The following is a 57,671-nucleotide window of genomic DNA, read 5'->3' on the forward strand; positions in this document are numbered from 1 at the left end:
GCACGAAACTCTGATCAAAGCACCGCTAGCCGAAGTGTTGCGCCAAGTGCAGCAAGACGACAACATGCGTAAAGGCGAATTCGTGGTCATCGTCGCCGGCAACCCGATAGACGCGGACCGGGATGATTCGAGCGCCGAAGCCTTGCGCATCCTGAAGCTGTTGCTCAAGGAATGCTCGATCAAAACCGCAGTGGCACTGGCGACGGAAATTACCGGACAGCGCAAAAAAATGCTGTATCAGACCGCTCTGGCGCTGCAGGCCGGGCAAGACCTTCCTTGAGATAAGCGCTTAAATTACCTATGCTTAGCGCCTAGCTTATCGCAGGAGAAAGACATGCGCGTCGCGGACGTAATGACCAGTAAAGTGTTTACCGTAGACCCTAACGATTTGATAGACAGGGTATTCTTTTTGATCCATTACGAAAAAATTCGTCATTTGCCGGTTCTGGAAAAAGGCAAATTGATCGGCATCGTTTCGGATAGAGACCTCTACAAAGCCCTGGGTCCCAAAAGCAATTCCAACGTGGTGCAGACTAATAAGGACAACAGCCAACTGCACGTGGTGTCGCAAAAAGTCGCGCACATCATGCACCGAGGCGTTTATACGGTAACGCCCGCCACCCGGCTGTCCGAAGCCGCGCACCTAATGGCGGAAAACCGCATCGGTTCGTTGCCGGTAGTGGAAGGCGAAAAACTGATAGGCATCGTTACCACCACCGATATTTTGCGCATTTTCGCTAAAACCGAACGGGAGCGGGAAGCGAGAGAACAACAAACCTAAACTTTGCGTCATCCGGAATCACTAAAGCCGTCAGCCCAATCAGGCTACGGCCAAGTAGAAAACAAACCTTTTTCCTCGAATGGCTTGAGGCCTTGCCGTTTTTGGCTTTGTCGCTTTTATGGGCATTCCTGCAGGCAATGTCGGATAGGGCGGAGTTACCCCCAGTTACCCCTGGATTTCAATGTATCCCGTTGAACGCTATTGAACAATAAAAAACCCGCTAAGCCTTACAGCTTGCGGGTTTCAGGTACTTCGTTGAACTGTGTTGAATCCACTAATGGAGGCTGCGACCGGAATCGAACCGGTGTAGACGGCTTTGCAGGCCGGTGCATAACCACTTTGCTACGCAGCCGTTATCCAAACAAAAAAGCCGCGAGTTCACGCGGCTTTACAAATCTGGAGCGGGAAACGAGACTCGAACTCGCGACCCCAACCTTGGCAAGGTTGTGCTCTACCAACTGAGCTATTCCCGCTTGGAATTTTTGTCATTATACGTGATATTTTTTGCCTGTCAACTCCCATTTGTGACCGCTCTCCGGAGGCAATCGCGCACAAATGCGGTGAAAACAAATTCAAGTTAAGGTATCGACTTTATCTTTTTGATATTCAAAGAGTATCTTATCACGGACCTCTATTCTCCAGCATTTTACCACCCTCGCCGGCCCTCGCGTCGACCTCCTGCCCTCTGTAAAAACATCTGCCGCAAAGTAAAGTCGGCATCAAGGCAAAACACAGGCGAACCTAAAGAAACACTGACCTTCGGCCAAGCTCCCCTTCCGCATTCAAATGGGATTGAACCGGTCAGGAAAAGATTACCGGCGCGGATAAAAAATGAACAAACGTCAGATTCGCATGCTGGCAAAACGTCGAACACCTATAATGAATGACTGATAAATATTACAAACGATAGAGGGAAGCAATGTTCAAACGTCAATTCGGCTTCGTTATACCCTTGCTGCTATGCAGTTCCGCTTGGGCACAATCGACAGGACATATCGGCCATGGCGGCGGTAGCGGCGACCAAGCTTGCATTAAAGCCAAAGTCAGCCGGCAAACGCCGGAAAACATGACTCAAGTCTCTCCCGGTTCGGAGTTTTCGTTTTTCGCCTCCGGCAGCAATGGTCCTAACCACATTCATGTGCAGATCAAGAATCAAACCATCCCGCTCAGCGTTGAAGACAAGGAAACGTTTTATTTGGTGAAAGGCAAACTGCCGGAAGACATCAAAAACACCGTTGTGCGAATTTCTGTTTCACTCAAAGCCAAATTCAGCAAATGCGACGCGGAAAGCGGCTGGTTGTTAAAAGTGGGCGAATAACTTTGACGCGCTGCCGATTGCGGCGGCGCTTCCATCGTTGCGGCATCGACAGCGGCAAGGTCGTTACGCTCCCTCCCCTAGCCGTTTTTCAAGCTTAGATCGGCGATGCCACCGCACAAAAAAAGCAGCAACCTCGACCGAACTCGCGAGAATAGGCTTGTCATATTTCTGTCATCGCGCTCCCCTAGAATTTCAGACGAAGGTCGGGCCGGCCGCTTGGCCTTATACCCTTTCGCCTGGAAATTATGAATAAATTACAGTACCGCACTATTTGGATTTCCGATCTGCATATCGGCTCCACTCAATGTCAAGCCGATACTCTGCTGGACTTTCTGAAGCACAACGACAGCCACAAGTTGTATTTGGTCGGCGACATTATCGACTTTTGGGCCTTGTCCAAAAAAATGTACTGGCCTGGAAGCCACAACACCGTCATCCAGAAAATCCTGCGCAAAGCCCGGCATGGCACCCAAGTGATCTACATACCGGGCAATCACGACGAAAACGTGCGCGATTACACCGATTACGTGTTCGGCGACATTTTGATTAAACAATCGGATATTCACACTACCGCCCAAGGCCGGCGCTTTTTGGTGGTGCACGGCGACGAATACGACACTATCGCCCAACACCATCGCTGGATGGCGAAATTGGGCAGCATAGGTTACGACTGGCTGATTCAAATCAACCGATTCGTGCGCTCGTTCAGGCGGATTTTCGGCGTGCAATCGCACTTTTCGCTGGCGGCCTATATCAAATTCAAGGTCAAAAATGTCGTGCAATTCATGTCGGACTACGAAGAGAGCATCGTCAAGACCTTGAAAAAAGAAGGCGTAGACGGCGTAATCTGCGGGCATATTCACCACGCGGAAATCAAACAAATCGAAGGCTTTATGTACGTTAATACCGGCGATTTCGTGGAAAGCTGCACCGCGATCGTCGAACACCACGACGGCCGGCTGGAGCTGATCAAATGGCATCCTTTGTCGCTAGCGGAGCATAACGACCGGGAAGATACCCTGATAGAAGTTGGCTGAAACCCGCCATTCCAAAAAGCCGCAATATCTCAGGTTGGCGTAGCGAAAATCGCTCTTTCCCATTGCCTGGAAATCCGTTTTAATCCCCGCTCATTTGCCTGCGCCGATTCGCCTTTGCGCCCTTGCCTTCATGTCCACTGTTTTCAGTTTTCCGCCTATCGCCGCCCCTGACGCCCGAGTGCTGATTTTGGGCAGCATGCCGGGCCTGGCCTCCTTACAAGCCGGCCAATATTACGCCCATCCACGCAACCAGTTTTGGGCCATACTCGCCGCCTTATTAGACCGCGAGTCGTGGCAGGATTATGCCGAAAAGCGACTGGCACTGTTAGACGCGCACATCGCCTTGTGGGACGTGCTGCAATCCTGCCGGCGTCCCGGCAGTTTGGATGCCGACATCGCCAAACCCAGCATGGTCGTGAACGATTTTGCCGGCTTTTTAACCGAACACCCGCAAATACGGCACGTCTTTTTTAACGGTGCCACGGCGGAGCAAACCTTTCGCCGCGCCGTGTTACCGGCTTTATCATTGACAGAGTTGTGCTTGCAGCGCCTGCCCTCCACCAGTCCGGCCCACGCGGCATTGAATTTTCAGCAGAAACTCCAACAATGGCAAACGGTAACCGCCGCCTTGCAAATACCGGGCGATACGAGTGCGGCTCGAAATCGGCCTTAATCAAAATGCCGTTCGTTGCCGGCTTCAGCTACGGTAAACTATCGGCCAACCAAGACCGAACTGCGTTTATCCGATACGAACCAAAGTCTCCCGTGTTTAACGCTTGTCAATTTCTCGCTTAATGTCCAGATATCGCCGTTCCCGATACCGCAGTCTTGCGACAGCTCCTCGCAACACCTGGGTTAAGGCGCTACGGCGCGGTCTGGCTTACGGTCTGCTCGGTTTTACGCTCAGTTCGGCCGCCGCTGTCGGCATACTCGCTGCCGTACCGCCGCCGACCACGGCTTTTATGCTGCAACGCCATGTAGACGATTGGCTGCAAAACAGCCGTTTTCGCCCTATCGAGCAGCAGTGGTGCGCCAGCCGGCAGATTTCCCGGCACGCGTTCGCCGCAGTCATCGCATCGGAGGATCAAAAGTTTTACCGGCATTCCGGTTTCGATACCGACGCAATCCGCCAGGCTTATCAGGTGTATCAACGTGGCGGCAAGCTACGCGGCGCCAGCACCATCAGCCAACAAGTGGCGAAAAACTTGTTTTTGACCCCGGCCCGCAATGCCGCACGCAAAGCGTTGGAAGTGTGGTTTACCATGCTGATAGAAACGATTTGGAGCAAGGCCAGAATTTTGGAAGTGTATTTGAATGTCGCCGAATTCGGCGACCACTTATTCGGCATAGAAGCGGCCAGTCGCGCCTATTTCGGCATTCCCGCCCGCCAGTTGTCCCGCAGCCAGGCGGCCCTGCTAGCCGCCACCCTACCTAATCCGCTAAAACTGCGTGCGGACAATCCCAGCCGCTATCTACTGCATAGGCGCGATTGGATACTCAGACAGATGACGCTGGCTAACTCCTAGTCGGAAAAATATACGCGGCAGGCTATCGGGACAAGCGTCGCCCCCACCCCACGCTAATGTTAACGACGGGGATGGCGAGATACCTTCAAGACCGTCAGGATGCCTTTGCTGTCATAGTTGGGAATTAACATAAGCTTAGGGAACGGGGCATTCGGCAGCGACAGCACCTATTCAACCCCGGAGCCTAGCGTTTTTAAAGGTAATGCAGCTAATTCGGCTACTGATGCGTTGCGTTTTATTTTAGAATTTCCGGGATTTAGAAGACATTACTAGGGGCGTATGCGTGCAAACAGAATCATGGTCGATTGAAGAATCCAAACAACTTTACGCCGTCGATCAATGGGGTGGTGGGTATTTCTCTATCAACCGGCAAGGCCACGTTTGCGTTAAGCCGCGTTTGGCAACGGAACAAACCATCGATTTATTCGAAGTCGCCCAAGCGTTGCGCGGGCGCGGCTTGAATTTTCCGGTGCTGGTACGCTTTACCGACATCTTGCGCGACCGGATAGTGCAGTTGCAGCAAGCTTTCGACCTGGCGCGCGACAAATACCGCTACAACGGCAATTACACCCCGGTCTACCCGATTAAAGTCAACCAACAAGGCAACGTGGTGCAAAGCATCGTGTCGGCCGATAACATAGGCCTGGAAGCCGGCAGCAAACCGGAATTGTTGGCAATACTGGGCCTGATCAAACCGGGCGGCACCATCGTCTGCAACGGCTATAAAGACCGGCTTTATATCCGGATGGCCTTGATGGGGCAATTGATGGGTTTGTCGGTCTTCATCGTCATCGAGAAACCCTCGGAGCTGGGGCTGATCGTCGAAGAAGCCGCCAAGTTGCAGGTTCGGCCTTTGATCGGGATGCGGGTTAGGCTTTCCACCATTAGCGCCGGCAAATGGCAAAACAGCGGCGGCGAGAAATCCAAATTCGGCTTGCATGCCAGCGAAGTCTTGCAGCTGATAGAACAACTGGGGCAAATGAACCTGCTAGATTGCCTGCAATTGATGCACTTTCACATGGGGTCGCAAATCGCCAACATTCACGACATCAAATTGGCGTTGAAAGAAGCCGGTCAATTTTACGTGCAGTTACGCAGCCTGGGCGCAAACATCAATACGGTCGACGCCGGCGGCGGTCTGGGCGTGGATTACGACGGCAGCGGTTCGCGGCGCGAGTGCTCGATGAACTACAGCATGGCCGAATACGCCGACAACATCGTGCATGCGTTTGCCGAAATCAGCCGCCAACACCATCTACCCGAACCGCACATCATTACCGAGTCCGGCCGGGCGATTACCGCCCACCATGCAGTGCTGATCACCAATGTTACCGAAGTGGAAAGTTTGCAAAGCGATACGGAACAGCACAGCTTTAACGCAACCAACCTCGCCGAGGCCTACCACAACGCCCAATTCGATATTGCCCAAGCCCGCGCGCAATTCGTACAAGGCGATTTATCGTTATCGCAACTGGCCGAAGCCGAAAAACACTACGTAAGCTTATGCCGGCAGATACAAGGCCGCCTAAATACGGAAAACCATCAACACCGCGAGATTCTGCAAGAATTGGACGAAAAACTGGCGGATAAGGTATTCTGCAATTTCTCGTTGTTTCAATCCATGCCGGACATTTGGGGCATAGAGCAAATTTTCCCCATCCTGCCGATTCAGCGCTTGCAGCAACGTCCGTCGCGCCGCACCGTACTGCAGGATTTGACGTGCGACTCGGACGGCCGCATCGATCAATACGTAGATCGGCACAACGTCAGCCACACCCTGCCCTTGCACGCAATCGACGACGAACAGGACTATTTGATCGGTTTTTTCATGTTGGGCGCTTATCAGGAAATATTGGGCGACATGCACAATTTGTTCGGCGACACCCATTCGATCAATATCGAACTGGCAGACAACGGCTATCGCTTCGGCGACTTTATGGCCGGGGAAGACGTTAGCGAGCTGCTCGATTACGTGCACATCGACACCGAAGCACTCAAATCGGCTTACCGACAGCGTTTAGCGAGTTCGAAACTCCCTCAAGCGCAGCAACAACTATTCGAACAAGAGCTTTTAGCCGGATTGAACGCCTATACTTATTTGGAAAAATAAGCAGGCGCACACGGGTTTCAGTGCAAACCGACCTTTTAGCAACGGAGAATACATGAAAGTAGGCTTCATCGGCCTAGGCGCCATGGGCCAAGGCATGGCAAAAAACTTGGCCAAAGGCGGCTATTTACAAGCGGTATATAACCGCACCTGTTCCAAAGCGCACGAACTGGCTACCGAATTGACGGTTACGGTTTACGACTCGGTGCAAAGTCTGGCCGAACAAAGCGACGTGATTTTCATCTGCGTATCGGCCGATAACGATGTGATGGATGTAATCGACGCCATCGCCGCCACCATCAAGCCGGGTAGCGTGGTAATCGATACCTCCACTGTCGGCAGTAATACCGCGGTTCGAGCAGCTGCCGCTCTGGCCGGCAAACAAGCGCATTTTTTAGACGCCCCGGTATCGGGCGGCGTCGAAGGCGCCAACAAAGGCAGCTTGGCGATGATGATAGGCGGCGACCCCGCTGTGCTGGCGCGGGTACGTCCTATACTCGAATGCATGACCGCTAGAATCGAACACTTAGGGCCGACCGGCTCCGGGCAAGCGTGCAAGGCCGTCAACCAAGTCATGTGCGCCGGCATCAATCAAGCGGTTACCGAAGCCTTGAGCTTCGCCCAAGCGCAAGGCCTGGACCTGGATAAAGTGATAGACGTGGTCTGCGGCGGTGCGGCCGGCAATTGGTTTTTGCAACATCGCGGCAAAACCATGACCCAAGGCCTGTTCAAGCCCGGCTTCAAGCTGGCTTTGCATCACAAGGATTTGTTGATCTGCCGGGAGATAGCCGCACAAACCGGAACAGCCATTCCTCTGACCGAACGGACCGTATCGGAATACGCACAGCTGATGCAACAAGGCTACGGCGACGAAGACATTTCCGCCTTATATCGAATAAAACGCAAACCCTGAACATAAACGAGGATAAAACATGAGAATCACAGTTTTCGGTAGCGGTTACGTAGGTCTGGTGACCGGCGCCTGCCTGGCCGATGTCGGCAATCAAGTCATGTGCATGGATGTCGATCAAAACAAGATAGACAAACTGAAACAAGGCATCATTCCAATCTACGAACCCGGCTTGGAAGAGATGATCAAGGACAATATGGCCGCCGACCGCTTGCATTTTACGACCGACGTAAAAGAAGCCGTCGATTTCGGCTTGTTCCAATTCATCGCAGTAGGAACCCCTCCGGACGAAGACGGTTCCGCTGACTTGCGCTATGTATTGGCCGTTGCCCGTAGCGTCGCCGAAAACATGCAGGACTACAAAATCGTGGTCGACAAATCCACCGTGCCGGTCGGTACCGCCGACAAGGTCAGGCAAACCATGCTGGACGTCTTGGCGGAACGTGGCGAAAGCGTGGAATTCGACGTGGTATCCAACCCGGAATTTTTAAAGGAAGGCTCGGCACTGGACGATTTTATGAAGCCTGACCGCATCGTCATCGGCACAGACAACCCGCGCACCGCAGAGCTGTTAAAAGCCTTGTACGCGCCGTTCAACCGCAGCAGGGAACGAGTCATCAACATGGACATCCGTTCCGCCGAATTGACCAAATATGCAGCCAACGCAATGCTGGCGACCAAAATCAGCTTTATGAACGAGCTCGCCAACCTGGCAGAACGTTTAGGCGCCGACATCGAGAGCGTGCGCCACGGCATAGGCTCCGACAGCCGCATCGGCTATAGCTTCATCTATCCTGGCTGCGGCTACGGCGGCTCGTGTTTTCCTAAAGACGTCAAAGCCTTGGAACGCACCGCTAAAGAAATGGGTTATCACGCCGAATTGCTGAACGCGGTCGAAAACGTCAACGACCGGCAAAAACACCGTTTGTTCGAAAAAATCAGCGCCCGCTATCCCGAAGGGATTAAAGGTAAAACATTTGCACTTTGGGGCTTGGCCTTCAAACCTAATACCGACGACATGCGCGAAGCACCTAGCCGGGTTTTGCTGGAAGCTTTAATCGCCGCCGGTGCCTCGGTCAAGGCCTACGATCCGGAAGCGCTGCACGAGGCTAAGCGTATTTACGGCGACAACCCCGGATTGATTTATTGCGAAGCACAAATAGATACACTGAACGACGCCGACGCCTTAGTCATCGTGACCGAATGGAAACAATTCCGCAGCCCGGATTTCGACAAACTTGGCGGCCTGTTACGCGATAAAGTCATCTTCGACGGCCGTAACATGTACGAGCCCAAGATCCTGAAACATCACGGCTTGGAATACTTCTCGATAGGCCGTTAATCCTCAGTTCGGTTTTCGTGCCCGATCGAACTGATCTTGGCACGAAAACCCGCCATCACCCAAGCATCATCCTTCAGCGGCTTGCTTGTCGCCAAAGCCGATCCCGTTAAATTAACGAAAGCGCGCATCCGACGCCGGCCGCCCGGATAAAGGCAAGAACTGATGCGAAATTTAATTTTGCAGGCACAATCGGGTCGATTGCGGAAAATACGGCCGGCTGGACAAGCTGAAATCAATTACTCAACCGGCACAAAGTAGAAATTTAGATCGAAACAATAAACCAGCGCAGCTTTTTATTATGCTGAAATCCGAGCGGAATTGCGCGTTACCGCACCATACGTCAGTAAAGCCAATATCAACAAGGGTAAGATGCCCGGCTCGGGAACGTTACCGGTTCCGGTGACCGGAGCCAGATTGGCGAGAAACTCAATACCCAAAGGCAGTATCGAGCCGTCATCGAAAGGCACCAGAATTTCCAGTAAATAAGCAGTCGGGTCGCTAATCAGCGGAAAGAACCCGAATGCATCGATGCCGTTGGGATTCAACGCCGCTTGACTGAATAGGGTTACGCCACCCGCGACAGCCGGCAATTCGTAATAGAAACCGATGACGTTGCTTGCCGCCGAAAAGGTAGATGTCACATTCAAGCCGGTATCCAGCACGACGCCGTAATCCAACAGCACGATGGCCGCTTGCGGGTTTGAGAACGTATTGTGGGTATCCGGCCCCCAGAGCGCAATTCTGTTAGCTGCGATGGTAGGATCCGTATCGACGAAATAAAACCCGAACACAGACTGCGAGAAGAGCAAAGAGCCGATGTCTAAAGCCTCCATGCCTAAAAAGACATTCAACGATACCGGCTTAAACATCTCCGCCCCGCTGTCGTCATAAAATACGTTCGGATCGGGGTTGAAAAACGCTGCCTGCACGCTGCGCAAAGGCAGCATCAGCGCGACAACGAAGAAAAATAGTGATAAGAAAAAGCGTTGTTGCATGATGTTTCGCCTCTGCGCTGGCAGTATAAAATGGGTTTACCCGTTAAAAAGCACCGACTAAATCGTAGCTGAAATCTTGCCGGATCCTATTGCCCGCTGGTACAGATAAACTCGCACTATCGGCCTCATCAGGCCTTTGTTGATAGGATTTTCGAAGGAAACTATTCGATCGTGACGGGAATTTTGCCTATTTTCGTTTGCCATTCCCTTGGCGCTCTAGCGTGTATGGATACGCCGCGGCAATCGACGGCAACGGTGACCGGCATGTCTTCCACGACAAACTCGTGTATGGCTTCCATGCCCAAGTCGGCAAAAGCGACTACCCGCGCTTGCTTGATAGCCTTGGATACCAAATACGCCGCGCCGCCAACGGCGATCAAATAAACCGCCTTGTGCTTTTTAATCGCCGCCACGGCTTTGGATCCACGCTCGGCCTTACCTATCATCCCTAACAATCCGGTCTTCTCCAATACCTTTTCGGTGAATGCGTCCATCCTCGTCGCTGTCGTCGGTCCGGCCGGACCGACGACTTCGCCCGGAACCGGATCGACCGGGCCGACGTAATAAATGAATTTGTTGGCCAATTCCACGCCGGCCGGCAGACTCTGCCCGTTGTTCAACAATTCCACGATGCGTTTGTGCGCGGCATCGCGACCGGTCAACAAGGTTCCGCTCAATAACAAGGTCTCTCCGGGCTGCCAAGATTCCAGATCTTCTTTACGTAATCCATCCAAATTCACTCGCCGTGCGTTGGACACGGTTTGCACGATTTGCGGCCAATCGGCCAAATTTGGCGTCGTCAATTGCGCAGGCCCCGAACCGTCCAACACGAAGTGCGCGTGACGGGTCGCGGCACAATTCGGTATCACGGCAACCGGCTTGTTCGCGGCATGAGTAGGATAATCCAGAATTTTAACGTCCAGCACGGTGGTCAAGCCTCCCAAGCCTTGTGCACCTATGCCTAATGCGTTCACCTTGTCGAATAGTTCCAAGCGGAGCTGTTCCAGCGCATTTTGCGGCCCGCGCGCCAACAACTCTTGAATATCAATAGCCTGCATACAGGCCTGTTTGGCCAACAGCATAGCTTTTTCCGCCGTGCCGCCTATGCCGATTCCCAAAATCCCCGGCGGGCACCAACCGGCCCCCATGGTTGGTACCACACTCAACACCCAATCGACAATGCTGTCGGCCGGATTCAACATGGCAAACTTGGCTTTCGCCTCCGAGCCCCCGCCCTTGGCCGCTAATTCCACTTCCACCGTATTGCCCTTAACGACCTCCATATGCACTACGGCCGGCGTATTGTCTTTGGTATTGATGCGTTTTCCGGCGGGGTCGGCCAAGATTGACGCTCTTAACACGTTATCCGGCTGTAGATAAGCCCGGCGCACGCCTTCGTTGACCATGTCCGTTACGCTCAGCGTAGCCTCCCAGCGCACGTCCATGCCTATCTTTAAAAATACCGTCACGATACCGGTATCCTGGCAGATTGGCCGTTTGCCTTCCGCGCACATTCTGGAGTTAATCAAAATCTGTTCCATGGCGTCCTTGGCTGCAGGACTTTGTTCTTTTACATAAGCCTCGTTTAGCGCCTTGATAAAATCCGCCGGATGGTAATAGGAAATGAATTGCAAGGCATCGGCTATGCTGCTGATGAAGTCTTCTTGGCGAATCGGATTCATGGCAAATAGAGATTAAAGTTCGCGAGCGAAAACTCGCTCAAACCAGATCGAAAGAATCGGCGGTCAACGAGGCGGGAGTAAAACTACTACCGTCCAACACGCCCACTTTAGCGATTAGTACCGCTTTGGAATTACTAATGGCGTCGTAATACAGTTTACCGGTTTTGGTATCGTAAACCAGAAACGAATCGCTATCGACGTCGGCGCGGGTGCGGCCATAGCCGCTGATAAAGTTAATGGTAACGCCGTCATCTACATTGGAATCCAATCCTTCGAAGGTGGACGAATCCAGCATAATGCTGTCCGAACTGGAAAAGTCGGTAATCAAATCCCAATTACTTTTGCTAGGTTCTTTATCGAAAAAGAATATATCCGAACCGTCGCCCCCGGTCAGCCTGTCCCGACCCAATCCGCCGATAATGATGTCGTCGCCGGCACCGCCGTCGATTTTGTTTGCTCCGTCGTTGCCTTCCAAACGGTTGTCGGCGCTGCTGCCGATCAACTTGAAACCTTGCCTACCGGTCAGTGTGACGTTTTCGATACTCTCCAGGCCTAAAATCGGGTTTTTCGCCGGATTGCTCAAATCGATGCTAGACGCCACCTGCAAGGTATCGATACCCGCCGTATCGTAAATGGTCAGTTTTTTGCCTATGGCGATATAGGTATCGTTGCCGGCGCCACCGGCCAAAATATCGCGGCCACCTTTGATATTGCCTCCTGTCAACGTATCGTTGTTTTCTGTCCCCTCTAAAGTTTTAACCTCTGTTGTTTCCGTATCTACCTCATTTACACCGGTAATCCCGCTTCCCCCGCCACCAATACTGCCTACCAACGTTTTCACGCGATCGGTGAACTCCAATTTCTCCACGCCGATGACAGTATATTCGCCGTCCACGCTGGTCACGGTATAAACGCCGTCGGCGCCGGTAACGGTATAGTCTTTTAACGCTCGACTGAGCTTGATCACGTCGCTACCCTCTCCGCCGACAAATACATCGTTACCCAAACCGGCGATGAAAATATCGTTACCGTCTCCACCGATCAAGGTATCGTCACCGTTACCGCCGTCCAGCATGTCGTTCCCGGCTCCTCCGCGTAGCGTGTCGCCGCCGTCGCCACCTGTCAGAGTATCGTTACCGGCCGCACCATCGATTTCCACACCGTCGCTGCCGCTAATCGCAATCACGTCGTCGGCCACCGTACCGGCGAAAGATTGACCGACCGCGTTGCCGTCGGCGTCGTAACGTTGCATGACGATTTCGGTCAATTTGTCGCCGTCCTGAAACACCCCTTGCTGATTACCGTCTTGATACTGCGCTTCCCAGGATACGACGAAGCCGCCGTCGCTCAAACCTATCACGGTGGGTTGTTGCTGCGAATCGTGAGTGGTGGTATTGACTTGGAATTCCGAGCCGACTTTGTTGCCGCCGGCGTCGAAGCGTTGGCCGTACACGCCCCAGTAACTTTCGTCCTGCAGCATGGATTGCCAGACAACCACGAAACCGCCGTCGCTTAACGCGGCGACTGCGGGTTGGGATTGTTCGTAGGTAGTGTAGGAATTAACTTTAATTTCGGCAGTAGTCGCAAAACCGCTTGCATCGTACAGCCTTGCGTAAATACTACCGTCATGCACATCCAATGGATTGTCTTTGACAGGGTACGGATCACCCGGCGCCTGCCATACCACGACAATCGAACCTCCTGAAAGTTGAGTTGCTGTCGGTAGTTTCTCCTTGCTCGCAAGCTCGTTATGCCGAGGATCACCAACATCCGATTCAGTCGTTTCTGCAGTTGAGTTAATAGTATCTACGTAACTATTTTCCGTGCCGGAAATTGGGTCATCATCTTTATCCAGAAAATTGTAAAGAAATTGCTGAAATTGATCATCGGAATCGTACAACTTAGCGAAGATTAACATCTGCTCGGTATCGACTCTGGTCGCTTCATAACCCACTATATAACTGCCGTCCTGCAAAGCCGTTACAAACGGATCCCCGCCACCGGAATCACTAACTTTCGTCTCCCATCCTAAAGCGTTGCCTTTTTTGTCGAAATGCTGGCTAAACACGCCCGCTTGATTGGGATCTTCACCCATGGAGTTTCCGTTGTGTAACGAATCACCCTGATTTGCTGAAGTCCAAGCCACCACAAAACTGTCGTCTTCCAGGACGGCAATCGCCGGCTGGGTTTGATTGTCGGTTAAGGTATCGTTAGCGTGGAAAATTTCCGAAGTGGCCTTACCGTCAGCATCGAACAATTGCACGTTTATTCCGGTTCCGTCAGCATCGTCGCCGGTCCAGGCCAGCACCATACTGCCATTGGAAAACAGAGCGGGTACCACGTCGGAAGCGCCTTCCAAAATTCGGGTTTCGGCGCCGTCCGGATTTCCGTCGTTGTCGAATTTGCGAAAATAATAGCCGTCGCTGCCTTGCCAAAAATTGATAAAACCGCCCAGCGGATTAACTAATAAGGTGGTACCGGTCTGGGCGTCATCGGTTTCGACATTTGCCAACACTTCCTGCGATAGGGAAATCTGTTTGTCATCCCCCAAAAACCGGATTTTTTCGACGCCCACCAGCGTATCCGTGCCTTCGTCGCCATTGGCCGTATTGTTGTCCTTAACGGTCAACACCCCGCCGCTATAACTGAAGGTATATTCGGTGGAACTGCCGTTCAAAACCACAACATCCTTGCCAGCTCCACCTTCAAAACTATCGTTGCCGTTAGTGCCGGTTAAAATATCGTTACCGCTCGTACCAATAGTTGCCATGTCGTTTTGCCTCTTAAATCTTTAATGCGAAAAATAGCTGGTCGTCGCTAATATATTGTTTCATCAATAAAATCGACAATCCTAACCTAGGAAATTGCGCTTATAAGCCGGGCTTTAAATTCCGGCGCACGCCTTTGTCGGTCACATCAAACGCTAGTAACCGACTCAGCTTCGGCGCTGCCGGGGCAAACTATAGCCTATCTCAGCCGCTTAGCCTGCCGTTAGGCTCGGTAAGTGCGGGCTGCGGCACATACCGAAACCGAAAAGACCACAAAAAAGGCGTTGTCCGCCGGCGGACAACGCCTTGATGTTGGGATTAAACGCAAAATCGCCGCTTTAAACGATCGGCCTTCGGCCTAGGGCTTTGCGGATTAAGTAATGACCGTAGGCTCAGTCATGCCCGTGCGTTGTTTGACTTGGCACAGTTGCTCGGCGATGTCCACCAACTCGGCCAACGCCTCTTGGGCATTTTGATCCAACCTGGCTATGTCGCGCTCGTAACGCTCCAAGTAAATGCGTAAAGTAGCACCTACGGTGCCGGTGCCGGACAAGCGAAACACGATGCGCGAGCCGTTTTCGAAACCGATGCGTATACCCTGGTTACGGCTGACGCTTTGGTCCACGGGATCGGTGTAACAAAATTCGTCGGCGTACTTAACCGTATATTCGCCCCAGGTACGGCCGGGCAATTCGGCCAACTGTGCGCGTAGATGTTCGACGATGCCGTCGGCGATTTCAGAATCCACGGCTTCGTAATCATGGCGGCAGTAAATATCCCGCCCGTATTTTTGCCAATGTTCATGCACGATGTCGGCGACCGGTTGACGTTTGCGGGCAATCAGGTTCAGCCAAAACAACACGGCCCATAGCCCGTCTTTCTCCCGAACGTGGTTGGAGCCGGAACCGAAACTCTCTTCGCCGCATAAGGTGATTTTGTCCGCATCCAGCAAATTGCCGAAAAACTTCCAACCGGTCGGCGTTTCGTAGCAAGGCAAACCCAACGCGTCAGCCACTCTATCGACCGCCTGACTGGTGGGCATGGAGCGGGCCACGCCGCTAATCCCTTTGGCATAAGCCGGTACCAATCCGGCATTGGCAGCCATAATGGCCAAACTGTCGCTAGGCGTGACGAAACAATGCGCCCCCATGATCATATTGCGGTCGCCGTCGCCGTCCGATGCCGCGCCGAATACGGGCGGACGCTCGCCGAACATAATCTCCGCCAGTTCGTGGGCATGCACCAGATTAGGGTCGGGATGGCCGCCGCCGAAATCCTCCAGCGGAACGGCGTTAATCACCGAGCCGGGCGCGGCGCCCAATACCTCTTCCAATATCTGTTTGGCGTATGGGCCTGTGATCGCGTGCATCGCATCGAAACGCAGGGTTATCAAGCCGGCCGCTATGCTTTGCTTGATCAACTCGAAATCGAAGATTTGCGCCATCAACTCGGCATAATCGCTTACCGGATCGATGATGCGTATGCGTAATGCGCCGATGCGAAACTCGCCCAACGTATCAAGGTCGACATCCGTCATGTCGGCAATTCGGTAACTATCGATAGTCTTGGTGTTGTGATAAAAGGCGTCGGTGTATTTCTCCGGTGCCGGTCCGCCGTTGCCAACGTTGTATTTGATGCCGAAGTCTTCGTCCGGACCGCCCGGATTGTGGCTTGCTGACAACACAATGCCGCCGAATGCCTGATATTTGCGGATGACATTCGATGCGGCCGGGGTAGACAGCAAACCGCCTCGGCCTATGATCAGCTCGCCGAAACCGGCTGCCGCGGCCATTTTAATAATGATTTGAATCGCCTGCCGGTTGTAGTAACGCCCGTCACCGCCCAATACTAGAATTTTTCCCTGAAAATCATCTAAACTATTGAAAATAGACTGGACAAAGTTTTCCAGATAGCCTGGTGTCCGAAAAACTTTCACTTTCTTCCGTAAACCCGAGGTACCGGGTTTTTGGTCATCGTAGGGCGTGGTGTTATGGGTTATTATTTGCATGTTTTACCCTGTAGTGCTGCAAGTAGAGTTCCTTAAATTACACTAAAATACTGATTATTTGTAGGTCGTTATGAGACGAAAATCGATGCTAACCGCTTTACTGCTTAGCCTTGCTTCCACTCAATCCAGCAACGCCGATCCGGACGTATGGCTGCTGATCGACACGCAAACTCGCAACTTGGAAATCAAAAAAGGCGAAGATACTTTAGAAACCCTGGAACACGTGGTAATAGGCCGTAAAGGTGCCGGCCTTAAAGAACAGCGCGGCGACGATGTCACCCCGTTAGGAAATTTTCGTATCGGCTGGATAAACGACAAAAGCTCGTTTCGCAAATTCTTCGGCTTGACCTATCCTAACCCTGAGCACGCCGAACACGCATTGAGCAATGGCCGCATAGACCCGGCCACTTACGATGCAATCCGCCAAGCCTATGACAGAGGAAACATTCCGCCGCAAAACACGCCGCTCGGCGGGCAAATTGGAATTCACGGCTTAGGCAGCGGCAGCCTGAGCGTTCATGAGGTGTTTGACTGGACTCACGGCTGTATCGCTTTGACCAACGATCAGATTGACAAACTGAGTCAATATGTGGAAAAAGGCACGCCAGTTACCGTGAAATAATGTTGGTAAATTCCAAACAAATGTTGGAAAATTACCACCGTATGTTCTTTTTTGTTTTTTAAACCACAATCAAGGGGAAAACCATGATGAAAGCTGTAAAACTGACTGCACTTGCTGCTGTTGCTGTTTTGGCCACCGGTTGCGCAACCAACGGCGACATCGAAAACTTGCAAGCTCAAATCGATACTCTGAAACCGCAAGTTGCTGCTGCTTCTGCTGACGCTGCGTCTGCCAAAGCTGCCGCTGCCGAAGCTGCTGCCAAAGCTGCCGCTGCCGAAGCTGCTGCTAACCGCGCTGCTCAATACGCTCAAGACACCAACAGCAAATTGGACCGTATGTTCAAAAAATCACAACACAAATAAGCAACACCGTTGTTGTAAAAAAGCCCGTGAACCGCAAGGTCACGGGCTTTTTGCTTTTAGGCGCGCCGTTATTTAGTTTAGGCAAGCCCGGCACCAACAGTTTTCACCCTTGCCAACCGATTTCCCTTCTAAAAATCGGCCCGGGAGCGGCGAAATGCCTCTCTCGGGCGAACTTTGAAAAAAGTCAATGCGCCGCCGGAATAGACGCCTGCTGCGCAGCCGCAGGCCGTTCGTAAATCGCTATCGGAATTCCCGACGGTTTACTCAAAGCCGACTTCAACACCGCTCCCTTGATAACCGGCATTTGGCCGTTGTTGGCTTGTTGCAATAAATTCAAAGCCGTTTCCACCCGCTGCTCGAAACTGGTCGGCATTTCTTCCATTTCCGGATAAACCTGAATATAGAGGGTATCGTGGTACCAACCGACTTTGATCGGCTGATTGACCAAATTTACCGTGGTACCGACTTTTACCGCCGGGAAAAACTGCTCGATGTCGGCAGGATACATGCGCATACATCCGTGGCTGACGCGCATGCCTATGCCGTTAACCTTATTCGTGCTATGAATTAAATAACCCGGAATCCCTAAACGGAAAGCGTATAGGCCCAAGGGATTATCCGGACCGGGCGGATAGTAGGGATCCAGCACGTCGCCGTCCGCCAAATGCTCGGCGATAATGGAGGGCGGCGGCGTCCAAGACGGATTTTCCGTTTTGCCGGCAATTTGCGTATGCCCCAATGGCGTTTTCCAATCCACCCGACCTATACCTACCGCATAGGTGACTACGTGGCTGGCATCCGGAAAATAGTAAATCCGCATTTCCGGCAAATTCACCACTATCCCCTGCCGCGGCGCGTTAGGCAATATAAAACTGCTCGGAATCCGCACCGGCGTTCCTGTCCCCGGCAACCAGCGGTCGACCGTCGGGTTCGCCAACACGATTTCATCCTGCCCTAAATTATGCGCAACCGCTATATCGATCAAGGTATCTTCGTACCTTGCATTAACGTATTTGGCATTGTAAGGCGGACTGCCGATAATACTGTCACCGGGTCTATCCGGCGCCGGCAAGGTCAATGCGTTTGCCCGAACGCAACAAAGCGCGATTAGCAGAGCAAATCCAAAACGTTTCATTAAGGCTTATCCTCGGCAGAAAATAATTCAAGTAGACGCGGAATGAATCGGCCCAGTTCCGCGCTCATAATGGAAAAGTCGGCATCAAAACGTTCGGCGTCGTCGAAAGCCTCGATCTCATCGCTTTGCTCTTGAATCAAATCTAAAAACTTTAAACGCTTAACGGCCAAACTCTCGTCCAATACGAACGACAGTCTATCATCCCAACTTAACGCCAACTTAATCGTCTGCTTGCCGCTGTCGAGGTGATTTTTGATTTCCGGCAAACTCAGATCGTGGCGCTTACAACGGATAATACCGCCTTCCTCTTCCGGCGAACGCAGTTCGCATTCGTCTTCTATTTGCAGATCGGCCGGCGTCGCTTGAGTCGTCAGCCACACCGTCATCATGCCCGACGGCTTTAGGCCGGCCCCAATCGGTACTACCGGCAAAGAACCTAGGCATTTGCGCATGTTGCTCAGCAAGTCCTCGGCTTTTTTGGCCGACGCCGCGTCCACAATCAGCCAGCCGCCGCGACTGTCGATATACGCATAGGTTTTTTTGGAAAACGAAAACGCTCGGGGCAGCAGGTCGAAAATCAGTTCGTCTTTTAAGCGGCTGCGCTCCTTAGCCGGCAGCTTGCGCGCCTCCCTCTCTTCGATTTCATCGATGCGCTCCGCCAACATCTCGTTGATCACCGTGGCGGGTACGACCTTTTCCTCTTTTTTGGCGCAAACCATCATACAGCCGTTCGCGGCATGCACCAACGCCTCCGCCGATTTACCGAGAGGCGAAGTCCAGCCGAAACTGTATTGATCATGGCCGCCGCACGGCTTAAACGGCTGTTGCGCCAGTTTTTGTTGCAACTCGTCGGGAGTGAGAGAAAACGGCTCGGTAAACCGGTAAACCGCCAGATTTTTAAACCACATGAAATGACTCGTCAAAAAGGACGGGATTATCGCAAATTTCCGTTGACCTTAGAACGGCGACCGTTGCTCCGGACAAGTTTTTCGGCCTTTCCGATGCGCGATTCATAAAGCGCGGTCAACCGCAAGTTAGGCCGGTTTGGGGCCTTACACAATTTCAGCTTATTCGTAGCGGAAAACAGTAAAAAAACGTGATGGAAGTCGGGTTCGGATACCGTCACAAATAACGTCCCGAAATTGAGAGAGCACGCTTTATTAAAGGCTATCGGTTTTTGAGTCGCTAGTGCGACGGTTTGATTTAACCTCGGTTCCTGCACCGCCAACGGCGCACGCAGTGCGAGGACCTGGAAGGCCCGAGTCAGCCGACACCCGACAGCCGCACGAATCCTGCGCGACTAAGGATTTGAACGGGGTTTTCCGAAGGGGCTCCTGCCCCTCGGAAAACGTGCGGCATCTTTGCCGCACCCCTCGCGGGCTATGCACTCGGTACGTCCATGTACCTCGCCGCGGGTGCTGCGCATGCAAATCCTTCGGTGCTCAGCGCGGCAAACGGGATTTGGGTCTAGGCATCCATAAGGCTTGAGAAAATAGGGAAGTTGTTATTAGCGAAATCCTTAGCAAAGCCGGATTTGATCATTTTCGCTTCAGGATTGCCGGAAGCCTAGCCCATCGGCGTGGCTTATCGCTCGAACATCCACGACCGGGCAACGGCCGCCCAACTCGCCGCGCCATCGCAGACGGCGAATTAGACGCAAACCGTTTACCTAACGCTCATGAAAAAGCGGCATCACTCCAGCAAATAAAAGTTTTTCGGGAGCGCAACGCTTATGTCTACGCATTCTCAAACCACCCAGCAAACCGCCGGCAAACAACCAACCGGCTGCCGGCAGCGGTACGGCGGCGATTTGCTGCAGTTCCAACACGCTGCCGTTCAAATCCGCATCGGTAAAGCCGAAGACAAAAAATTGATTCTGTCCGGCGTAATCCGGCAGAAAATCGTTATCGTTGGCGATATACAAGGTGTGATACAAAGTCCCGTTGCCGTCGACCACATCTTCACCGAACGCCGCGCCCTCCAATTTGGACGGAATTTGCGAATTGCTGAAACCGGCGTCGTTAAGCGCAGTCTTGATGTCCAAAAACAGCGACTTTTCCACGGCGTGCGCCAATAGCTCCGTCTCGCCGAAGATGCTGCTCACCTCGTCCGCACCGTCCAAGTCTATAGAATACAAGCGCTTGACCGATGCATTACTGCCGTCGCCCAAGCCTTTGCCGTCACGCTCCAGCACCAAAAATTCGTGGTCGTTGATGGCCAAAATTTCGCTGCTGTTGTAGCCCTTGCCTTTGTCGTCCAAATAATTGTCGTAAGCGTATTCGTGGGTAGCGCCGGTTTCGATGTCTATCGTGACGATACGGTTAACCCGCGCGCCGTCGCCGCCGTCTTGCAATAACGCGCTTTGCTCGAAGCCGACCAAGGTTTTGCCGTCCGGAGTAATCGCCAAGCCTTCCATACCTTTGTTGGTCACCCGCCCGATGCTATTGCCGGCGATTTCCGCGGAGGCCATGGACGACAAATCGCTTATCGCAAAGCTGTCCGGCAGCGTGAAGGTTTTGGTACGCTCGCCGGTCGCGCGGTCGAATTCGTATACGTACGGGCCGTATTCGTCGGAGATGTAAACCTTGGTACCGTCGTTAGATACCCGTACACCTTCCGGGTCCAGACGACCGTTATTCGGATTGGTGGATAAGCCGGCGGCGAAATTATCGGATCGGCCGCTGAAATAATACTGGCTGGCGGTGTTGATGCTGGGGGTGACCGCGCCGTAATTCAGCGGCGTAGAACTGCTGAGCAAGGTGGTATCGGTCAGCGTCGGCGTCAGGGTGAACGGCAAGGGGCCGGAAGCTGACGGAGTCAACGCCATGCTGACGGTTTGGAAGCGAGCGATGTAAGACGTGGTGTCGTCCACGGCGCTGTTCCATGCAGTGGCGTTAGGACCTCTGTCGGGCAGGGCCAAAAACGTATGGTTGCCGGCATAAGCCAAGCCCGAGCCGATACCGCCCAACACGTTCGCGGCATCGACGCCGTTTTCCAACGTACCGCTCAAACCGGATAAATCCTCAGTGCCGGTTAACGAACCCACCGCCAACAACATCGGCGCCGCCTGCGCCGCGCCGGCGCCCGCGAGTGCCAACAACACCCCTTGCAATAAAATTTTGTTCATGACCGAATCGCAATTAAAAGCCTAACCATGGCCACCGGATTCGTCTAAATACTTACGGCAGCCGCCGAATTGCCTGCTCGTTGGCAAGCAATGGCGGATAGCCTAATGTCGGTTTGTTACAACATCGTTACTGAAGTGCGGTTCGCTAAGGTTAACCCAGCTCGAAATTGTCTGCGCTCAAGCCGGTCACCGAACCCAGGGTCACCAACAGCACCGGCTCGGTCTCGCCGCTGCCGTCGGCGTCGTAATAGAGTTTGTGGGTGGCTTGATTGAACAAAACCCGGTCGTCCGCATCGATCGTGCCGGCGGAAATCTCTTTGAACTGATCGGCCGACAGACTGCCGGTACCGGTGATGGCGGAAAAAATCGCACTGCTCAAAAAAATCGTATCTTCGGAAACGCTGAAATCGCTGATAGTATCGTGATTGTCGAAGCCAATTGCGCTGGTGAATCGGAATACGTCCAATCCGGCACCGCCGGTCATAGCGTCATTACCCAAGCCGCCATCCAAACTATCGTTACCGGAACCGCCTTGCAGAGTATCGCCGCCACTGTCCCCAAGCAAGGTGTCGTTACCGTTTTGTCCCTGCAAATTGTCGTCGCCTGCGCCGCCGTCCAGCACATCGTCGCCATCGCCGCCGTACAACGTATCTTCGCCGGCCAAACCGTTCAACGTATCGTCGCTGGCGTAACCGCTGATAGCGTTATTGCTGTCGTTACCGGTTAAAACCGTGGCTTTAACGGTATTGACGCCCCATACCGTGCCGTCCGCGAAGCGGATTTCCTCCACTTGATAGCCGCCGGCCGCGTCGTTGCTAAAATAGTTGTTGATCGTCAGCCGGTCGCCGGTGCCGTTGATGCTGAGCAGCAGATTGTTACTGCTGCGTGCCAGCGTGACGTCGCTGGTGCCCACGCCTTCGCCCAATTGCACGCTGTCGGTTTTGTTGGCGGTGGTGTCGTAATCGCTGATGATGTCCTGGCCGGAACCGATGCCGAACAAATAGGTGTCGCTGCCGGCATCACCTTCCAGCGTGTCGTTACCGGCGCCACCGTCTAAGGTGTCATCGCCGGCTTGGCCGTATAAGACGTCGTCGTCGCTGCCGCCTTGCAGCACGTCGTCGCCGTCGCCGCCGTACAACGTGTCTTCGCCGCTACCGCCGTCCAGGTTATCGTCCCCGTCCTGGCCGCTCAGGGTGTCGTTGCCGTCCAAACCGTTCAACGTATCGTCGCTGGCGTAACCGCTGATAGCGTTATTGCTGTCGTTACCGGTTAAGACCCTGGCTTTAACGATATTGACGCCCCATACCGTGCCGTCCGCGAAGCTGATTTCCTCCACTTGATAGCCGCCGGCCGCGTCGTTGTTAAAGTAGTTGTTGATCGTCAGCCGGTCGCCGGTACCGTTGATGCTGAGCACCAGATTGTTACTGCTGCGTACCAGCGTGACGTCTCCGGTGCCTACGCCTTCGCCCAATTGCACGCTGTCGGTTTTGTTGGCGGTGGTGTCGTAATCGCTGATGATGTCCTGGCCGGAACCGATGCCGAACAAATAGGTGTCGCTGCCGGCATCACCTTCCAGCGTGTCGTTACCGGCGCCGCCGTCCAAGGTATCGTCGCCGGCTTGGCCGTATAAGATGTCGTCGTCGCTACCGCCTTGCAGCACGTCGTCGCCGTCGCCGCCGTACAACGTGTCTTCGCCGCTACCGCCGTCCAGGTTATCGTCCCCGTCCTGGCCGCTCAGGGTGTCGTTGCCGCCCAAACCGCTCAAACTGTCGTCGCTGGCGTACCCGGTTAAGGTGTTGTTGCCTTCGGTTCCGGTCAGCACCTTGGTTCTGACGGTATTGACGCCCCATACCGTGCCGTCCGCGAAACGGATTTCCTCCACTTGATAGCCGCCGGCCGCATCGTTGTAAAAGTAGTTGTTGATCGTCAGCTTGTCGCCGGTACCGTTGATACTGAGAATCAAGTTGTTGCTGCTGCGAACCAGCGTAACGTCTCCGGTGCTCACACCCTCGCCTAACAGCACGCTGTCGGTTTTGTTGGCGGTGGTGTCGTAGTCGCTGATGGTGTCCTGACCGGAGCCTATGCCGAATAGATAAGTGTCGCTGCCGGCGTCGCCTTCCAGGGTGTCGTTGCCGGCGCCGCCGTCCAAGGTATCGTCGCCGGCTTGACCGTAAAGCGTGTCGTCGCCAATTCCGCCTTGCAGGGTATCGTCGCCGTTACCGCCGTACAAGGTATCGTCGTCATCGCCGCCGTCCAGATTGTCGTCGCCGTCCTGACCGTACAGGTTATCGTTACCGTCCAAACCGCTCAAGCTGTCGTCAGTGGCATACCCTGTTAATGTATTGTTCGCAGTATTGCCGGTTAAAACTCTATTTTTAACGGTAGCAAGATCCCAAATCGTACCGTCGGCGAAACCGATTTGCTCTACTTGGTACCCCCCGGCCGCATCGTTATAAAAATAGCTATTGATCGTCAAGCTATCGCCGCTGGCTTTTAAGCTCAATATCAAATCGCTTCCGTTACGAGTCAACGTTACGTCGCTAACCGAAATGCCGTCACCTAATTCAACGCTGTCGGTTTTGTTGGCGGTGGTGTCATAGTCGCTGATGATGTCCTGACCGGAACCGACACCGAATAGATAGGTGTCGCTGCCGGCATCGCCTTGAAGATTGTCGTTGCCGGCGCCCCCGTCCAGAGTGTCGTCGCCGTCCTGACCGTATAGCGTGTCGTCGCCGGCACCGCCTAGGAGATTATCGCTTCCGCCCGCCCCGCTTAAGGTATCATCCCCGCCTCCCCCGATCAGCGTATCGTCGCCGGAAAAACCGCTCAGTGTATTGTTACTATCGTTACCGTTCAGCACCATGCTTTTTACGGTATCCACATTCCACACGGTGCCGTCGTCGAAGCGAATTTCTTCGATTTGGTAAGCTCCCGCAGCATCGTTGTAGAAGTAGTTATTAACGGTCAGCGTATTGTCGGTATCGGCTATCGCCAGCACCAAGTGATTTCCGTTCTTGGTCACTATGACGTCATCCGGTGTGACGCCCATACCGAATTGCACTGCGTCCAGCTTACCGACTGCCGTATCGTACGAACTGATGGTGTCATGCCCTGACGCGGTGCTAAACCAGTAAGTGTCGTTACCGCTGCCGCCGTCCAGCGTATCGTCGCCGATACCGCCATCCAGCACGTCGTTACCGTCCCGGCCCGATAGATAATCGTCTCCGCCAGAGCCCATCAGCATATCGTTACCGTTTGTTCCAGTGATGGAGCGAGCCGGCAAAGGGGTGGCATTGAAGATGTTCTGCATCAATGTCGCCGTGTCCCAAATCGTACCGTCGGCGAATTTGATGTTCTCAACCACGTACGGCGAGCTGGCGTCTTGATAAAAGTAATAACTGACTCGAAGCGAGTTGCCCGTGCCCAGCGAGGTAATCAGCAGATCGTTACCCTGGCGCTCGAACAATAGATTTTCGGGTTGTAAGCCTTGCCCCAGTTCTATGGTATCCGGATTCGTTCCTAATGCGTCGGCGTCGTAGTTATTGATGACATCGTTTCCGGAATGAGCGCCGAACAAATAGGTATCCGCGCCTGCACCGCCAACCAAGCTATCGTCGCCCTCGCCGCCGTCCAGAACATCGCTGCCGTCGCCACCGTTGAGACTATCGTTTCCGCTACCGCCGTCTAACGTGTCGTTTCCTTGTTCGCCGTACAGGGTATCGTCTCCCAGTCCACCTTGTAAATCGTCGTTATCGGCTCCGCCATACAAAACGTCGTCGCCGCTACCGCCGTTCAAGGTATCGTCCCCGGCTTGTCCGTTTAAACGGTCGCTACCGTCCAATCCGTTTAAAGCGTCATCCGACGCATACCCGGTTAAGGAGTTGTTGCCGGCGTTGCCGGTCAATACCCGCGTTTTTACGGTGTTCAAGTCCCACACGGTACCGTCGGCAAAGCGGATTTCTTCGATCTGATAGCCGCCGGCGGCGTCGTTATAGAAAAAGCTGTTGACCGTCAGATTGTCTCCGGTACCGTTCAGGCTGAGGATCAAATTGTTGCCGCTACGGGTGAGCGTGACCTCGGACGTGGCAATACCCGTAGCCAATTCGATGGCGTCAACCTTGCCTACGGTAGTATCGTGGTCGCTGACGGTGTCTTGACCTGAGCCGATGCCGAAGCGATAGATGTCGCTGCCGGCGTCGCCTTCCAGCGTGTCATTGCCGGTACCGCCATCCAGTATGTCGTCGCCGGCTTGACCGTATAAGTAATCGTCGCCAGCGCCGCCCATCAAGGTATCGTCGTCGTCACCACCGTAGAGTTGGTCGTCGCTCGCACCGCCATTTAACGTGTCGTCTCCGGCTTCGCCGTATAGGCGATCACTGCCGTCCAGACCGCTCAAAGCATCGTCCGTGGCATAACCGGTTAAGGTATTGTTGCCGGCATTGCCGGTCAACACCCGAGTTTTGACCGTGTTCAAGTCCCAAACGCTACCGTCGGCAAAGCGGATTTCTTCGATCTGATAGCCGCCGGCGGCGTCGTTGTAGAACAAGCTGTTGACCGTCAAACTGTCGCCGGTTCCGTTCAGACTGAGGATCAGATGATTACTGCTACGGGTCAGCGTGACGTCGGAGGTGGTGATACCGTCACCCAATTCGATGGCATCCACTTTCCCCACGGTCGTATCGTGGTCGCTGACGGTGTCTTGACCGGAGCCGATGCCGAAGCGATAGATGTCGCTGCCGGCGTCGCCTTCCAGCGTGTCGTTGCCGGTTCCGCCGTCCAGTATGTCGTCCCCGGCTTGGCCGTATAACCTGTCGTCGCCAGCGCCGCCGTTCAGGGTGTCGTCGTCGTCACCGCCGTACAAATCATCGTCGCCGCTGCCGCCGTTCAAAGTGTCGTCGCCGGCCTCGCCGTATAAGCGGTCAGCGCCGTCCAGACCGCTCAGCGTATCGTCGGTGGCATACCCGGTTAAGGTGTTGTTGCCGGCGTTGCCGGTCAATACCCGCGTTTTTACGGTGTTCAAGTCCCACAAGGTACCGTCGGCAAAGCGGATTTCTTCGATTTGATAGCCGCCGGCGGCGTCATTGTAGAAAAAGCTGTTGACCGTCAGACTGTCGCCGGTTCCCTTCAGACTGAGGATCAGATTATTACTGCTACGGGTCAGCGTGACATCGGAGGTGGTGATACCGTCACCCAATCCGATGGCGTCAACCTTGCCCACGGTAGTGTCGTGGTCGCTGATGGTGTCTTGACCCGAGCCGATACCGAAGCGATAGATGTCGCTGCCGGCGTCGCCTTCCAGCGTGTCGTTGCCGGCACCGCCGTCCAGTATGTCGTCACCGGCTTGGCCATACAGCCTGTCGTCGCCGGCGCCGCCGTTCAGGGTGTCGTCGTCGCCGCCGCCGTACAAATCGTCGTCGCCGCTACCGCCGTTCAAGCTGTCGTCGCCGGCCTCGCCGTATAAGCGGTCAGCGCCGTCCAGACCGCTCAGCGTATCGTCGGTGGCATACCCGGTTAAGGTGTTGTTGCCGGCATTGCCGGTCAATACCCGCGTTTTTACGGTGTTCAAGTCCCACAAGGTACCGTCGGCAAAGCGGATTTCTTCGATCTGATAGCCGCCGGCGGCGTCGTTGTAGAACAAGCTGTTGACCGTCAGACTGTCGCCGGTTCCGTTCAGACTGAGGATCAGATTATTACTGCTACGGGTCAGCGTGACATCGGAGGTGGTGATACCGTCACCCAATTCGATGGCATCCACTTTCCCCACGGTAGTGTCGTGGTCGCTGACGGTATCTTGACCGGAGCCGATGCCGAAGCGATAGATGTCGCTGCCGGCGTCGCCTTCCAGCGTGTCGTTGCCGGTCCCGCCGTCCAGTATGTCGTCACCGGCTTGGCCATACAGCCTATCGTCGCCGGCGCCGCCGTTCAGGGTGTCGTCGTCGTCACCGCCATATAACGTATCTTCACCGTCGCCGCCCACCAGCATATCGGCGCTGGAAAAACCGGTCAGCGTATTACTTCCGGGATCGCCGGTCAGCGACATGCTCTTGACCGTGTCAACGTCCCACACGGTGCCGTCGGCAAAGTGGATTTCCTCGACCTGATAGCCGCCAGCCGCCTCGTTGTAGAAATAATTGCTGATGCGTATCGTGTCGTCGGTACCGATGATGCCCAACAATAAATCGTTGCTTTCCCGCCTCAGCCCGATGTCAGCCACGGCAACCCCGGCATCGAATGTTAATACATCCAGCTTACCGGCAGTGGTTTCATAGCTATTAATCGTATCTTGTCCGCCATTGCGCCCGAACAGATAGGTATCGTTGCCGTTACCGCCGTTCAGGGTATCGTTCCCCCGGCCGCCATCCAACACATCGTTCCCGTTACCGCCGTTCAACGTATCGTTGCCTTCCAGTCCGTTTAAGGTATCGGCATCGGTAGTTCCGTTGAGGGTTTCACCCGCGCTGGTTCCATTGATGGTGGCCATATTTCACTCCAAAAAATCTTATGTAAAAACTTCAGCGAGTAGCTCTAGGCGCGCCGGGTACAGCAGCCTTAGCCTAGACGTATTCACCGCAGGCTTCACCTGCGTCCATATTTTGTCGCTACCAATCTCAATATCCACAAATACACAATTGTGCCGACCATTAACGCCGGTGGTGGAACCACTTGCTTCAACGCGTAATAGAACAAACCAAATAATGAAACGCCAACTACGTATATATTTGATTGACTCATTATTTCTTACATCCGCAGTCATCGCCTGCACCGTTTCCGTTTAATTTCTTCCCGACGGCTTTCGCGCCTTGATATGCCCCTTGAACTTTCAACGCATCGCGTATTTGATTTCTATGGTTAGCAATTCGCGCAGCGACTTTAGCTCTTCTATTAGCTGTCCGAGCTTTGGCCAATTGCCCACTTAAAGTCCTAATAGCGCCGCCTGACTTCCACGCAGTCTTACCAACGCTGCCCCACCCCGGTGCGAACGCACCAACAGCACCGGAAACGCCAACGTCCCACCAGTCATAATTGTCTATATCCAATAGATCGCACCCGGCCATGTAATTTTGAAACGCCTGTATTCCGATCTCTACTCCCGCTCCAACAAAGAAACCAACAATGCCTATCTCACCGGACGGGTCAACGTAGTCGACAGGATTTTGTCCAACATACAAATACAGATTCGTGTCGTCACCATTGAATAAGATAGGATCCTTACTCAACCAACGCCCCAAAAATGAATCGTAATCCCTAGCACCGAAACGCAATAAACCTGTACTTGGCTCGTACAATCCGCCGGCATATCCAAAAGGTTGAAATCCTGGATTCGTATCTTTGACTACACGACCGAATTCATCGTAATCCAGTTCTTGAACGACAGACCCGGTGCTCACATCGACAACCAAACGAGGGCTACCCAAGTTATCTTTTATGAACCGATATTCTTTACCACCCTTGATCATGTAATCGGGCACGTTGAAGCCGGTTGCATAAACAAACCGACTCACCACATTGCCGTTGCCATCTAACTGGGCGCTCGGCTGAAGCTCTGATTGCCATAAAAAAGCTTGAGTGAGAACCCCATTCACTTTTTTACCTATACGGCGATTTTGACCATCTACGATGTAATCGATCGTTGTACCGTCAGCGGTAACTACACGAGTCAAATTACCCAGCACGTCATAGGTAAATTTGGTAACTGAACTATCCACTGTTTTCGCGGCTAGTTCGCCATTTAGGGTGTAGGAATACGTTGCACCAGCATAACTTAACAGCCGGTCTTGGTCGTCATACGTACCGGTTGCAACAGTACCTCCGATATTACTACTCAATCGGTTACCGTTAGTATCGTAGGTATAACTGGAAACCACTACACCATTTTTCTTCACTTCAATCAGATGTCCGGCCATATCGTAGGCATAGTCATACGCATGGCCAGTATCGCCAACCGTTTCCGCTTTATGCGTAATCCTTCCCAGCTTGTCGCGAGTAAACTCCTGCTTAAACAAACTATTGTCACCGTTTTTAGCTTCATAACTCACCAATTCGCCGAAGCCGCTAAATTGAAAACTATCATTGATTTCACCCAACACAGTTCCATTAAGCAACCCGTTTTGACTGCTGCGCGTCAACTCTAAGGAACCCGCGCGAGTCAACAACCCGTCCTTGTCGTATTCCAAATCGATAGAATCGGCACCGTTGACAAATACGGAACTCAAGTGCAAATCGTTGTTGTAAGTAAATCCGACAGAACCAGCAACGACACCTGTTACAGCTGTCTGCGTCAGCAGGGATCCACTAAAGGTGTACTCCAATTTCCCACTATCAGGAGTAGTAACGCTCGATATTTGGCCGGAAGCGTTGTAGGCAAAAATAAAATCGCCTTCAGGCACCGTCAATCCTGCCAATCGCCCCGCCGAGTCGTATGTAAGATTCAATGCGTTGCCGTCCGGCCGAGTGATTTTTGTCAGTTGCTTATCAAGATTATATGCATATACGGTACTCTCATCGCCCTCCCCCAAATCCGGTGGCGTGTATTCGTCATTCAAATCCACATCAGTAAATTTGAAAATGTGCGCGGGCCGTCCCGGAGGAGTAATCGAGGTTAGATTCCCATTCTCGTCGTATTCAAATGCAATCTGCCGCCCATCCGGCAACGACTCCGTCGTGATATGGCCGGCATTATCGTAGCTGTAGCTTATCTTCCGAGCCAAAGGATCTATGACCGACGCCAAATAACCATCATCGTTATATTGATAACTGACTTTCCGTTCAGCATCGTCACTCCCTTGAGTAACAGTCGACAATCGTCCGTATTCGTCATAGGCATAATTTTCGGAATGTAAACCAGTAATCCGTATTTGAGAGGTTCGACCAAGCTCGTCCACTAAGACACTTGCTTGTCGATTTTCCGCGCTTTTATGATCGTAGGTTTTAGTTGCCGCGGTATATGTAGATGTGAAAACACTTCCATTCACCGTCAATGTATCGATCATACTAGTCAAACTTAACGGATTCTCAGAATTGCCCAATGACACACTGCGGCTTGACGATACTGTTGAAGTCACTCCTCCGGTCGTCAAGATCGCACTCTTAATAATCGGAACCTGCATTGCAAAACGGGGGTCCGGGCCTTGTAAAATTTGGGTACTGGTGCCATCTGCCAGAGTAGTGACAATCGTGCCGTCAGCAGCTTTGACAGTATCAGTCACAGTTCCGTCGGCGTTAACGATGCTACGTTTTTGTTCGCCCGTCGCCAAATGTTGTAAAGAATATTTAAAAACGCGCTCCAATCCCGTAGTCCTGATGACTTGGAAACCATTCGTTAGTTCTTTCCTAACTAATGTCTGACTTCCCCCTGCAGCATCCTGGTCTTTGAGCAATCGTCCTAACTCATCATAAGTCATCAGAGATTTATAACCGCGCGGATTGGTAAACTCGGTCAACAAACCACCGTTGCCGTAGGCCATTTGATAATTTTCCTCGGCCGGGTTGCTGACTTTGGCCAAATAACCGTTGCTGTCGTACGACAAGCTGGTTTTTTGTCCGAACGGCGCAGTAATGGAAACCACGTTACCGGCACTGTTGCGCTCCAGACTGGTGACGTTGCCGTTGGCGTCGGTCACCGAAATCAAGCGGCCGGCGCTGTCGTAGCCCATATTTTGCAAGGTGGCGCCCGTCAATGTATGCAGGGTCGATAAATGTCGGCCGAAGGCATCGAACCGATACAGCACGGAACCATCCGAGGAAGCAACGTAGATATCGCTGTTGGTGAAACCGTCCAAGCTTTGCGAAATGCGCCGTACCCTATGGTTTTGATTGTCGGACACATACAAACGGCCGTCGGCGCCTACTGCCATGCCGCCCGGGTAATTGACCACCGCTTGCGCAGCAGGGCCGTTGTCGCCGGCAAATCCGCGCTGACCGTTGCCGACGATGGTGGAAATCAGCCCGTCCGGGCTGATGCGACGGATGCGGTCATTACCGGAATCGGACACGAACAAACTGCCGTCGCGGCCCAGGGCGATGTTGCTGGGGTAATACAAACGGGCTTGTTTGGCCTGACCGCCGTCGCCGCTGAATCCGGCGGTGGAGCCGGCGAAAGTGGTAATCACGCCGTCCGGGCTGATCCGGCGAATGCGATGGTTACCGGAATCGGCCACGTAAATGACGCCGTTGCCGGTAATCGCCATACCTTCCGGATAAGCCACCTTGGCTTGCAGTGCCGAACCGCCGTCGCCGCCGAATCCCGCTTGGCCGTTACCGACGATGGTGGAAATCAGGCCGTCGGTACCGACTTGGCGGATTCTGTGGTTGGCCACGTCCGAGAAATACAAGTTGCCGTCCTGGGCAACCACCAAGCTTTTCGGATAACTGATCTTCGCCTCGGTTGCAGGACCGTTATCGCCGGAAAATCCCGGCGTGCCGGTGCCGACTACCGTGCTGATCACGCCGTTAGGCGCAATTCGCCGTATGCGCGAGTTGCCGGAATCGGCCACGTACAAACTGCCGTCCAACGCAAACGCCAGACTTTCCGGTTTGTTCAATTGCGCTTGGGCGGCTTGGCCGCCGTCGCCGCTAAAGCCCGGGGTGGTACCGGCAAACGTGCTGATGCTGCCGTCGGTGGCAATGCGGCGAATCCGGCCGTTCTCGGTATCGGCTACGTAAACGCTGCCGTCCGGATGCACGGCAATGCCGGCCGGGCTGTTCAAGCGTGCTTGTTTGGCCTGACCGCCGTCGCCGGCCAATCCGGCGCTACCGGTTCCGGCCAGTGTGGAAATCAGTGACTGGAAGGTTTGTTTGGAGCCGGCCCGATTGCCGTTGCCCAAATACAGCACCTTGCCGTTGGGGTCGTAAACGTGTACCCCGCTCAAGGACCAGCCGCCCATACCTTGCGATTGATAATCCCAGGCGCCGATCTCAACTTCCATTTCCTGCCAAATCCGCACTTCGTTACGGGCGCGGCTGCCTTCCAACGGCACGCCGGTGAAGCGCGCGAAAGCCGCTTGCAATTCCGCCGGCGTCGAGTAAACCGGATCGTAGGCAAAACCGATACGAATTTTAGCTTTTTGCGCCCCGCTCAACTTACGCCCGTAGCCATCTTTTCCGTCCCAGGTGAAGGTATATTTCTGGTTAGGTTTACCTTCGGCGCTGTGTTCGAATTTACGTCCGGCCAGATATATTTCCAGATCGATACGTTTCAAAGACGCCGGCACCGTCGCCCCACTGAGCGGAATGTTCAAGGTGTTGGCTTGCTGCCGGCCGGGCACCCGGTCGCTGGCGTATTGCAAACTCATTGTGGTACCCGTCAAGGGAATGCTCTCACCCAAAATTTGGTTTTCGCATTCGATAATAGAACCACCGGTTTTACACGGGTCGTCCGGCTTATCGCCGTCCGGGTTGTCCGGCGGCGGATTCTGCGGCTGCTCGGCGTCGTCCGGCATCCGGTACGGCCAGTTGCAGTCCCAGGTGGACAAATGAGTCACCTGCACCCGCCACAACGAGCGATTGCCGTCCGGATACAGGTTTGCCAGTTTTTGCCGTTCGGCGTCTGTGATGTTCAAGGCCGCCAGGGTCGCCGCATCGTCGGCTTGCTGATCGCCGTCGGTATCTAAATTGGCTTTACCGTCGGTAATAGTCAGAATCTTGATGACTTTGCCGTTCTGCGACGGCACCCAAACGCCTTTATCCTTGTTGTAATAACCGACCGGGACGATGCTGCCGACCGGGAAATCCAGGAAGTTGTCGATGTAAAACGGCACCGGACTGTCGAACATCACGTCCTTGCCGTCGATTTTGACGTCGGCTTCGTCGGCCTTCATCTCGAACGCATAGGTGTAAGCACTGGTGGCCGGTAACGCGCCCGGCATCGAGGCCTCGCCGTTGTCGCCGGCGGTGTATTCGGTCAAGCGCAGATTCAGCGAATTGACGGTTTGGGTACTGCCGTCTTCGTTGAATATATGCGCTTGCGTGCCCTGCGGAATCATCAAGGTCGCCTGCCGGGTCCCGTCTTTATCGGACACGGCGCTGCTTTGCGCGACTTGAATTGCCTCTTCCGTATCGGTCAAATCCACGCTGCTGACTTTGTTGTCTTGGGCGACCAAGGTAACGTCTTCCACCGTCACCCCGGTTTGCCAGGGTACGTCGACGCTGCGCTGGCCCGGCAGATAGCCGGTTTTAACGTAGGTCAGCGCCAATGCGCCGCCGCCGTTAACCGCCATGTCGAAGCGGCCGTCGCTACGGCTTTGGGTTTGGCCCAATTCGGCGTGGTCCAGAATCGAAATCGTCACGCCTTCCAGCGCTTCTCCCGCCTTGTTCAACACCCTGCCACTAATCACCGCCGCGCGGGTGGCTGCGATGGCGTTATCCTCGACGCCGGTTTGGACCGGATTGTCGCCGCTGTATAAAAACTGGCTGGTTTGGAAGGTGTTGCTGGCCACCACGGTTTCCACTTTGGTGGCAACGGTGTCCGGATTCGGCGGCAAACCGGCGTCCGGCCCCAACGAAATCGTCAGTTCCACGCTATTGCCGGTCACGGAAACGCTGTCCGCTGCCGGCGTTTGATTGATGACCAAGCCGTCCGCCACGCTGTCACTGTGTTCGAACGTTTCGGTACCGACCAACAAACCCAGATCGGTCAATTGGCTTTCCGCCGCGGCGCGGGTTTGTCCGACCAGATTCGGCACGGTCACCACCGCACCGCCGGTCGCGGTTATCCGCGCCGTGGCCGGATCGCTGTCCGCCAAACCGTCGTTGACGATCAATTGAGCGATGTAATCGCCCGGCAAATCCGGCACAAAGCGGGCAACCGCCGCCGACGCGTCGTCGAAACCGGTCGCGCTGCTGTCGGGCTGATGAGTGAACGACCAGCGGTAAGCCGGCGTCGAGTTTTGTCCGAACTGGCTGTCCTCTCCGCTCAGTTCGACGCTATCGCCTATGGTGGCGTTTTGTTGTTGCGGATCGATGACCGCGGTCGGCCTGAGCGACCCGGTAGTGATTTCGACGATGTCCGGTTTGCTGCTGCCGTAGGTATTGCTGACCGTCAGCTGTATCCGATAGGTGCCGGGCTTGCTCAGTTTCAAGCTAGGAGTAGCCGATCTGTCGTTTTTCAACCGATCGCGGCTGCCGTTAGGTTGGCTGAGCAGTTTCCATTGGTAACTGAGCGCTACCCCTGTGGACGCGCTGCCGTCCAAGGTCACCGTGGACTTGACGGCGTGGGCCTGATCGACGCCGGCGTTGGCCACAGGCCTGGGATCGCCTGTGGTAATCACCACGGTATCGGCGGCGCTGTCGGCGTGGCCGTCGTTGACCGACAGCGTCAAACGGTAATCGCCGTCAAGATCGATGGGACCTAGGGTAGGGTTAAACAGGGCAACGTCGGATAACGCAGCCGCGCTGTTGGCAGGTTTTTGCGCCAGGGTCCAGCTATAGCTGAGCATATCGCCGTCGCGGTCGCTGGATTGCGACCCATCCAAACTAACCTGAACGTCGGCTCCCGCCGCTACTTGCTGATCGCTGCCGGCGTTGGCTACCGGTGCGTAGTTCCAGGAGAATTGCGTCAGAAAATCTTTGGATTTGAATTTCACCGAACGCGGGTAGCGCACCGTGATTCTGTCGTTGCTGATAGCTTTTTCGCCCGGCGCCAAATCGGTAAAACTCAGACTGTTGCCTTCAGGAAAAGTCAGGCGGCTGTCCGCGACATTCACGGTCACGCTTTGCAGGTCGTTCGCCTCCAAATTGACCAATTTGGCGGTGTAGATTTCCTCAACTTCGTTCGACGCTTTCAACAGCTTGCGTTTGACGCGCAGCCAGCGTAACACTTGGACTTTAGGTTCGATCAACTCGAAGTCCGGACCGGATAGCGTCCAAACCAGCGCTTTCAATTTGGGCGGTTTTTTGCTGCGCAGTTTGAAGGTATTGCTGCTGGCGACTTGGCCGCCGGCGTTAACCGCAGGGAAAGTCAGACTGCCGGTCAGCACGGTCACGTTGGCCGGCGGACTGCTGAGGACGGCGCTCGCTTCGCTCAAATCCACGACGCTCTGATTGAGCAAATAGGCCCGATACTCGTATTCGGTTTCGTTGCCGGATTTGGTCTTGGTCAGCAATTGATATTTGGCCAAGCTCAATTGCCCCGAGAATAAGGTTTCGGCGGCGACGGAATTTGCGTGGTGACAGGTCAATAAAATCAGACACAACAGCTGCAGCCCGATTCGGTAACACAATGCCCAACGCACTGCAATCCGGCCTTGAACGAGTTTCCTCATGTATCCTCCAAACATCTCGATTAGTTCCGCTGCTTGTCAAAAAAACCATAACCCATCAGCTACCGCGCTAGTATCACCGAATTGAAACCGGTATAACAGGATAGTTACAGTGTGCGGTAATTCGCAAAATGGCCGCAAAGTACGAAATTTGACCGGTACGCGTCAAGTGCATTTTTGAAAAAGACTCGGTAAGACTGCCCACAAGGCTAGCATCCATTACAGTCTGCAAGACTAGTAACCCAACCTATTCATTACACCATACGGCGACTGTACGACGCTTGCTTTTTGCCGATGCGTTGGTGGCCCTGTGCCCGAGCCGGGCGCATACCGGTGAGACACGAGCGGACCGGTTGCGCGACTCGGGTCGCTGCTACCGGAATGACTATGGATCCGGGCTTTGAATGCTCGGACCGTCCGAACTGAGCTTGCCGAAGCAGCGCCGGCCGTTCGTCAGGCTCACGGCGAACGGCTGCTAAATCCTCACAGGCCCGAATCAATAAATAGTTTCAAATAAAAAAGGGACGCGGCTGCGTCCCTTTGCCGATCGATCCGGCTTAGCGTTCCGAGCCCATGCCGCCGGATTCGGCGGCCGCCGCCGACACTACGGCCGTGTTTTGCCCAGCCGTATTCGAACCTAAGTTCACAGCCATGTGATCTTGGCTGGGAAAGCTTTTTTCCAGGCTGTGGCACAAATCGCAACCTATCGGCGTGTTGGCTTTGACCTGAACCTTGGCTTTAACGCCGCTGGCCTTAGCGTTAACAAACACCCGGTCTACTGGCGTTTTGGACAAGCGGGTGCCCTTGTGATCCGCGCCGTGGCAGGCCGCGCATTGGTCTTCGCCTTTGCCGCCCGTTAGTTTGGCGTAGTGGTTGTGCCATCCGCCATTGCTGCCGTCTCCGGCGGTTTGCCACCAGAAAGGGTCGTTGACGGGGTGCATGTTGTGCGGCCCTCCCAAAATGCCTTCCTTACTGTTGCCGCTGTAGATACCGCCGTCGAGGTCGGTTTGGATTTTGAAAGCATCCGCGCTATGGCAAACGTTGCACTCCAGGATGGTGCCGGTATGCCCTTGTAATTGTAACGCCGTGACATTGTCGTTCGCCTTGGGATCGCGATTCGGCCAAATGGCGTGAGCCGCGCCGTGACAGGCGGCACAGGCAACGTTACCGTGGCTGTCTTTCCCTTCGCGAAACACCGCCGCGTCTATGCTTAATGGCTCGTCGAAACTCTCGAAGGTTTGCGCGACAAAGTTATAAGGTTTTGTCGCACTGATGGTCAGCGTCTTTTGTACCCGCGGCACCACGGCAAACCGGGCTTGATCGGGATCGGTCAAATCCGGCTTGCGGCTGATTTGCGCCGGTTGCAGCGGATCGAACGCGGTCTTCAGCACGGCGTCTGAGCCTAGGCCGGTATGACAGGCGCCGCAATCGGGTTGATCGAACCACGAGGTACGGAACAAATCGTGTTTTTGTCCGCTGGTGTCGGTTGCGCTGGAAGGATCGCGCACACCCGGACTACCGTCGGTTTTGGTAAACGCCCCGCCCATGGCCAACATATCCCCGTGACAGTCGTAACAGCTTACACCCGCGGTAAACATGCGGTCCCGGTAGTGTTGCTCCCGCTTGCCGCCGTGACACTTCAGGCAGTTTTCTTCCATGGGCAGCTGCTTCCCGGTTTCGTCGAAGATGGGGAATAAGGTATCGGGATTCAAATTGGCATTGGCCGTGCGTTGTTTATCGCCGCTACGCCAATCGAAGCGCTGGTACATGCCGTTTTCCTTGCGTTTGATGCCGTCTTTGGCTGCATTCCACATCAGCTCGCCGTGAAAACGGTGCATGCTGACCGAAAAATCCGGGTAGTAGGCCGGATCGTCGATATTGTTACGGCCGCCGTCATACCAAGCCAAGCCGAAATTGTCCGCTTGATACGGTGAAAAATGGCAGCCCATGCAGTTCATCGGCCGGTCGCCGTTGACTTTGCCGCTCGTCGAGTTGATGGTGCCGTGCTGCATGCTGGTCAGCATGTAAAAGCCGTCGTAAAACTCGTGCAAACTCTCGGCATTCATAGACGCCGCGTATTCTTCGTCGAACAAATTGCCGGGCGTGCCGCTAATATCTGCGACGCTGAACAATCTCGGCTTCTCTTCGCAGGCAGGATAAGGGGCGCGGTTGTTGGCCACCCGGCGAGCGTCCGAAACCAAACCGAAGGCGCTGCCGCGGCAGGCGGCCTTTGTATGCGGAGGATTTTCCGGCGCGGCGATGCCGCCCTTGCCGTGACATTCGCGGCAGTGAAAATCCCTGCCGGCGGATAGCACGCCGTCGGTTTTCGCCAAAGTCGTGCCATTTTTATCGACGGCTTCCACCCGCAACAGGTTAAACGGATTAACCCGGCCCTGGTCGTCTATGCCGGTGATCGGAATTTGTTGCGCCTTCCACCATTCGTCGCCGCCGGCCTCGAACTGGCCGGTCGCTGTGTTCCAAACCGGCGGATTGAAGCCCGAAAACGCTTGAGCCTGATTGACTTGATAAGGTTGATCCTTACCCGGCATGTAACGGCCGTGATCGCTATTGTTAGGGTCGTTGACCAGGGTGCGCACCCCGTTGTTGTCGTAGGCGCGCACCGCCCCTTCGTCGAAGTCCGGCGCCACCCCGCGTACCGACAGGGTTTTGCCGGCGTCGGCGGGATCGGGGATTCTGAAGGTAAAGTATTTGTCCATGATCCACGGCGTTTTGCGGTAAGCGCTTTCGTCGACTGCATAGGTAACGGGATTGCCGTCCTTATCCAACAAGCCGTCGATAATGCTGTAAGCCGCCGTACCCGGCTCGCGGCTGCGGTCGGTGGCTACATTCCAAATGTCGGTTTTTTGTATGCTGGCGCCGAGCAAATCGTTGTCGTCGGTGACCGGATAATTTCGGCTGGTCGTATTGATCGAATAACGCCCTACCGGATCTTGCGGATTGGAGGCCGCCGCATAGCCTAGGTCCACCGCATCCTTGCCTAATGACTCGGGCTTAAGCGCTTTTTTGTAAGCGTAGGCATTCATCGAGGTCACCAAAGGGTTGTACGGCATATAAGCATTGCGTATCGACTTGATGTCGCTGTCGTGGCTCATGCTCCATTGTTCGAACGGAATCACTACCACGTCGTCTCCGGCACCGTCCAGCTCGCTGCCTCGCAGCGGTGCCGTTTTAGCCGAAGCGGCGGCCATGGCAATAACGGAATCCGGCGGGTTCGGCGGTTCGCCGACCTTGACCGTGATGGCGGCTTCGCAGCGGCGGCCGGCCGCATCGGTAGCGGCAAAACGCGCCCGGTAATAACTGTTATCCCGCACGAACGTCACGTTGGCGGACGCGGTATCCGGGTGACCGTCGCGATAAAAAAAACCGTTTCCCCGTTCCATGGTTTCGCCGACCGCACCGCCGGAAAAATCCCATTCATAGCTGAGCGGAGCCGCTTTCTTGTTTTTTAATTTGGCACTGCCGACGAAGTTAACTAACTGGCCGGCCGTGAAGCTGGCGAATTCGCCGCCTTTCGGCAGGCTAGGCGTGACGATTTTGCAAACCGGAATTAAACCGCAGTCTTTAGGAGCACCGGCGACTTTCTTACTGGCGCTGAGCTCCGCGCCGACTACGGTAACCGTGCAGGGCTTGTCCGCCAACTGTTGCTTGGGCACGCTAAAACTGAATTTTTGCTTAGCGCTTTTGCCGTCGGTAGCCAAGGAAAACAGCGACGAGCCGCTGCCGTCGCCCAGCGCTCCGCCTTCACCGTGCAACAACTGTAGCTGGCTATCTTGCGGCATGCTGTCGCCTTTGCCCAAGCTGAATTGGCCTTTCACCGTCAAGCTGCCGGTTTTTTTACTGATGACGGCACTGCTGACGGTCAACTTAGGGGTGGCCTGAATGCCGGCGCAAAACAGTAATAGGTTTAAAAATATGAAAGCCCTGCCTAAACGCAAGCATGCTGGTCTATCCCTCATGAGTTCTCACCTGATGAATTTAGTGTGCTTGGCTCGGATTTCTTACGAAACCGAGGCCGTTACGCTCGTAAAACGGCTAGTGCTGGGTTGAGCGAGCACAGGCTGACAGGCAATACTCGGGCCATGCCCGGCTTACCTTCATCAGGCGGGCAAAGATTTTTGCGATTATAGGGATTGCCCCACCGAAAATGCAGGGCGGGCGCGGCTTCTTGCGCTCTCACGCATCGGCGGAGGCTATTGACATGTCGCGCCTGCCGCTAGGCTATACCCGGCTTGAGCCGGCAAATTGCGGGAAATGCCGATGTTTGCCGAAACAAATCGGCCATATCACGCAACGGGCACAACAATAGAAACAGTCTGCAATTAGCAGCACTATATGCAGAAAAGGTTATTTGCATTCTAGGGCTGGAATTCAAATCGGTTCCTGCTCATATTCACCTCTAAGGACAGTATAAACAGTGTCTTTCGAAGCGCCGGGGATGATTAAACCATTTCACACCGCTGGCGTTTAACAGATCGGCGGTTAATGCTGGCAGTTCTATGCGGTTTGTGGCACGATTCATCCGAGTATCCTTTCTGGGCTTTTTGGTAATCATGCAACCAATATCATGTCCGAATTCATAAAAAATTTACCATATAAATCAAATGTCTGAATAATATATTTAACCCAAAAACTCTAGTTAAGCCGTTAGAAAAGTTATGAATATAGTTATTTGGTTTTTGATGACAGTCCTGATTGTTGCCGATCTTGGATGCGCGCGCAGACCTTCCCTGCCGAATCAAACAGCCATTCCGACCAGTCAGGCATTACCCGTGGATGGCGTATGGCGACTATCCAGCGGTAACACCGGCTTCATGTTTCGCATCGACAAAGGCCGTATGTTTTTCTTGGAAAAACAAAAACCATTGCCGAAAAACAGTCCGCTCATCATCAAAACAATCACCAAGAACGCCAAAACTCCCTCTGCAGCCGATTTGAGCCGGCAACCGGGTGATGTAATCGTCCAGGACATCCAAAAAACCTCCAATCCGTTGATTTACGCCTGCCAAGCTTTTTTTTACGACGTCAAAAGGCGTCTTTTGATTTTGACTGCCGCTGAAATCCAGATTAGCTCCAGTACAACGCTTGTTTTGAAAATTCCTCCCAACCCAGCCGCCGGACTATTGGAGGAGATACAGGACAGTTTTTTGCGGGAAACACTGGATAATCAAACCCTATTCGATCATGCCTTGCTGCCCGACAATAGAGTTGTTCGACCCACCGGCCCGGAGCCACGATCCGCAGCGTCGAACTCGAACAGGAAAGTCATTTCGATTCCAATGGATAAAATGGAATCGAATGGTCAATTGTCGAAATCGGCCAAGAACTTCATAGCACAGACCGTGAAAGACGCACAATCGGTGAATGGCTGGGTCACCATCAAAATACCGCCCAATGCGCCGGACGCAGTAACGAGCGGTTTGATGGATATGCCACTGGATACCCAGGTCGACCCCCGTATCAGCTTCTATGAAATGATCATTGTCAAACCTTGAAACACGGAGCATCCGGCGGCATCACCTAAAGTCGGGTGGAAATCAAATCACGGGGCTCATTGAATCAATCCGGAAAATAGCGAATGCCTCCCCAGTCGAAGGCACTCAAATGCTTTGGACTGGGAGCTTTACTCCTAATAGGGGCAAAGCCGGTTAGCTACTTGCTCCGCGCCGATGCCCTGTTATCTGTGCCGAATCGGGACTTCGCCGCCAATTTGCAATCTCATCGTTTGTCTCAGGCCCGCCGGAAGTAGTGGCTTGCGCGAAAACGCAGGCGGATGCGGCAATGATTCCGTAATTCTGTTGGCGATCCGCGAGAAACAACCGGTCACCATAGTGCCAACTACTAAAACTTAGGCTGACAGCCATGAATACAATTGGAAGCTACAAGATATTGCACAAACTCGGCGAAGGCGGTGTGGGCGAAGTATTCAAGGCAGTCGATTCCATGCTGGAGCGAGAAGTCGCCGTTAAAGTGTTACGAGCCGAATTGAGTCAGCGCGAAGAGGTTTTGCAACGATTTCGCAGTGAAGCTATCGCATTGGGGCGCTTGAATCACCCCAACATAGCCACCGTTTACGCCTTCGCCAGGGACGGTGAACGTTACTATATGGCACTGGAGTATATAAATGGTGAAAGCCTGGATCGACTGCTTTCCCGACGAAAAAAACTCCCTTGGCAGGAGGCTGTTCAATATGCATGTCACGTGTTGGATGGACTGGAACATGCGCATCGGCTGAATGTGATTCATCGCGACGTCAAACCCAGCAATATTTTGGTGGCCCATACCGGCACAGTGAAAATCATGGATTTCGGCATTGCCCGGATCCTGGAAAAAACGCGGCAAACTAAGCAGGGTTATCTGGTCGGCACACTGGAATACATGTCTCCCGAACAAATCCAAGGAAAAGAGGTGGATGCCAGAGCAGACATATACTCTTTTGGCATCGTGCTATATGAAATGATCACCGGGCGCCTGCCGTTCCAGAAAAACACCGAATACGAATTATTGAAAGCTCAAATAGAGGAAACTCCGCAACCACCGCGCTTCTTTGCGCCGGATATTCCTCCGAATCTGGAAAACATTATTTTGCGTTCATTAGCCAAAAAGCCGGCCGATCGCTTCGACAGTGCGCTGAAATTTGTGACGGCTTTGCGGGCAATCGGCAGCGATGTGTTCACCAAATCGGATTTTCCGCCGCCAACCCGGCTGGCAACGCCGGACTTCCATTCCGGATTCAGCACATTCCCGTTCAAACGTATCGGAGTTCGCAACAGACTTGAGCGAATAAGAACGCTATGCGCTGATTACCCTATCCCTATATTATTTTTGGCTCTGATGACATTTGGGGCTGCGAGCCTTTATTTTCTGCTGCCCCCGTCTATCCTGGAATCTGTCGACCATCAGTCAAAACGTTCGCCGCAAACCGATGCTCTACAGCCGCCTTTTAACAACATCAGTGATACGGCACCGATGATACGGACTGACAACCCTCAACCGGCCGTTAATCAACCGGCAGCCGATTTACCTGTCGCACTTCCTAAACCCATGCCGTTGCAACGCTTTGAACCGGAGCCGCTGCCTATTTCTCCGCCTTACCAACCGGTTATAAACCAGCGTGAACAGCCATCGGAATCCGAAAGCCGAAAATCCATTTCGTCCAAGCCGGACATAACATCCAAAAGACGACGAGTTAAACCCGATAAAACGGCTGAAAATAACACGACCCAAGCCGTGGATGAAGATAAAGCATATTGGGATGAAGTGAGACGAAGCACCACCGACACAAGACACACTAAATCATCGGCAAAATCAAAAAACGCTAACCAGGACCCGTATTGGCAAAACGCTGACCGCAAGGTTACTGAGTTTTTGAGCGAATAATAACTTTTCGGTGCTGGTTGCTATTCGGTCATAAACTAAATTCTGCGAGAGAAATAGGAACAAATCCATCCTTGAATCGCCCCGGATTTCTTGGAGGCTCCAACCTTTGACAGAATGGAGCAATGAAAGAGAAAACGTCAATCCATACATCTAATGCTAAAAACAGGCACAAACTCCATTCCCAGCTTTCCGGCTTTTTCAAGCCGATATTGACCCTCGATTAAATTGAATCTACCCGGTGTTATTTCAGCGAGAATCATGGACTTATCAACATCGACGGCTGCCGATACACTGTGATAGTACCCCTTAGCTAAAAAGCCCATTTGCCTCAGTTTTATTCTCGCATCGCACTCCTCACCCCTCCTGCACCCAATCCGCCGGACAGGTACACATCACGTTTCTATCGCCGTAGACGTTGTCGATGCGGCCGACCGAGGGCCAGTATTTGTCGTCGTGTTGGTGGCTGTCCGGGAATAGCGCTTGTTGGCGCGAATAAGGCAGCTTCCAGTCTTCCAGCAATAAGCGGTGGGTGTGCGGGGCGTTGTGCAACAGATTGTTGTCGGGGGCGGCCCGGCCTTGCTCGATGTCGCCGATTTCCGCACGAATCGCGATCATGGCATCGCAAAAGCGGTCGATCTCGGTTTGGTTCTCGCTTTCGGTCGGTTCTATCATCAGGGTGTCGGCCACCGGAAAAGCCACGGTCGGAGCGTGAAAGCCGTAGTCGATCAAGCGTTTGGCGATGTCTTCCACACTGACGTTGGCAGTTTTTTTGAAGGTCCGGCAATCGACGATGCATTCGTGCGCCACCCAGCCGGCGGGATCGGTATACAGAATCGGATAATGCGGCGCCAGGCGGCGGGCGATGTAGTTGGCGTTCAAAATCGCGGTCAAGGTAGCCCGCCGCAAGCCGGCGGCGCCCATCATGGCGATGTAAGCCCAAGAAATGGTCAAAATGCTGGCCGACCCCCAGGGCGCGGCCGAAACGGTGCCTACGGTGCCGTGCGGACCGGCCGCCGGATTGACGCCGGCGACCACCGGATGTTCCGGCAAATACGGGGCCAAATGGCTGCGCACGCCGATGGGACCTACCCCCGGCCCGCCGCCGCCATGCGGGATGCAAAATGTCTTGTGCAAATTCAAATGCGCCACGTCCGCGCCTATCGTGCCGGGCCGGCACAAGCCGACCAGGGCGTTGAAATTGGCGCCGTCCATATACACTTGGCCGCCGGCCGCGTGCACCAAGTCGCAAATCTCCCGGAACGCTGCCTCATACACGCCGTGGGTGGAGGGATAGGTAATCATCAATGCAGCCACTCGTTCGCCGTGCGCGTCCAGCTTGGCGCGCAGGTCATCCACGCTGACGTTGCCGTTGGCGTCGCAAGCGATGGGCATGACTTGCAGGCCGGCCAAGGCGGCGCTGGCCGGGTTGGTACCGTGCGCGGAAGCCGGGATCAAACACAGATCGCGTCCGCTTTGACCGTTGACCTCGTGGAATTTGCGGATCACCAATAACCCTGTGTATTCGCCTTGCGAGCCGGCGTTAGGTTGAAAGGAAAAAGCGTCGAAGCCGGTCAGGTCGCATAGCATGTCTTCCAGTTCGTTGAACAATTGCTGGTAGCCTTGGGCTTGATATAGCGGAGCGAACGGGTGCATGGCGTTGAATTCGTAGAACGAGATGGCCTGCATTTCAGTGGCGGCGTTCAGCTTCATGGTGCAGGAGCCAAGCGGGATCATGGCGCGGTCCAAGGCGATGTCGCGCCGCGCCAACCGGCGCATGTAGCGCATCATTTCAGTTTCGGAATGGTAACGGCTGAATACCGGGTGTTGCAGGATGGCGTCGTCGCGCAACAGATGCTCCGGCAGGCATTCCGCCAATTGCGCGTCCAGCGCGGCGATGTCCGGCAGATCGGCGGCCGGCGATACGAACAATTGCCACACCGCGCGTAACTGTTCGCGGGTGGTGGTTTCATCCAGCGAGATGCCGATGCGGTCGGCGTCTATCACCCGCAAATTCAGACCGGCCTCCACCGCGCGGGCGGCGATGCGTTTGGCGCGATTCGGCAAATGCACGACCAGCGTGTCGAAATAGCAGCGGCTCAGCACGGTGTGGCCACTGGCCTCTATGCCGGCCGCCAGAATTTGCGCGTAGCGGTGCACGCGGCCGGCGATCAGCCGCAAACCTTCGGCGCCGTGGTAAACCGCGTAAAAACCGGCGATGACCGCCAGCAGCACTTGCGAGGTGCAGATGTTGCTGGTGGCTTTGTCGCGGCGAATGTGTTGCTCGCGGGTTTGCAGGGCCATGCGCAGAGCTGGCTGGCCGTGTACGTCTTTGGACACGCCGATGATGCGGCCGGGCACCGAGCGTTTGAATTCGTCGCGGGTGGCAAAGTAAGCGGCGTGCGGGCCGCCGTATCCCATCGGCACGCCGAAGCGTTGGGCGCTGCCGACCGCGATGTCGGCGCCGAAAGCGGCCGGCGGCTTTAGCAGTACCAGACTCAACAAATCCGCGGCCACCGTGGCCAAGGCTTGTTTTTGGTGAGCGATGGCGATGGCCGCGCTCAAGTCGCGCACCTCGCCGCTGCAACCCGGATATTGCAAGATCAACGCGAAAAAATCGTAGTTTTCCAGTTGGCTGAACGGGTCGGCGACGATGACTTGATAACCCAGCGATCTGGCGCGGGTTTGCACCACGGCAATGGTCTGCGGCAAACAATCTTGATCCACAAACACCGCGTTGGCCGGACTTTTCGCCAGCCGCCGCGCCATGGTCATCGCTTCCGCCGCGGCGGTGGCCTCGTCCAACAGCGAGGCGTTGGCCAACTCCATGCCGGTCAAATCGACGATCATTTGCTGAAAATTCAGCAAGGCTTCCAAACGGCCTTGGCTCACTTCGGCCTGATACGGGGTATAAGCGGTGTACCAGCCGGGGTTTTCCAGCACGTTGCGCTTGATGACGGCCGGCATGATGGTGTCGTAATAGCCCATGCCTATCATCGAGGTCAGCACCTGGTTGCGCTCGCGCATTTTGCGCAGATATTTGATGACGGCGCGTTCGCTGATGGTTTCGGTCAGTTTCAACGGCTCCCGGCTCAGAATGTCGGCCGGGACGATGTGTTCGACCAAGTCCTCCAGCGACTGCAAGCCCAGCGCTGCCAACATCGCTTGGGTTTGGCCGGCGTCCGGGCCAATGTGGCGGCGGATGAAATTGCCGCGCATTTCCAATTGCGCCAAGTTCATGGGTGCAGTCATGAGTTACCTCCGATAGCGATGCGGAACGAAAGGCAGTTTGCACACGCTGACGGCCACGCATTGGTCGCGCACTTGCGCAGTCAGCCGGGTGCCGGGCGCAGCGAATTCGGTTTCGACTAAGGCCATCGCGATCGGCCGCGCCAAACTGGGGGAATAGCCGCCGCTGCTGACCGCGCCGATTTGTGTTTCGCCGTTAAACAGCGGCGCGCCTTCCCGCACCGGTAGTTTACCTTCTATAGACAAGCCTACTCGTCGCCGTGGCGGGCCGCGGCGCAGGTGTGCCAATATGATCTCGCTGCCGGGAAAATCTGCGCGGCCGGCCGGAAATAGCCAACTCAAACCGGCTTCGACCGGGCTGACGGTTTCGCCGAGTTCGTGGCCGTACAGGCACAAGCCCGCTTCCAAGCGCAAGGTATCGCGTGCGCCCAGGCCTATCGGCGCCACGCCGTCTTGCTGCAACAATAAGGTTGCCAAACCTTGTGCGTCGCCGGCGGCTAGCGAGATTTCGAACCCGTCTTCGCCGGTATAGCCGCTACGGCTGATCCGGCAGGGAATGCCGGCAATTTGCGCCTGGCAGCCGTGCATGAACGGTAATTGCGCAACCTCGGGCGCTAGCGTGCCGAGAATCGACGTGGCCTCCGGCCCTTGCAAAGCCAGCAAGGCCAAATCGTTTTGCTCGGAAAATTCGCAATCTTCCGGCAATGCTTGGCGCAGATAGGCATAGTCCTTGTCCTTGCAGCCGGCGTTGACCACGACGGCCAGCCCGGTTGCGACACGAGTGACGATGATGTCGTCGATGACGCCGCCTTGCAGATTTAACAGTACCGTGTATTTTTGCCGGCCCGGCGGCAAGCCGGCCAGCCCGCCGGGAGTCAGCGTTTCCAAGGCTTGCGCCGCGCGCGCGCCGACGATGCGGCATTGCCCCATATGGGAAATATCGAACAAGCCGGCCCGGCTGCGGCAGTGCAGGTGTTCGCGGATGATGCCGGCCGGGTAGTGCAACGGCATCCGGTAGCCGGCAAACTCGGTCATTTTGGCACCTAGTCGCAAGTGTAAGTCGAACAGCGGCGTTTGTTTCACGGCAGCACCCCCGGTTATACACACAATAATGCCTGTCGGCTGGATCGGTTCGTCGCCGACGGGGATCAAGTCCGCCTGGCGTCCGGACTGTTGAGCATTAATCATAGCCGAGTCTCTTATGCTACGTTGCCCTCCAGCCCCTGCCATTAAACTAAGACCTAAGCCCTTGCCCCCGGCTCGAAGGCCGGCGTTGCATTAGCGACCAGCCTGAAAATCAGGAAATATTCCTGTTGCCCCACCCGGTACGGATTTTTACCATGAGCGTGGCTCTCATTTCGGCCGCCCGCCGCCAGCGATCTTTAGTTGCCTCCGTATCCGATTGTGGTTGCAGCGGGTAATACGGGTGGCCGCCATTCTTAGACGACTCTCATGAAACTACCGTTAAAACGCAGTACTTTGTTGATTTCCTTATGCCTGGCCCCGCTAGTGGCCGACGCAGCCGGCGCCACCCGCATCAACATGGTGTTCCTAGGCGTTTGGGACCAGCAGCAGAAATACCGCAAAGGCGACGTGGTGAGCTATAACGACACCTTGTATCAAAGCTTGAAATCCAAAAATCAGGACTTACAACCGGACCAAGTCAGCTCGCATTGGCGAAAAATCCTGGGTAGCGGCACATCCGCCGGTTCCGGCAACGCGGCGGATTGCGACAATCCGGCCAGCGGCGCAAATTTGGTCGGCTGCGATTTTTCCGGCGCCGCCGCGAAATTGCGCAGTTTGGACTTGCGAGCCGCGCGGCTGGTCAACGCCACCTTGGCCGGCGATTTGGGCGACGTCAATTTGACCGGCGCCAATTTAGTCGGCGCAAAACTCGGCAGCGGCAACGACTCCGAAGATGCGACCGGGGTATCGCTGAGTGTGAACGGCGGCGATGTCGGCGCCAGTTTCAGGGGAGCGAATCTGTCGCAATCGTCCACCGCCTTTACCACGCCGTTGCAAGCCGCGTCGGTGCATTTCGACGGCGCCGACATGACCGGGGTGTTATGGCCGTCGGCCAATCTGGAAGTGGCGTTTTTTCCGGCCGCAACACTGGTTTACGCCAATTTGATCAATGCCTCCCTCTATTTGGCGGATCTGTCGCATGCGGATATGCGCGGCGTGGTGTTGGACAGCGCCAATTTGAATCTGGCATCGCTCTATCAAGCGAACCTGGTGCATGCGGCATTAGGGTCCGCTAATTTGGAGGGGGCCAACTTTTACCAGGCGGACGTGCGCTACGCCTATTTGGGCTCAACCAAGCTAGCCGGTGCCGACTTTAGCGGCGCGGATTTGTCGTATGCCGATTTGACCAATGCCAGCGGCGGCGATTCGGTGCTTTACGACGCCAACACCCGCTTCAACAACACCATTTGCCCGGACGGTAGTAAAGTAAACGGCAATACCATCGTTACCTGCCAGGGTCACGGCTTCGGCGCGCCGCAATGACGGTCGGAGCGCACTCATCCGCCAAACTTGCGCTTAGCTTGGCCGCACGCATTTTGGGCTATTAGCATTCTAGGGTTAAAAATCAGCGCGACTCATGTTTTCAGACTGCACCGTTTTGAGCAAAACACGGTTGGGATGGTAGCTGGGTGCAATAGGAACGTTGTCCTAACTCGCTTGAGCAGCGGCGGTATTCAAAGCAATTTCGCCTTTCCATACCCCGTATTGGACAAGCGATATTTACGCTTGCCGTCGATCAGCTTGATTTCATAGTAAGGATAAAAGCGCTGGTTAAAATAACGGCTGACATTGTTTTTACTGCGCTGCTGATCGGCGGGTTGGTTGTCGTTGATTAAACGAGCAATTTCGGTGGTGGTGAAATAATTGCGGTCAGGCCATTGTTTCAATAGAGCTTTCAGAATCAGCTTCTCGAGCTCGCCTGCGTTCAGCGGGGTCATTCGGATACCTTCCGGAAACGGCCACCCCGATAAAAATCGACCGGCGAATTCGCTAAAAAATGTTTCCGGGCTGCCTTCGTTTTTGATCAAGTCCGGCAGAATCATCTCTGCTAATTTACCGAGTCCCATCGAAATTTGTTGTCTATCCCTGCGTTCGAAGCGCTCCCAAGTATCTTGTGTTGTTTCGCGTCCACGAAGGCAAGAGCGTTCGAATCGAATTTGGGGGGTGGCGTCGATAAAAATCGGCGCAACTGGTCGCTGAACGCCCTGGGTTTCTGGGTGCTCCAGTCGTTGCTCCGTTGATTGATTCGGAAGGCTGATAATCGAAAGTCATGCCTAAATTTTAACAAGCGCGATGTGTAAACTGAACATTGCGGGCAATGGATATTGAATAAAGTGTTGGAGATAGATTTTTTGCGATTAGTGCTTGTCTCGATAAATGTCTTTGCGATGACCCAATTCGATGACCAAAACGATGAGTTCGGCGTCTTGAATCTGGCAAATCAAGCGGTAGTCGCCAACCCGATAGCGCCAGTAGGGACAATTTACCTTGCAAGGCCTTTACCGGCCATACGAGGATTGTCTTGGTGAGCTAACTAGTCGAGAAATGCCTTGATTCTGTCGCGGACCGGTTTGTCCAGCTTGTTGATGGCTTTGGCAGCGCCGGTCTTCAGCCTAACGCTCCAGGGCATTGAGTTGTTGCTCCCATTCCGCCAAGCTGAGCGTATCGTCCTTACCGCTGGCCAATTCCGCTAACGCAGCATCTGCGGCGGCGGCATCGGCTAAATCTTCGAGGTAATCGCTGAGTAGATGTTTGATCAATTGCGCCGGACTGACGTGTTCCTGTTCGGACACCTGGCGGAGCAGGTTTGCCGTGTCGTCGTCAAGATTGAGTGTCACCATGCTGCCACCGTAATTTGAATTTGGGGAGTTTTAAGCATTGTATAACAGTGCCGTAGCAGCTAGGCCGGAATAAGCCAAGAGGTGTTACTGTCAGGCACAAGCCGATTCCCCAGCCGGCATGTTTCGGTCCGGTTGGTTGTTAACTGGGATAACGGCCGGAAAGTCCGCTCCGATTAGCGAAAGCGTAATCGGAGGAATGGTGACTTCGAAATGTGCGATTACACAAGCTAATCGCACCTGCAATTGATTGGCAGCTTATCCGACTTTTCTTGCCTGTTCATATTCACCGTCACTGGGGCTGCTTAGGGTCGGGACAAGACGATCATGCCTTGTTCTACCAAACGGTGAATTCTCCAAGAACTGCAATCCAACCAGATCACCGGACTCGGCATTACATCCCAGTGGCTTTCATTCCAACCTCGGAATGCAAATAGCCGCATTTTATTGACTTACATAGACTATCGTTTAGAATGCTGCGCTTTCTCATCCACCAATCTCAGGAGGCTCGCTATGTCCGATATTGCCGCATGCTTTAGCCTCGGGTTCGTTTCTCGCCGGTAAGACATTTTCCGGTTGATTCGACCGGGGCTCCCAACCATTCCAGTATTTTTTCTACGCCGCGGCGTACCGCAGGCAAGCTTTCGCTTGTTTGGCGCCGCGGCTTTGGGAGTTTTTATGAATTCATCATCCCGAATCGGGAAAAACCCGGCGCAATTGTGTGCCGAATGGCGCGCGGACGACGGTCAAGATCCGCGCTACGAAAAACGCGGACGCAAGCTTCACAGCGATTGCCGGCAAGCCCACCGGTTTTGCAAGGAAGTGGAGCGCTTGTTGCCGCTGATTTTGGCCGGCGAGGCGACTAACCCTATCTTGCGCGAATTGAATATTATTTCAGTGCTTTCCGAGGATGAAGGTCGGCGTCTGCGGGTAATCGTGGCGTGCAATCTTGAACCGAACCGGCAACACGTACTAAGGCAAGCTTTCAAACACGGCCAAGCCTGGTTGCGTACTGAATTAGCCCGGCATTTTCGCCGCAAACGCATGCCGTTGCAGTGTCTGGACTATCTGTACGGCACTGGCCGGGAGGATCAGTCATGCCAATAAAACGCACTATCAGCAAAGGCAAGGTCCCGGTTAAAATTTTTACCGACGATGTGGAATCCGGCGCACTACAGCAACTGTACAACTTGTCGCAGCTGCCGTTTATTCATAGCCATATCGCCGCGATGCCGGACGTGCATTTAGGCAAGGGCGCCGCCGTGGGTGCGGTGATACCGACTCGCGGGGCCATCATTCCGGCGGCGGTCGGGGTGGATATCGGCTGCGGGATGCATGCGGTTCGCTTGTCGCTCAAAGCCAAGGATTTGCCGGATAATTTGCGGGCCTTGCGCTTGCATATCGAAGCGGCGATACCGGTCGGATTTGCCATGCACAAACAGGACAAGGCACGGGAATCGACAATACGCGCCTTATCCGGCGGTTTACACGCGCTGTTGCAAAAACATCCGAAATTACAGGCGCAGCAAAAGAAACCTTACCAAACCTGGATCCGCCAGATCGGTACCTTGGGCGGCGGCAATCATTTCATCGAATTGTGCTTGAACGAAAACCAGGAGGTCTGGTTGATGCTGCATTCCGGCAGCCGCGGTATCGGTAACGCCATAGGCGAATATTTTATCGGCTTGGCGCGCAAGGATATGGGCCGGCATTTGCTGCAATTGCCCGACAAAGATTTGGCGTATTTCAGCGAAGGCGCCCGGCATTACGACGATTATCTGCAGGCGGTAAGCTGGGCCCAGGACTACGCATCGGCCAATAGGCGCGAGATGCTGCATTTGATTGCCGAGGCCTTGCGTAAGAAACTGCCTAAATTCGGGGTGACTAAAGAGGCGGTGAATTGCCACCATAACTATGTCGCGCGGGAGCAGCATTTCGGCGCGTGGTTATGGATTACCCGAAAGGGGGCGATTCGAGCCGGCGACGGCGAACTCGGCATCATCCCCGGCAGCATGGGCGATAAATCCTACATCGTGCGCGGCAAGGGTAATCCGCAAGCGTTTTGTTCCTGTTCGCACGGGGCCGGGCGGCGCATGAGCCGCAGCGCCGCCCGACGCTTATTCGACGAACGGCACGCCGTGGAGCAAACTGCCGGCGTGGAGTGCCGCAAAGACCTAGGCATCGTCGACGAATTGCCCGGCGCTTACAAAGCGATCGATCAGGTGATGGAAAACCAAAGCGATTTGGTCGAAGTGGTGCACACCTTGAAACAAGTCTTGTGTATAAAAGGCTAACGCAACGCTCAAAGCGGCCCCGGCCCGGCGTGGTATACCGGGCCGTGGTTTTGCGCGGAACGGGCTCGATCATTGTCGTCGTCGCCAGCAGCTTCCCGGTCGCCGCAACAGGTCATCGGCTGCAAAGCCAACCTCACCCAAAGGAGTAAAAATGGACAGCGACGCAAGAGAATTCGACGCCGAAAACGTTTACCGGGTCTTCGACTGGCTGTGGAGTTCCGGACAGCTGTCGGCTCGCGACATCGCCCGTTTGCCGCAATTGCACATCGCCTTGGTGATCAATTTGGCACCGCCGAGCGCCAGCAATGCACTGCCCGGCGAGGCGGAATTAATCACCGGCCTGGGCATCAATTACCTGCAGATTCCGGTCGATTGGCAAGCACCAAAGCTAGAGCAATTGCACGATTTCTTTGCCACGGCCGACGCTTACGCCGGGCGCCGAATTTGGCTGCATTGCGCCAAAAACATGCGTGCTTCGGTTTTCGTCTATTTGTACCGACGCTTGCATTTGGCTCACACCGACGAAGAAGCCCGCTTCCCGCTGCAACAAATATGGGCGCCGAATCCAACCTGGCAGGCGTTCATCAATGCCGCTTCCGTCGAAGCGATCAAGCTTTAACAGGGTGTTGAAATTTGCCTATATGCCTTCGGCTTCAAAACCATTTTTTGGTTTTGTTGGGCTTCTGGAAGCCCGATCAGGCCTCAAAAACCGGTTTTAGCCGGTTATATTCGCCCCGAAGGGCGTTAAATTCCGCCTTTTGGCGGATTTCAGGCGCACCACCGCCTAGGCGGTACTGTATCGCCAGCCGAAAATGGCACCCATGCGCGTCAGGTTATAGGCGGCAAAGGTAAAAATCGTTTGCGCGGCGACCTTCTTTAACCCCGGAACTTGGTTTGGCGTAGCGGGCCGACCGTCTTGGCCCAACCGAAGACTTCTTCGATCCGCTTGCGGACGTTGAGGCTTTTCCGGTAACCCTCATGCCGTGTGGTACGTCCGTCGATGGCCGAACCTTTTTCCTTGCTGGCGACATGCGGCGTGACTTTGCGCTGGCGTAACTTGGCGACAAAATCCTGCGTATCGTAATTTTTGTCGGCGGCCAAGGTCGCGCCCGGTTTGTGGATCGTGCGTTTGACCATGGCATGGGCCGCCTCGCGTTCTGCGGTGCCGGTGGCCTGGGTGACTTCGACGTCGACGACCAAGCCATTACGGTTCTCCATCAAGGCATGACCGAGGAAAGCCAGCTGCGATTTGTCGCCCTCGCTCTTTTTGTACAGCCGAGCATCGGGGTCGGTGCGTGATGCGTGGGTTTCGTTACTGCGTTTCTCGCCCTTGAAGTTGACCGTGGGATTGCGGCCGCCATCTTCCGGCGGCGGGGTCGAGCCGTCTTTCTTGACGAAACTCTTGTGCGAGGCCCAGGCTTGAATCAGTGTGCCATCTACGGAGAAGTGCTCGTCGGAGACAAGCTTTTTCCAATCCGCCAAGGCCAGTACCCGTTCGAAAAACAAGCGGCTGATCCGTTCGTTGAGCAAACGGTCGCGGTTGGCGCTGAAGGTCGAGTGATCCCATACCTCGTCGTCCATCGTCAAGCCGACGAACCAGCGGTACAAGAGGTTGAAGTCGATATGCTCCACCAGTTGCCGTTCCGAACGGATGGAAAATAGCACTTGCAACAAACTGGCGCGCAACAAGCGTTCCGGCGGAATGGAATCTCGACCGCGACGAGCGTAGAGCGCGTCGAACTCGTCGTTTAGCGTGGCGAGCAACAAGTCGACCACTTGACGCAGCTTGCGTAGCGGATGCTTTTTGGGAATCCGGCTTTCCAGGGTTCGGTAACTGAACAGGTCTTCTTGAGTAATGTCGGCGCCGCGCATGGGGACAGTGCAATATATTGGAGATAGAACTATTTTATCATTTAGAACAATACTTTATGATTTGCCAACACATCTGACTCAACCAGCCAATGCGGGTTACAGGGGAGATAAAATCAACAGCCTGTTAAACCCATTTATACAAGCAAGCGGCCTGACAACTCTCGATACAGGCTGACCATGGCGTCCGCTATGTGCCTGTCGCTGCTGTACAACACGCCGCAATGGTTTAGAAAGGTGGACTCCGGCGGGTTCAAATCGAGCGACCGGCCGCAGATGTCGGCGACCGGCGCACCGGCTTCGCCGAATAAACAGGCGGTGGCCGCGTAATCCCAAACGCTGCCGCCGCCGGTTTGGAGTTTGGGGAATTTGAAATAGCAAGCCGGGGCTGCGAGCACTTGGCAGGCATTCAATGCCGCCCCGCCTTGCAAAACCAGGCGAGAGCCGGTGTAGCCTAGTTGCACGGCCATCCCTTGCAGCCGGTTGACGGTGGCTTGATACAAAGCTTCGTTAGCGAAACTTTTGTCGGTGATGAAGGTTAGGATTGTGGACTCGCTGCCGGGGGCGCATAGCGGCTGTTCGTTGCTAAACGCGCCGCCGCCTTTGACGGCGTGGTACAGGGTTTGGCTCAACGGGTCGTACACCACGCCCAAGCACGGCGTGCCGTCTTTGCTAACCAAGGCAATCGATACCGAATAACCGGGAATACCCTCGATAAACGGCAAGGTTCCGTCCAGCGGGTCTACGCACCAAAAATAGTCTTTGCGCAAGCGTTCCCCGTCGTCCGGGCTTTCTTCCCCCAGCCAAGCCAAATCGAAGCGTTCGCTGGCGGCTTGCAACGTGTGCCGGATTAGCGCTTGGCTATGGTGGTCGATTTCGGTCACCACTTGCGAAGCCAAGCTGTGGTGGCCGGTTTTGATGCGGACGGCAACGTCGCTGGCGGCGTGTCTGGCGATGTAGTGTCCGGCCCGATAAGCGGCGGCAATCGCGCATTGCTGCAGCAAGCTTAAATCAGAAATTTGCATATTCGGGTAGGAAGGTGGAATCCGCCATGTTTGTTAATCGAAACGTTTTTGGCAAAAGTGGGTTGGACTCGTTACGCCCACCAAGAAACAGTCACCAATTTTCAGCGAAGATCAGGTAGCTGGCCCGAAGCTGTCGTTGTGGAATTTATTTCGAGAAAATTCGAACCTTATAACGAGTGCTTAGGCTCCTAATGACGAACACCCTATCCAGTTCTGAGGTTTTTAAAAATGCGCTGTAAAATTCATACTGTCATGTAATACCCTCACAATGTGAATTTTAGTGGCTGTCGCGCGATAAAAAATCAGATGGCGATTGATGTGGAATTGTCTGTACCCTGCACGGATGTAATCACAGGCAAAACCCAGTTCCGGATTTTCAGCGATTAGAACGAAAGCAGTATTTAATTCATCAAAATAACGATCCGCCTGTACCTCTCACCAGTGATTAAACGAGTAAAGCCAGATATTTTTTAAATCTTGTTTTGCGAGTGCCTGAATATGGATTTTGAACATTTTCAGCCTAAACCGACTTCTTTTTTTGCCTCCAGTCTGATTGCGTCCATGTGTAATTCGCCGGCATCGCCACTCTGTTCCCCTTCCATTAGGGCAGTACGCAAAGATTGTAGTTTCGAGTTCGCCTCTCTTTCTTCAAGCAATCGTAAAGAGTCACGCATGATTTCACTAACGCTTGCATAGCGTCCACTCTTCAGTAACGAGTCAATGAGGTTGTTCCAGTGCTCGCCGAGGCTAACAGTTTGGGTTCGTGCTTGCGCCATGTTGTCCTCCGACCTAGGTTATTAAAAGCCAGAGTAAGATATATTCTTACACTGGGTAAAGTAAACCAATTTATCGAATCGAAGACTAGGGCGGATTCGGAGCGATAGCGACAATCCGCCAAAACTTCCAACGCAAGATCAATCAAAGCGGGCATATCGAAAGCTATCAATGGTGGATTGCTGCGCGAATCCACCCTACACCAAGCGTTTACCTGCCGTACGGCCGTGGCACAACCGGCGAGGCCGGCTAAATGCCTTGTGGCGCCTGAAGGCCAAACCGTATCACCTAAAGCAGGCGAGCGGTTCGGTAGGTGCATGGCGAAATGCGTATAGCCCGATGCTGCAAACCGTGCTGAACAATGCCAGACTCAGGCGATGGGGGCTGTGGGAGCCATCCGATTTTGCGACGTTATAAGAAGTCGCCGGGTTCAACCGCCGGATGCGGAAAACCGCATGTCCGGTGGTGTGGGAGAGGTGACGGGCGCAATCCCGTCACCCCGACCCGATCACCAAGCGTTTACCCGCCGTACGGTCGTTCTCTTTGAGAAACGTCGGAATCCTTTACATTCGGTTCAAAGTAGATTCGAGCGGTACTGACGAATTGTGAAATAAAATATTGATTTTATTTTATTTTATTTTATTTGGCTAAATTTTTGCTTCTAGCGTTTGAGAAGAGGGTAAATTCCCCTTCAGCATTGATAAGTCTAGTTGTTGAATCCACACACATTAACTATAGGATATTTTATGCTCGAATTAACAAGGTTTACTCAAGCAGGTGTTTTAGTTGCCGGATTGTCTATTTCATCTGTACAAGCAAGTGTTTTGTATGAAAATAATTTTGAAAGCGGATCGACTTCCGGGCTTTCCGGCGTTATAGATGTTCAGACAGCACCGAATAATGGTGAAAAGTTCATTGGATTCCTGAGTGTCGGAGCCTCAACCACGCTGTCACTTAACACTACAGGGGTTAGTCGTATATCCCTAAGCTTTGATCTGTATACTTTGGAAAGTGTTGATGGGGATAACCTATCGTTTGGGCCAGATTATTTCGATTTAGATATAAACTCATCTGAGACGCTATTGCATGCAACTTTTTCTAATGACGTGACAGATACGTATCGGCAAAGCTTCGGAGGAACGGACAGTCTCGCTGGCACAGGATCAGATCCTGCACTTACCGGCATTCTTGGATACAACTACTCAGCAGAAGCTCTCGATCATACCT

The 57,671-nt window shown here is 54.2% G+C and carries 35 protein-coding genes, 2 tRNA genes and 2 pseudogenes (2 of these 39 only partly in view); 18 read left to right on the top strand and 21 right to left on the bottom strand.

The genetic code is table 11. The features are described 5' to 3' along the window. Both rsmI and AB0A83_RS17285 read left to right on the top strand, forming a co-directional pair. Positions 1-280, top strand: partial view of a 16S rRNA (cytidine(1402)-2'-O)-methyltransferase gene (gene rsmI, locus AB0A83_RS17280; RefSeq protein WP_367154816.1) — the end only. The gene continues 575 nt to the left of window position 1, outside the view; only the last 280 of its 855 coding nucleotides appear in the window; the start codon falls outside the window, past its left edge; it ends in the stop codon at positions 278-280. Positions 281-334: 54 nt separating this feature from the next. Next, a complete protein-coding gene (locus AB0A83_RS17285) occupies positions 335-781 on the top strand; it encodes a CBS domain-containing protein (protein ID WP_150050536.1) in 447 nt (148 codons plus the stop codon). Between the two features lie 278 nt (positions 782-1,059). On the opposite strand, the gene AB0A83_RS17290 is transcribed toward AB0A83_RS17285, so the two are convergent. Beyond that, positions 1,060-1,133: transfer RNA gene (locus tag AB0A83_RS17290), tRNA-Cys, on the bottom strand. A 45-nt stretch (positions 1,134-1,178) separates the two neighbouring features. Next, positions 1,179-1,254: transfer RNA gene (locus AB0A83_RS17295), tRNA-Gly, on the bottom strand. Positions 1,255-1,700: 446 nt separating this feature from the next. Between AB0A83_RS17295 and AB0A83_RS17300 the strand changes: the two genes are divergently transcribed. From AB0A83_RS17300 to AB0A83_RS17330, 7 genes are all read left to right on the top strand, one after another. After that, complete coding sequence (locus AB0A83_RS17300; RefSeq protein WP_150050538.1) at positions 1,701-2,099, top strand: hypothetical protein; 399 nt, start codon at positions 1,701-1,703, stop codon at positions 2,097-2,099. 245 nt (positions 2,100-2,344) lie between these two features. Beyond that, the gene (locus AB0A83_RS17305) at positions 2,345-3,136 is read left to right on the top strand and encodes a UDP-2,3-diacylglucosamine diphosphatase (RefSeq protein ID WP_150050540.1); all 792 of its coding nucleotides are present in this window, start codon (positions 2,345-2,347) and stop codon (positions 3,134-3,136) included. Positions 3,137-3,266: 130 nt separating this feature from the next. Further along, positions 3,267-3,809, top strand: coding sequence for a DNA-deoxyinosine glycosylase (locus AB0A83_RS17310; RefSeq protein ID WP_150050542.1), 543 nt, complete (start codon positions 3,267-3,269; stop codon positions 3,807-3,809). 121 nt (positions 3,810-3,930) lie between these two features. Next, positions 3,931-4,662, top strand: coding sequence for a monofunctional biosynthetic peptidoglycan transglycosylase (gene mtgA, locus AB0A83_RS17315; protein ID WP_367154817.1), 732 nt, complete (start codon positions 3,931-3,933; stop codon positions 4,660-4,662). Positions 4,663-4,945: 283 nt separating this feature from the next. Then, positions 4,946-6,772, top strand: a complete 1,827-nt coding sequence (gene speA, locus AB0A83_RS17320; protein ID WP_150050546.1) for a biosynthetic arginine decarboxylase — start codon at positions 4,946-4,948, stop codon at positions 6,770-6,772. After that, positions 6,759-7,682, top strand: coding sequence for an NAD(P)-dependent oxidoreductase (locus tag AB0A83_RS17325; RefSeq protein WP_367156180.1), 924 nt, complete (start codon positions 6,759-6,761; stop codon positions 7,680-7,682). Before speA ends, AB0A83_RS17325 begins: the two co-directional genes overlap by 14 nt. Positions 7,683-7,701: 19 nt before the next feature. After that, positions 7,702-9,021, top strand: coding sequence for a UDP-glucose/GDP-mannose dehydrogenase family protein (locus AB0A83_RS17330; protein ID WP_150050550.1), 1,320 nt, complete (start codon positions 7,702-7,704; stop codon positions 9,019-9,021). Between the two features lie 296 nt (positions 9,022-9,317). On the opposite strand, the gene AB0A83_RS17335 is transcribed toward AB0A83_RS17330, so the two are convergent. The 4 genes from AB0A83_RS17335 to AB0A83_RS17350 all read right to left on the bottom strand — a co-directional run bounded on the left by AB0A83_RS17335 (position 9,318) and on the right by AB0A83_RS17350 (position 16,474). Then, a complete protein-coding gene (locus AB0A83_RS17335) occupies positions 9,318-10,016 on the bottom strand; it encodes a hypothetical protein (RefSeq protein ID WP_150050552.1) in 699 nt (232 codons plus the stop codon). 161 nt (positions 10,017-10,177) lie between these two features. Then, a complete protein-coding gene (locus tag AB0A83_RS17340) occupies positions 10,178-11,698 on the bottom strand; it encodes a fumarate hydratase (protein ID WP_367154818.1) in 1,521 nt (506 codons plus the stop codon). A 37-nt stretch (positions 11,699-11,735) separates the two neighbouring features. After that, complete coding sequence (locus tag AB0A83_RS17345) at positions 11,736-14,468, bottom strand: calcium-binding protein (RefSeq protein ID WP_367154819.1); 2,733 nt, start codon at positions 14,466-14,468, stop codon at positions 11,736-11,738. A 371-nt stretch (positions 14,469-14,839) separates the two neighbouring features. After that, positions 14,840-16,474, bottom strand: a complete 1,635-nt coding sequence (locus tag AB0A83_RS17350) for an alpha-D-glucose phosphate-specific phosphoglucomutase (protein WP_150050557.1) — start codon at positions 16,472-16,474, stop codon at positions 14,840-14,842. Positions 16,475-16,544: 70 nt separating this feature from the next. Here AB0A83_RS17350 and AB0A83_RS17355 point away from each other — a divergent pair, with 70 nt between their 5' ends. Continuing rightward, complete coding sequence (locus AB0A83_RS17355) at positions 16,545-17,096, top strand: L,D-transpeptidase (protein WP_150050559.1); 552 nt, start codon at positions 16,545-16,547, stop codon at positions 17,094-17,096. 83 nt (positions 17,097-17,179) lie between these two features. Then, positions 17,180-17,458 (top strand): Lpp/OprI family alanine-zipper lipoprotein, encoded by a 279-nt coding sequence (locus AB0A83_RS17360; RefSeq protein ID WP_150050561.1) that lies wholly within the window; start codon positions 17,180-17,182, stop codon positions 17,456-17,458. Positions 17,459-17,642: 184 nt separating this feature from the next. Here AB0A83_RS17360 and AB0A83_RS17365 read toward each other — a convergent pair whose 3' ends face one another. From AB0A83_RS17365 to AB0A83_RS17390, 6 genes are all read right to left on the bottom strand, one after another. Continuing rightward, positions 17,643-18,593: a L,D-transpeptidase family protein gene (locus tag AB0A83_RS17365; RefSeq protein WP_150050563.1), complete on the bottom strand. Its 951-nt coding sequence runs from the start codon at positions 18,591-18,593 to the stop codon at positions 17,643-17,645. Further along, on the bottom strand, positions 18,593-19,501 hold the full coding sequence (rdgC, locus tag AB0A83_RS17370) for a recombination-associated protein RdgC (RefSeq protein ID WP_150050565.1): 909 nt from the start codon (positions 19,499-19,501) through the stop codon (positions 18,593-18,595). Before rdgC ends, AB0A83_RS17365 begins: the two co-directional genes overlap by 1 nt. Positions 19,502-20,262: 761 nt before the next feature. Next, positions 20,263-21,720 carry an esterase-like activity of phytase family protein gene (locus tag AB0A83_RS17375; RefSeq protein ID WP_367154820.1) on the bottom strand — a complete coding sequence of 486 codons (1,458 nt, stop codon included), beginning with the start codon at positions 21,718-21,720 and terminating at the stop codon, positions 20,263-20,265. Positions 21,721-21,871: 151 nt separating this feature from the next. Beyond that, positions 21,872-28,201, bottom strand: coding sequence for a calcium-binding protein (locus tag AB0A83_RS17380; protein ID WP_367154821.1), 6,330 nt, complete (start codon positions 28,199-28,201; stop codon positions 21,872-21,874). Between the two features lie 250 nt (positions 28,202-28,451). After that, positions 28,452-35,978, bottom strand: coding sequence for an RHS repeat-associated core domain-containing protein (locus tag AB0A83_RS17385; RefSeq protein ID WP_367154822.1), 7,527 nt, complete (start codon positions 35,976-35,978; stop codon positions 28,452-28,454). 554 nt (positions 35,979-36,532) lie between these two features. Continuing rightward, positions 36,533-39,952, bottom strand: coding sequence for a cytochrome c3 family protein (locus AB0A83_RS17390; protein ID WP_367154823.1), 3,420 nt, complete (start codon positions 39,950-39,952; stop codon positions 36,533-36,535). A gap of 699 nt (positions 39,953-40,651) precedes the next feature. On the opposite strand from AB0A83_RS17390, the gene AB0A83_RS17395 reads away from it, so the two are divergent. Both AB0A83_RS17395 and AB0A83_RS17400 read left to right on the top strand, forming a co-directional pair. After that, the gene (locus AB0A83_RS17395; protein WP_150050577.1) at positions 40,652-41,488 is read left to right on the top strand and encodes a hypothetical protein; all 837 of its coding nucleotides are present in this window, start codon (positions 40,652-40,654) and stop codon (positions 41,486-41,488) included. A gap of 367 nt (positions 41,489-41,855) precedes the next feature. Then, entirely contained in the window at positions 41,856-43,373 is a 1,518-nt protein-coding gene (locus AB0A83_RS17400) for a serine/threonine protein kinase (RefSeq protein ID WP_367154824.1), read from the top strand. A 354-nt stretch (positions 43,374-43,727) separates the two neighbouring features. Here AB0A83_RS17400 and gcvP read toward each other — a convergent pair whose 3' ends face one another. Both gcvP and gcvT read right to left on the bottom strand, forming a co-directional pair. Further along, complete coding sequence (gcvP, locus tag AB0A83_RS17405; RefSeq protein ID WP_367154825.1) at positions 43,728-46,622, bottom strand: aminomethyl-transferring glycine dehydrogenase; 2,895 nt, start codon at positions 46,620-46,622, stop codon at positions 43,728-43,730. Between the two features lie 3 nt (positions 46,623-46,625). Further along, positions 46,626-47,807 carry a glycine cleavage system aminomethyltransferase GcvT gene (gene gcvT / locus AB0A83_RS17410; RefSeq protein WP_367154826.1) on the bottom strand — a complete coding sequence of 394 codons (1,182 nt, stop codon included), beginning with the start codon at positions 47,805-47,807 and terminating at the stop codon, positions 46,626-46,628. A gap of 264 nt (positions 47,808-48,071) precedes the next feature. On the opposite strand from gcvT, the gene AB0A83_RS17415 reads away from it, so the two are divergent. Then, positions 48,072-49,127, top strand: coding sequence for a pentapeptide repeat-containing protein (locus AB0A83_RS17415; RefSeq protein WP_367154827.1), 1,056 nt, complete (start codon positions 48,072-48,074; stop codon positions 49,125-49,127). 191 nt (positions 49,128-49,318) lie between these two features. Here the strand turns inward: AB0A83_RS17415 and AB0A83_RS17420 are convergent, their stop codons facing one another. The 3 genes from AB0A83_RS17420 to AB0A83_RS17430 all read right to left on the bottom strand — a co-directional run bounded on the left by AB0A83_RS17420 (position 49,319) and on the right by AB0A83_RS17430 (position 50,485). After that, complete coding sequence (locus tag AB0A83_RS17420; RefSeq protein WP_367154828.1) at positions 49,319-49,711, bottom strand: hypothetical protein; 393 nt, start codon at positions 49,709-49,711, stop codon at positions 49,319-49,321. A gap of 291 nt (positions 49,712-50,002) precedes the next feature. After that, positions 50,003-50,089, bottom strand: coding sequence for a type II toxin-antitoxin system RelE/ParE family toxin (locus AB0A83_RS17425; protein WP_367156181.1), 87 nt, complete (start codon positions 50,087-50,089; stop codon positions 50,003-50,005). A 168-nt stretch (positions 50,090-50,257) separates the two neighbouring features. After that, on the bottom strand, positions 50,258-50,485 hold the full coding sequence (locus AB0A83_RS17430) for a DUF6290 family protein (protein ID WP_367154829.1): 228 nt from the start codon (positions 50,483-50,485) through the stop codon (positions 50,258-50,260). Positions 50,486-51,160: 675 nt separating this feature from the next. On the opposite strand from AB0A83_RS17430, the gene AB0A83_RS17435 reads away from it, so the two are divergent. From AB0A83_RS17435 to AB0A83_RS17445, 3 genes are all read left to right on the top strand, one after another. Continuing rightward, entirely contained in the window at positions 51,161-51,589 is a 429-nt protein-coding gene (locus AB0A83_RS17435; protein WP_367154830.1) for a hypothetical protein, read from the top strand. Further along, positions 51,580-52,776 carry an RtcB family protein gene (locus AB0A83_RS17440; protein WP_367154831.1) on the top strand — a complete coding sequence of 399 codons (1,197 nt, stop codon included), beginning with the start codon at positions 51,580-51,582 and terminating at the stop codon, positions 52,774-52,776. Before AB0A83_RS17435 ends, AB0A83_RS17440 begins: the two co-directional genes overlap by 10 nt. 151 nt (positions 52,777-52,927) lie before the next feature. Next, positions 52,928-53,395, top strand: a complete 468-nt coding sequence (locus AB0A83_RS17445) for a protein tyrosine phosphatase family protein (protein WP_150050594.1) — start codon at positions 52,928-52,930, stop codon at positions 53,393-53,395. A 165-nt stretch (positions 53,396-53,560) separates the two neighbouring features. On the opposite strand, the pseudogene AB0A83_RS17450 reads toward AB0A83_RS17445, so the two are convergent. The 4 genes and pseudogenes from AB0A83_RS17450 to AB0A83_RS17465 form a co-directional block, all read right to left on the bottom strand. Next, positions 53,561-54,648: pseudogene (locus AB0A83_RS17450) on the bottom strand (IS5 family transposase). A 134-nt stretch (positions 54,649-54,782) separates the two neighbouring features. Then, positions 54,783-55,670, bottom strand: coding sequence for a 3'(2'),5'-bisphosphate nucleotidase CysQ (locus AB0A83_RS17455; RefSeq protein ID WP_367154832.1), 888 nt, complete (start codon positions 55,668-55,670; stop codon positions 54,783-54,785). A gap of 222 nt (positions 55,671-55,892) precedes the next feature. Continuing rightward, positions 55,893-56,087, bottom strand: a pseudogene (locus tag AB0A83_RS17460) (type II toxin-antitoxin system RelE/ParE family toxin); the annotation flags it as partial. 98 nt (positions 56,088-56,185) lie between these two features. Continuing rightward, entirely contained in the window at positions 56,186-56,446 is a 261-nt protein-coding gene (locus tag AB0A83_RS17465) for a type II toxin-antitoxin system ParD family antitoxin (RefSeq protein WP_367154833.1), read from the bottom strand. A gap of 744 nt (positions 56,447-57,190) precedes the next feature. Here AB0A83_RS17465 and AB0A83_RS17470 point away from each other — a divergent pair. After that, positions 57,191-57,671 carry the 5' portion of a PEP-CTERM sorting domain-containing protein gene (locus AB0A83_RS17470; RefSeq protein ID WP_367154834.1) on the top strand. The gene runs 221 nt beyond the window's last position, so 481 of the gene's 702 nt are visible here — the first part of the coding sequence; the start codon lies at positions 57,191-57,193; its stop codon lies beyond the right edge, outside the window.

This window comes from Methylomonas sp. HYX-M1 (assembly GCF_040741385.1).
GTDB lineage: Bacteria > Pseudomonadota > Gammaproteobacteria > Methylococcales > Methylomonadaceae > Methylomonas > Methylomonas rhizoryzae.

Coding starts and splice junctions, on each gene's coding strand:
- mtgA (WP_367154817.1), top strand. CDS start 3,931: ATGTCCAGATATCGCCGTTCCCGATACCGCAGTCTTGCGACAGCTCCT.
- AB0A83_RS17330 (WP_150050550.1), top strand. CDS start 7,702: ATGAGAATCACAGTTTTCGGTAGCGGTTACGTAGGTCTGGTGACCGGC.
- AB0A83_RS17335 (WP_150050552.1), bottom strand. CDS start 10,016: ATGCAACAACGCTTTTTCTTATCACTATTTTTCTTCGTTGTCGCGCTG.
- AB0A83_RS17360 (WP_150050561.1), top strand. CDS start 17,180: ATGATGAAAGCTGTAAAACTGACTGCACTTGCTGCTGTTGCTGTTTTG.
- AB0A83_RS17465 (WP_367154833.1), bottom strand. CDS start 56,446: ATGGCGCAAGCACGAACCCAAACTGTTAGCCTCGGCGAGCACTGGAAC.
- gcvP (WP_367154825.1), bottom strand. CDS start 46,622: ATGACTGCACCCATGAACTTGGCGCAATTGGAAATGCGCGGCAATTTC.
- AB0A83_RS17395 (WP_150050577.1), top strand. CDS start 40,652: ATGAATATAGTTATTTGGTTTTTGATGACAGTCCTGATTGTTGCCGAT.
- AB0A83_RS17420 (WP_367154828.1), bottom strand. CDS start 49,711: ATGGGACTCGGTAAATTAGCAGAGATGATTCTGCCGGACTTGATCAAA.
- AB0A83_RS17400 (WP_367154824.1), top strand. CDS start 41,856: ATGAATACAATTGGAAGCTACAAGATATTGCACAAACTCGGCGAAGGC.
- AB0A83_RS17435 (WP_367154830.1), top strand. CDS start 51,161: ATGAATTCATCATCCCGAATCGGGAAAAACCCGGCGCAATTGTGTGCC.
- AB0A83_RS17285 (WP_150050536.1), top strand. CDS start 335: ATGCGCGTCGCGGACGTAATGACCAGTAAAGTGTTTACCGTAGACCCT.
- AB0A83_RS17430 (WP_367154829.1), bottom strand. CDS start 50,485: ATGGTGACACTCAATCTTGACGACGACACGGCAAACCTGCTCCGCCAG.
- AB0A83_RS17455 (WP_367154832.1), bottom strand. CDS start 55,670: ATGCAAATTTCTGATTTAAGCTTGCTGCAGCAATGCGCGATTGCCGCC.
- AB0A83_RS17445 (WP_150050594.1), top strand. CDS start 52,928: ATGGACAGCGACGCAAGAGAATTCGACGCCGAAAACGTTTACCGGGTC.
- AB0A83_RS17375 (WP_367154820.1), bottom strand. CDS start 21,720: ATGAACAAAATTTTATTGCAAGGGGTGTTGTTGGCACTCGCGGGCGCC.
- AB0A83_RS17305 (WP_150050540.1), top strand. CDS start 2,345: ATGAATAAATTACAGTACCGCACTATTTGGATTTCCGATCTGCATATC.
- AB0A83_RS17415 (WP_367154827.1), top strand. CDS start 48,072: ATGAAACTACCGTTAAAACGCAGTACTTTGTTGATTTCCTTATGCCTG.
- AB0A83_RS17340 (WP_367154818.1), bottom strand. CDS start 11,698: ATGAATCCGATTCGCCAAGAAGACTTCATCAGCAGCATAGCCGATGCC.
- AB0A83_RS17440 (WP_367154831.1), top strand. CDS start 51,580: ATGCCAATAAAACGCACTATCAGCAAAGGCAAGGTCCCGGTTAAAATT.
- AB0A83_RS17355 (WP_150050559.1), top strand. CDS start 16,545: ATGAGACGAAAATCGATGCTAACCGCTTTACTGCTTAGCCTTGCTTCC.
- AB0A83_RS17365 (WP_150050563.1), bottom strand. CDS start 18,593: ATGAAACGTTTTGGATTTGCTCTGCTAATCGCGCTTTGTTGCGTTCGG.
- gcvT (WP_367154826.1), bottom strand. CDS start 47,807: ATGATTAATGCTCAACAGTCCGGACGCCAGGCGGACTTGATCCCCGTC.
- AB0A83_RS17390 (WP_367154823.1), bottom strand. CDS start 39,952: ATGAGGGATAGACCAGCATGCTTGCGTTTAGGCAGGGCTTTCATATTT.
- AB0A83_RS17345 (WP_367154819.1), bottom strand. CDS start 14,468: ATGGCAACTATTGGTACGAGCGGTAACGATATTTTAACCGGCACTAAC.
- AB0A83_RS17350 (WP_150050557.1), bottom strand. CDS start 16,474: ATGCAAATAATAACCCATAACACCACGCCCTACGATGACCAAAAACCC.
- AB0A83_RS17300 (WP_150050538.1), top strand. CDS start 1,701: ATGTTCAAACGTCAATTCGGCTTCGTTATACCCTTGCTGCTATGCAGT.
- rdgC (WP_150050565.1), bottom strand. CDS start 19,501: ATGTGGTTTAAAAATCTGGCGGTTTACCGGTTTACCGAGCCGTTTTCT.
- AB0A83_RS17310 (WP_150050542.1), top strand. CDS start 3,267: ATGTCCACTGTTTTCAGTTTTCCGCCTATCGCCGCCCCTGACGCCCGA.
- AB0A83_RS17385 (WP_367154822.1), bottom strand. CDS start 35,978: ATGAGGAAACTCGTTCAAGGCCGGATTGCAGTGCGTTGGGCATTGTGT.
- AB0A83_RS17380 (WP_367154821.1), bottom strand. CDS start 28,201: ATGGCCACCATCAATGGAACCAGCGCGGGTGAAACCCTCAACGGAACT.